The 57671-nt window shown below is 71.9% G+C and carries 43 protein-coding genes, 2 pseudogenes and 1 riboswitch (1 of these 46 running past the window's edge); of the genes and pseudogenes, 23 read left to right on the forward strand and 22 right to left on the reverse strand.

Translation table 11 applies throughout. The features are described 5' to 3' along the window. From ACH34T_RS23840 to ACH34T_RS23850, 3 genes and pseudogenes are all read left to right on the forward strand, one after another. Positions 1-230, forward strand: a pseudogene (locus ACH34T_RS23840) (hypothetical protein); the annotation flags it as partial. After that, on the forward strand, positions 230-868 hold the full coding sequence (locus ACH34T_RS23845) for a hypothetical protein (RefSeq protein ID WP_396023115.1): 639 nt from the start codon (positions 230-232) through the stop codon (positions 866-868). The pseudogene ACH34T_RS23840 and the gene ACH34T_RS23845, both read left to right, overlap by 1 nt. Positions 869-971: 103 nt before the next feature. After that, complete coding sequence (locus ACH34T_RS23850) at positions 972-2024, forward strand: NlpC/P60 family protein (protein WP_396023116.1); 1053 nt, start codon at positions 972-974, stop codon at positions 2022-2024. 90 nt (positions 2025-2114) lie between these two features. On the opposite strand, the gene ACH34T_RS23855 is transcribed toward ACH34T_RS23850, so the two are convergent. After that, positions 2115-2675 carry a MarR family winged helix-turn-helix transcriptional regulator gene (locus ACH34T_RS23855; RefSeq protein WP_396023117.1) on the reverse strand — a complete coding sequence of 187 codons (561 nt, stop codon included), beginning with the start codon at positions 2673-2675 and terminating at the stop codon, positions 2115-2117. Positions 2676-2774: 99 nt separating this feature from the next. On the opposite strand from ACH34T_RS23855, the gene ACH34T_RS23860 reads away from it, so the two are divergent. Together ACH34T_RS23860 and ACH34T_RS23865 are read left to right on the forward strand one after the other, a co-directional pair. Further along, positions 2775-3521, forward strand: coding sequence for a Mut7-C RNAse domain-containing protein (locus ACH34T_RS23860; RefSeq protein WP_396023118.1), 747 nt, complete (start codon positions 2775-2777; stop codon positions 3519-3521). Then, positions 3518-3940 (forward strand): (deoxy)nucleoside triphosphate pyrophosphohydrolase, encoded by a 423-nt coding sequence (locus ACH34T_RS23865; protein ID WP_396023119.1) that lies wholly within the window; start codon positions 3518-3520, stop codon positions 3938-3940. Before ACH34T_RS23860 ends, ACH34T_RS23865 begins: the two co-directional genes overlap by 4 nt. A 143-nt stretch (positions 3941-4083) precedes the next feature. Here ACH34T_RS23865 and ACH34T_RS23870 read toward each other — a convergent pair whose 3' ends face one another. After that, positions 4084-5157, reverse strand: a complete 1074-nt coding sequence (locus ACH34T_RS23870; RefSeq protein WP_396023120.1) for an NlpC/P60 family protein — start codon at positions 5155-5157, stop codon at positions 4084-4086. A gap of 6 nt (positions 5158-5163) precedes the next feature. Next, positions 5164-5298: riboswitch (cyclic di-AMP (ydaO/yuaA leader) on the reverse strand. Positions 5299-5491: 193 nt separating this feature from the next. On the opposite strand from ACH34T_RS23870, the gene typA reads away from it, so the two are divergent. Further along, a complete protein-coding gene (typA, locus tag ACH34T_RS23875; RefSeq protein WP_396023121.1) occupies positions 5492-7345 on the forward strand; it encodes a translational GTPase TypA in 1854 nt (617 codons plus the stop codon). Positions 7346-7495: 150 nt separating this feature from the next. On the opposite strand, the gene ACH34T_RS23880 is transcribed toward typA, so the two are convergent. Next, positions 7496-7966, reverse strand: a complete 471-nt coding sequence (locus ACH34T_RS23880; RefSeq protein WP_396023122.1) for an FHA domain-containing protein — start codon at positions 7964-7966, stop codon at positions 7496-7498. Between ACH34T_RS23880 and ACH34T_RS23885 the strand changes: the two genes are divergently transcribed. Then, positions 7955-8815, forward strand: a complete 861-nt coding sequence (locus ACH34T_RS23885; RefSeq protein WP_396023123.1) for a hypothetical protein — start codon at positions 7955-7957, stop codon at positions 8813-8815. The two genes, ACH34T_RS23880 and ACH34T_RS23885, sit on opposite strands and share 12 nt — an antisense overlap. On the opposite strand, the gene ACH34T_RS23890 is transcribed toward ACH34T_RS23885, so the two are convergent. The 5 genes from ACH34T_RS23890 to ACH34T_RS23910 form a co-directional block, all read right to left on the reverse strand. Further along, on the reverse strand, positions 8752-9501 hold the full coding sequence (locus ACH34T_RS23890) for a 4Fe-4S single cluster domain-containing protein (protein ID WP_396023124.1): 750 nt from the start codon (positions 9499-9501) through the stop codon (positions 8752-8754). The genes ACH34T_RS23885 and ACH34T_RS23890 overlap by 64 nt on opposite strands. Next, positions 9498-11414, reverse strand: coding sequence for an AAA family ATPase (locus ACH34T_RS23895; RefSeq protein ID WP_396023125.1), 1917 nt, complete (start codon positions 11412-11414; stop codon positions 9498-9500). Before ACH34T_RS23895 ends, ACH34T_RS23890 begins: the two co-directional genes overlap by 4 nt. A 118-nt stretch (positions 11415-11532) precedes the next feature. Beyond that, a complete protein-coding gene (locus ACH34T_RS23900) occupies positions 11533-12675 on the reverse strand; it encodes a response regulator receiver protein (protein ID WP_396023126.1) in 1143 nt (380 codons plus the stop codon). 54 nt (positions 12676-12729) lie between these two features. After that, positions 12730-15168 (reverse strand): serine/threonine-protein kinase, encoded by a 2439-nt coding sequence (locus ACH34T_RS23905; protein ID WP_396023127.1) that lies wholly within the window; start codon positions 15166-15168, stop codon positions 12730-12732. Positions 15169-15180: 12 nt separating this feature from the next. Beyond that, positions 15181-15702: a DUF4282 domain-containing protein gene (locus ACH34T_RS23910; protein WP_396023128.1), complete on the reverse strand. Its 522-nt coding sequence runs from the start codon at positions 15700-15702 to the stop codon at positions 15181-15183. A gap of 517 nt (positions 15703-16219) precedes the next feature. Here ACH34T_RS23910 and ACH34T_RS23915 point away from each other — a divergent pair. Then, the gene (locus tag ACH34T_RS23915) at positions 16220-17704 is read left to right on the forward strand and encodes a CpaE family protein (protein ID WP_396023129.1); all 1485 of its coding nucleotides are present in this window, start codon (positions 16220-16222) and stop codon (positions 17702-17704) included. A gap of 231 nt (positions 17705-17935) precedes the next feature. Beyond that, positions 17936-18553, forward strand: coding sequence for a prepilin peptidase (locus ACH34T_RS23920; RefSeq protein ID WP_396023130.1), 618 nt, complete (start codon positions 17936-17938; stop codon positions 18551-18553). A 69-nt stretch (positions 18554-18622) separates the two neighbouring features. Here ACH34T_RS23920 and ACH34T_RS23925 read toward each other — a convergent pair whose 3' ends face one another. Beyond that, positions 18623-20476, reverse strand: a complete 1854-nt coding sequence (locus ACH34T_RS23925; RefSeq protein WP_396023131.1) for an LCP family protein — start codon at positions 20474-20476, stop codon at positions 18623-18625. Between the two features lie 566 nt (positions 20477-21042). Here ACH34T_RS23925 and ACH34T_RS23930 point away from each other — a divergent pair. Together ACH34T_RS23930 and ACH34T_RS23935 are read left to right on the forward strand one after the other, a co-directional pair. After that, positions 21043-21951, forward strand: a complete 909-nt coding sequence (locus ACH34T_RS23930; protein WP_396023132.1) for an aKG-HExxH-type peptide beta-hydroxylase — start codon at positions 21043-21045, stop codon at positions 21949-21951. A gap of 170 nt (positions 21952-22121) precedes the next feature. Then, positions 22122-23384, forward strand: a complete 1263-nt coding sequence (locus tag ACH34T_RS23935) for an MFS transporter (RefSeq protein WP_396023322.1) — start codon at positions 22122-22124, stop codon at positions 23382-23384. Positions 23385-23431: 47 nt separating this feature from the next. Here ACH34T_RS23935 and ACH34T_RS23940 read toward each other — a convergent pair whose 3' ends face one another. The 3 genes and pseudogenes from ACH34T_RS23940 to ACH34T_RS23950 all read right to left on the reverse strand — a co-directional run bounded on the left by ACH34T_RS23940 (position 23432) and on the right by ACH34T_RS23950 (position 30245). Then, positions 23432-25438: a BTAD domain-containing putative transcriptional regulator gene (locus tag ACH34T_RS23940; RefSeq protein WP_396023133.1), complete on the reverse strand. Its 2007-nt coding sequence runs from the start codon at positions 25436-25438 to the stop codon at positions 23432-23434. Positions 25439-25460: 22 nt separating this feature from the next. Beyond that, positions 25461-27589, reverse strand: a pseudogene (locus ACH34T_RS23945) (prolyl oligopeptidase family protein). Between the two features lie 163 nt (positions 27590-27752). Then, on the reverse strand, positions 27753-30245 hold the full coding sequence (locus ACH34T_RS23950) for a hypothetical protein (RefSeq protein WP_396023134.1): 2493 nt from the start codon (positions 30243-30245) through the stop codon (positions 27753-27755). A 127-nt stretch (positions 30246-30372) separates the two neighbouring features. On the opposite strand from ACH34T_RS23950, the gene ACH34T_RS23955 reads away from it, so the two are divergent. The 7 genes from ACH34T_RS23955 to ACH34T_RS23985 all read left to right on the forward strand — a co-directional run bounded on the left by ACH34T_RS23955 (position 30373) and on the right by ACH34T_RS23985 (position 38523). After that, positions 30373-31614 (forward strand): sensor histidine kinase, encoded by a 1242-nt coding sequence (locus ACH34T_RS23955; RefSeq protein WP_396023135.1) that lies wholly within the window; start codon positions 30373-30375, stop codon positions 31612-31614. Next, positions 31611-32324 (forward strand): response regulator, encoded by a 714-nt coding sequence (locus ACH34T_RS23960; protein ID WP_396023136.1) that lies wholly within the window; start codon positions 31611-31613, stop codon positions 32322-32324. Before ACH34T_RS23955 ends, ACH34T_RS23960 begins: the two co-directional genes overlap by 4 nt. Positions 32325-32713: 389 nt before the next feature. Further along, positions 32714-33544: a hypothetical protein gene (locus ACH34T_RS23965; protein ID WP_396023137.1), complete on the forward strand. Its 831-nt coding sequence runs from the start codon at positions 32714-32716 to the stop codon at positions 33542-33544. A 12-nt stretch (positions 33545-33556) separates the two neighbouring features. Further along, complete coding sequence (locus ACH34T_RS23970; protein WP_396023138.1) at positions 33557-35581, forward strand: fumarate reductase/succinate dehydrogenase flavoprotein subunit; 2025 nt, start codon at positions 33557-33559, stop codon at positions 35579-35581. Further along, positions 35578-36348, forward strand: coding sequence for a succinate dehydrogenase/fumarate reductase iron-sulfur subunit (locus ACH34T_RS23975; RefSeq protein ID WP_396023139.1), 771 nt, complete (start codon positions 35578-35580; stop codon positions 36346-36348). Before ACH34T_RS23970 ends, ACH34T_RS23975 begins: the two co-directional genes overlap by 4 nt. A gap of 362 nt (positions 36349-36710) precedes the next feature. Then, entirely contained in the window at positions 36711-37409 is a 699-nt protein-coding gene (locus ACH34T_RS23980; RefSeq protein WP_396023140.1) for a Crp/Fnr family transcriptional regulator, read from the forward strand. Positions 37410-37512: 103 nt separating this feature from the next. Further along, positions 37513-38523, forward strand: a complete 1011-nt coding sequence (locus ACH34T_RS23985) for a LysR family transcriptional regulator (RefSeq protein WP_396023141.1) — start codon at positions 37513-37515, stop codon at positions 38521-38523. A 45-nt stretch (positions 38524-38568) separates the two neighbouring features. Here ACH34T_RS23985 and ACH34T_RS23990 read toward each other — a convergent pair whose 3' ends face one another. The 5 genes from ACH34T_RS23990 to ACH34T_RS24010 all read right to left on the reverse strand — a co-directional run bounded on the left by ACH34T_RS23990 (position 38569) and on the right by ACH34T_RS24010 (position 44122). Further along, positions 38569-39315, reverse strand: coding sequence for an arginase family protein (locus ACH34T_RS23990; RefSeq protein ID WP_396023143.1), 747 nt, complete (start codon positions 39313-39315; stop codon positions 38569-38571). A gap of 10 nt (positions 39316-39325) precedes the next feature. After that, positions 39326-40084, reverse strand: coding sequence for a succinate dehydrogenase/fumarate reductase iron-sulfur subunit (locus tag ACH34T_RS23995; RefSeq protein ID WP_396023144.1), 759 nt, complete (start codon positions 40082-40084; stop codon positions 39326-39328). Further along, entirely contained in the window at positions 40081-42018 is a 1938-nt protein-coding gene (locus tag ACH34T_RS24000) for a fumarate reductase/succinate dehydrogenase flavoprotein subunit (RefSeq protein WP_396023323.1), read from the reverse strand. The genes ACH34T_RS23995 and ACH34T_RS24000 overlap by 4 nt, the downstream gene beginning before the upstream one ends. A 2-nt stretch (positions 42019-42020) precedes the next feature. Then, complete coding sequence (locus ACH34T_RS24005; RefSeq protein ID WP_396023145.1) at positions 42021-42710, reverse strand: succinate dehydrogenase cytochrome b subunit; 690 nt, start codon at positions 42708-42710, stop codon at positions 42021-42023. Between the two features lie 182 nt (positions 42711-42892). Continuing rightward, positions 42893-44122 carry a PP2C family protein-serine/threonine phosphatase gene (locus tag ACH34T_RS24010; protein ID WP_396023146.1) on the reverse strand — a complete coding sequence of 410 codons (1230 nt, stop codon included), beginning with the start codon at positions 44120-44122 and terminating at the stop codon, positions 42893-42895. Positions 44123-44425: 303 nt separating this feature from the next. Between ACH34T_RS24010 and ACH34T_RS24015 the strand changes: the two genes are divergently transcribed. Together ACH34T_RS24015 and ACH34T_RS24020 are read left to right on the forward strand one after the other, a co-directional pair. Next, entirely contained in the window at positions 44426-46132 is a 1707-nt protein-coding gene (locus ACH34T_RS24015; protein ID WP_396023147.1) for an ABC transporter transmembrane domain-containing protein, read from the forward strand. Beyond that, complete coding sequence (locus ACH34T_RS24020; RefSeq protein WP_396023148.1) at positions 46129-47856, forward strand: ABC transporter ATP-binding protein; 1728 nt, start codon at positions 46129-46131, stop codon at positions 47854-47856. The genes ACH34T_RS24015 and ACH34T_RS24020 overlap by 4 nt, the downstream gene beginning before the upstream one ends. 12 nt (positions 47857-47868) lie before the next feature. Here ACH34T_RS24020 and ACH34T_RS24025 read toward each other — a convergent pair whose 3' ends face one another. Beyond that, positions 47869-49962 carry a prolyl oligopeptidase family serine peptidase gene (locus tag ACH34T_RS24025; RefSeq protein WP_396023149.1) on the reverse strand — a complete coding sequence of 698 codons (2094 nt, stop codon included), beginning with the start codon at positions 49960-49962 and terminating at the stop codon, positions 47869-47871. A gap of 220 nt (positions 49963-50182) precedes the next feature. Here ACH34T_RS24025 and ACH34T_RS24030 point away from each other — a divergent pair, with 220 nt between their 5' ends. The 3 genes from ACH34T_RS24030 to ACH34T_RS24040 all read left to right on the forward strand — a co-directional run bounded on the left by ACH34T_RS24030 (position 50183) and on the right by ACH34T_RS24040 (position 53237). Then, positions 50183-51628: a serine/threonine-protein kinase gene (locus ACH34T_RS24030; protein ID WP_396023150.1), complete on the forward strand. Its 1446-nt coding sequence runs from the start codon at positions 50183-50185 to the stop codon at positions 51626-51628. A gap of 81 nt (positions 51629-51709) precedes the next feature. Continuing rightward, positions 51710-52663 carry an N-acetyl-1-D-myo-inositol-2-amino-2-deoxy-alpha-D-glucopyranoside deacetylase gene (gene mshB, locus ACH34T_RS24035; protein ID WP_396023151.1) on the forward strand — a complete coding sequence of 318 codons (954 nt, stop codon included), beginning with the start codon at positions 51710-51712 and terminating at the stop codon, positions 52661-52663. 22 nt (positions 52664-52685) lie between these two features. Further along, positions 52686-53237 (forward strand): DUF6113 family protein, encoded by a 552-nt coding sequence (locus ACH34T_RS24040; protein WP_396023152.1) that lies wholly within the window; start codon positions 52686-52688, stop codon positions 53235-53237. A 19-nt stretch (positions 53238-53256) separates the two neighbouring features. Here ACH34T_RS24040 and ACH34T_RS24045 read toward each other — a convergent pair whose 3' ends face one another. From ACH34T_RS24045 to rocD, 4 genes are all read right to left on the reverse strand, one after another. Beyond that, positions 53257-54870: a DHA2 family efflux MFS transporter permease subunit gene (locus ACH34T_RS24045; RefSeq protein ID WP_396023153.1), complete on the reverse strand. Its 1614-nt coding sequence runs from the start codon at positions 54868-54870 to the stop codon at positions 53257-53259. Continuing rightward, positions 54867-55541, reverse strand: a complete 675-nt coding sequence (locus ACH34T_RS24050) for a PadR family transcriptional regulator (protein ID WP_396023154.1) — start codon at positions 55539-55541, stop codon at positions 54867-54869. The genes ACH34T_RS24045 and ACH34T_RS24050 overlap by 4 nt, the downstream gene beginning before the upstream one ends. 188 nt (positions 55542-55729) lie before the next feature. Next, entirely contained in the window at positions 55730-56761 is a 1032-nt protein-coding gene (locus tag ACH34T_RS24055) for an LCP family protein (RefSeq protein WP_396023155.1), read from the reverse strand. A gap of 142 nt (positions 56762-56903) precedes the next feature. Then, positions 56904-57671, reverse strand: partial view of an ornithine--oxo-acid transaminase gene (gene rocD, locus ACH34T_RS24060; protein WP_396023156.1) — the 3' portion only. 450 nt of this gene lie beyond the right edge of the window; 768 of the gene's 1218 nt are visible here — the last part of the coding sequence; its start codon lies beyond the right edge, outside the window — the gene reads right to left on this strand; it ends in the stop codon at positions 56904-56906.

The raw sequence follows: 57671 nt of genomic DNA on the forward strand, positions 1-57671 counted from the left end.
GGGGGGGGGGGGGGGGGGGCGGCGCCGCGCCCCAGTCCGGCGGCGGCTCCGGGTCGAACGTGCCGAGGCCCCGGGGCGGTGCGGGCGGCGCGCCGTCGAGGTCCCAGCCGGGGGAGCGGCAGACGCCTCCGCCGCTGTGGGGCCGGGGCGGCTCGCCGGAGGGCCCGTCGATCCCGTTCTGGCTGCGTCCCGTCGACCGTCCGTCCGGTGAGGCGGAACGGGACGACTGATGAACCTGACCGACCGGCAGCGCAGGTTCCTGTTCGGGGGCCTCGTGGTGCTGCTCGCGGCCGCCGGCCTGTACCTGACCCTCGCCGCGCCCGAGGACGAGCCGGACCGTTCGGAGGCGCGCCCGAGCGGCACGCCCACAGCCGCCCCGGCCGGCCCGGCGTCCCCGCCGCCCGGAATCCAGACTCCCGTGAACCCGGGCGACTTCGACATCTACCGCCTGCTGCCGTTCACCCGGCAGGAGTTCGCCACGGCGGCGGACCTGGCGCAGCGGTTCGTCGCCGCGTACGGGACGTACCGCTTCGACGAGCCGCCCGAGAGCTATTCGGCGCGGCTGTCCGGCTTCGTCACCGACGAGCTGATGGCGGAGCTGGCGCGGACCGCGGGCACGCCCGGGCTGCTTGAGGAGCGGCAGCGGGACAAGGTCGTCGCGCAGGGCTCGGCGAGCCTCGACCAGGTCCGCACCGTCGAGGACAACTCGATCATCTTCGTGGTGACCGGCACGCAGCGGGTTACCGAGGGCGGCTCCGCGAGCAACGACCGCAAGCGGTACGCGGTGACCGTGGCGCGGGACGGCGGCGCGCTGAAGATCTACTCGTTCCAGCCGGCGGACGCGGGCCAGGCGGGTGACACCGGATGACGGACCGGGCGGATGCCACGAGGATGACGGGCCGGGCGGGTGACACGCGGATCACGGGGTGGGCGGGTGACACGTGGACGACGGCGCGGGCGGGTGACGTGGGATGAGCCGCCGCGGCGTGCTGATCGCCGGGGCGCTCGGAGCCGCCGCGGTGATGTTCGCCGGCCTGATCGTCGTCCCCGTGCTGCTCGGCGCGAGCCGGTTCATGTTCGGCGGCGGCGTCGCGGGCGGCAACTGCGTGACCGTGGCGGGCGCGGACGCCCAGCCCGCCGCCGCGACCGACGCGAAGGCCATCCCGGCGAACTACCTGCAGCTTTACAAGACGGCGGGGGAGAAATCCGGTATCCCGTGGAACGTCCTCGCGGGCATCGGCAAGGTCGAGACCAGCCACGGCACGTCCAACCTGCCCGGCGTCAAGAGCGGGGAGAACTACGCGGGCGCGGGCGGCCCGATGCAGTTCCTGCAGCCGACCTGGGACGAGTTCGCGGTCGACGGGAACAAGGACGGGAAGAAGGACCGGTACAACCCGGAGGACGCGATCCCGTCCGCCGCCGCGTATCTCAAGCACAACGGCGCCCCGCGCCGCATGCGGACCGCGATCTTCCAGTACAACCATTCGTGGGACTACGTGAACCTCGTCCTGGACTGGGCGAAGCGGTACGTGGGCGGCGACTTCAAGGTCGTCCAGGCGAACGGGATCGTCTGCGAGGACAACGACCTGCCCGCCGGCGCGTCCGGCCTCGTCAAGCGGATCATCTCGTTCGCGATGGCGCAGCGCGGCAAGCCGTACGTGTTCGGCGCCAACGGTCCCGACGCGTGGGACTGCTCCAGCCTCATCCAGGCCGCGTACCGGACGGTCGGCCTGGACATCCCGCGCACGACCTTCCAGCAGTGGCCGTACGGCGTGAAGGTCTCGAAGGGCAAGGAGCAGCCCGGTGACCTGGTGTTCTTCGACTCCGGTCCGGGGACGTCCGCGAACAACCCCGGCCATGTCGGGATGGTGATCGGCAAGGGCAAGATGATCGTGGCGAGCTGCTCGACGTGCGTCCCCGCGATCGGCGTGAAGCCCTACAAGCGGTCCGACTGGGTGGGGACGACGCGCCCGCTCGCGCGTCCCGACCTGAAGAAGAAGCTCAACGAACTGGCCGCCGAGTAGCCGGGCCGCCGACCCCCGCCGGAGCCGCGGACGGGCGGTGACGCGGGCGCGTCGATGTCCGCGGTCGGCGTCCGCGGTCGGCGTCTGCGGTCAGCGGAAGCGGCGCTTGCCGATGACCAGAAGGATCTCGCGGAGCGCGTCGGCGGCGTGCCGGACGTCCCGCGGCGGCACGCCCGCCATGACCTCCTCGTGCGCGGCCCCCGACGCCGCCAGGGCGCGCTCGGTGACCTGGAGCCCCTCCCCGGTGAGCTGGACGAAGCGGCTGCGGGCGTCGCCGGTGTTCGCCTCCCGCTCGATGTACCCGGCCCGCTGCAGCCGCTGCAGGACGTTGCTCGTCCCGCCCGAGGTGAGGAACGCCGACCGGGTGAGCTCGCTCGGCCGCAGCCGGTACGGCTCGCCCTCGCGGCGCAGGACGGTCAGCACCTCGAACTCGGCGTAGGTGAGGCCGAGTTCGGCGAGTTCGGCGCGGACCGCCTGCTGGACGAGCATGGCGATCCGCGCGGCCCGCTTGCTGACCTCCAGCATCGCGATGAGCGGTTCGGAGAGGCCGTCCCGCCGCCACGCGTCCGCCACGGCGTCGATGTCGTCCCGCGGCGCGGTGCTGTCGCGCGGTCCGCCGCCGTGGCGCGGCCCGCTGTCGTCTTCCCGCACGTCCCGAGAATACGCGGCCGCCCGTCCGCGGCCCGCCGCGGCCCGGCGCCGCCGATAAATGCGGAGGGGATCCGGGCCGCGGCGTGGCATGCTGATCGCGTGGAGCCCGAGCTGACGATCCGAGTCGCCGACGAGCTGCTGATGTTCCTGCCCGCCGCGCGGCGGGAGAAGGTGAGCCGCGTCCCCTGGGACGGCACCTCGACGCTGGGGCATCTCGTGGAGTCGCTCGGCGTCCCGCTGCCCGAGGCCGGGCCGATGACCGTCGGCGGCGCGCCGGTCGGCCCCTCAACCAGGCCGGACGCCGGCGACGAGGTGCACGTGGCCGCCGTGCCGCGCCCGCAGCCCGTCCCGCTGGAGCCGGGCCAGGTCGCGCCCCGCTTCCTCCTCGACGTGCACCTCGGGACGCTCGCCCGCCGGATGCGGCTCGTCGGCCTCGACACCGCGTACCACAACGACATGGACGACCCGGCGCTGGTCGTCCAGGCCGATGCGGAGCGCCGCGTCCTGCTCACCCAGGACCGCGGCCTGCTGCGGCGCCGCGCGCTGTGGTTCGGCGCGTACGTCCGCGGCTCCCGCCCGGACGACCAGCTCCGCGACGTCCTGGACCGGTTCGCGCCCGTCCTGCGGCCCTGGACGCGTTGCACCGCCTGCAACGGGGAGCTCGTCCCGGTCGACAAGGAGGAGATCGAACGCGACCTGGAGGCGGGCACCCGCCGCAACTACGACGTCTACGGCCGCTGCGCGAACTGCGGCCAGGTGTACTGGCGCGGCGCGCACGGCGGCCACCTGGAGAAGATCGTCCATGATGCGACGCGGCTGGTCGAGCGGGCCGCGATCGCGAGATGACGGGTAACGGAGAGGGGTTGGTCGGCATAGACCTCGTGGTGGTGGGCGCGGCGATCATTTCGGACGGACGGCTGCTGAGCGCGCAGCGGGCCGAGCCGCCGCACATGGCGGGCGGCTGGGAACTGCCGGGCGGGAAGGTCGACCCCGGCGAGTCGGACGAGGACGCGCTGGTGCGCGAATGCCACGAGGAACTCGCCGTCAAGGTCCGGCTGGGCCGCAGGATCGGCGGTGACTGGCGGCTGAGCGAACGGGCCGTCCTGCGCGTGTGGACGGCCCGCATCATCGAAGGCGAACCCCGCGCCCTGGAACACCTGGCCCTCCGCTGGCTCTCCCCGGACGAGCTCTACGACGTCGACTGGCTCCCAGGCGACCGCCCCGTGATCGACACCCTCGCCGAACAACACCTACTCGCGGAGTAACGCGCCCCCCAGCCACCGCCGCGACGCCACGACGACGTCAATGTCTGCTCGGGAAGGAACGGCGCCCAGCCACCGCCGCAACCCCGCGACGACCTCAATGGTCGCGATCGCGTCCGAAGGCAGGTTTCGAGCCTGCGAGAAACCTAATCGCGCAGCGAGCCGCCAGGCGAGTCGGAGCGATGCAGCGATCGCACAGCGTTTGTCGACGATGGAGGCCCGCCAGGGCCGAAGGAGGAGCGGTCGGACATTTTGGAGATCTTCACCACATCGCCGGTCTGCGGGGCGTGCAGGAACTTGCCGTCACCGAGGTAGACGCCCATGTGGTGGAGGCTTCCGCCGAAGTACACGAGGTCGCCTGACCGGAGCTCGCTCCGGGAGACCTTCGTGCCCAGTCCGTACAGGGCGCCGGTGTAGTGCGGCAGGCCCGGCTTGCCGACCTGGGTGTACGCCCAGACGACGAGGCCGGAGCAGTCGAAGCTGCCCGGCCCGGCGGCGGCCCACACGTACGGGGCGCCGAGCTTGGTGAGCGCCTTGCGGGCCATCTTGGCCGGGAGCCCCGAGCCCTTCACGGTGGCGCGCAGGCCGCTGCGCGGGTCGCGGACGTGCGTCGTGGTCAGCTTGTCGAGGCGCTTCAGCACCTCGGCGACCTTGGCCTTCGCGGCCCGGCGGGCCTGCTCGGCGTCCGCGGCGGCCTGCTTGACCTGGGCGATCCTGGCCTGCGCTGTGCGCTGGGCGGCCTCGGCCCGGTCGATCTGCTTCTGCAGCGCCTGGATCGTGGCGGCCTGGTTCTGTGCGAGGTACGCCTGGTCGGACAGGCCGTCCGGCGAGCCGCCCGTACCGAAGATCGCGTTGGGCGATCCGGACATGTAGTTCGCCGCGGCGAGCTGGCCGAGCCGTTCCCGCGCCGGTGCGGCCTGGGCGCGCAGCGCGGCGGCCTGCTGGGCGGCGGTGCGCTCCGCCTGCTGGGCCTTGCCCAGGTCAACGCGGGTCTTGTTGTACTTCTCGGTGAGGATCTCGGCTTCCTCGTTCAGCGCGTCCAGGCTCTTGCGCAGGCCCTGCTCGGTCGTCGGAGCCGGGCTCGGGGTGGCCGCGGCGGGACGTCCGGACGGTTGCGCCGCGTGCGCGACGGTGGGCGCGGCGGCGCCGAGACCGATCAGGAGCATGGTCGCGGTGGCGGCGGGCGTGACGCGGCGCCGCCGGTGGGGATCCGGTGTCAAACCGGGTTCTCCTCTCCTCGCGCGCCTACCGGGTTAGCTGACGGGTTCGGGCCAGGAGTCGCCCTACGACGTGTGTCGATTCACCCCGAAGAGGTGGGTCCCCGGTTCCCCGCGAGGCGGGAGATTCGGCGCTCCGGCCGCAGCCCCGGGGGGTGGGGCTCCGGACGACCGGATCTCGGGCACATTACAAAGGATCAGCAAAGTTGGCGAATCCGCCCACGAGACGACTTCTGAGGTTCGGATCGGCTGGGATGGGTGGTATGCGGGGCCAAGTAGAATGGGGGCTGCCGCATGTCGGCGGCGAACCCCGAACTCTCACGCAAGGCGAGCCCGCATGCCCATCTCCACGCGCGACGACCTCCGGAACGTCGCGATCGTCGCTCACGTCGACCATGGCAAGACGACGCTGGTCGACGCCATGCTCTGGCAGTCCGGGGCCTTCCGCGAGAACCAGGACGTCGACGACCGGGTCATGGACTCCAACGACCTGGAGCGCGAGAAGGGGATCACCATTCTCGCGAAGAACACCGCCGTCCGGCACGACGGGCTGACGATCAACATCATCGACACCCCCGGGCACGCCGACTTCGGCGGCGAGGTCGAGCGCGGGCTGAACATGGTGGACGGCGTCGTCCTCCTGGTGGACGCCAGCGAGGGCCCCCTCCCGCAGACCCGGTTCGTCCTGCGCAAGGCGCTGGAGGCCAGGCTGCCGGTGATCCTGGTCGTGAACAAGACCGACCGTCCCGACGCCCGCATCGACGAGGTCGTCGACGAGACGTACGAGCTGTTCATGGACCTCGACGCCGACGAGGACCAGATCGACTTCCCGATCGTGTACGCGTCCGGGCGCGCCGGGCGGGCCTCGCTCGACAAGCCCGCCGACGGCGAGATGCCCGCCAGCCCCGACCTGGAGCCGCTGTTCACGGTCATCACCGAGACGATCCCGGCGCCGTCCTACGACCCGGACGCGGCGCTGCAGGCGCACGTGACGAACCTGGACGCGTCCAGCTACCTCGGCCGGATCGCGCTGTGCCGCGTCCACGCCGGGACGATCAAGAAGGGCCAGCAGGTCGCCTGGTTCCGGCACGACGGCAGCGTCGACCGCGTCAAGATCACCGAGCTGCTGATGACGGACGCGCTCACCCGCAAGCCCACCGACGAGGCGGGGCCCGGCGACATCATCGCGATCGCCGGCATCCCCGACATCATGATCGGCGACACGATCGCCGATCCGGACGACCCGCGCCCGCTGCCGCTGATCACCGTGGACGAGCCCGCGATCTCGATGACCGTCGGCACCAACACCGGGCCGATGGCGGGCCGCGAGAAGAACACCAAGGTCACCGCCCGGATGGTGAAGGACAGGCTCGACCGGGAGCTCGTCGGCAACGTGTCGATCCGGGTGCTGCCGACGGAGCGTCCGGACGCGTGGGAGGTGCAGGGACGCGGCGAGCTGGCCCTGGCGATCCTCGTCGAGAACATGCGCCGCGAGGGCTACGAGCTGACCGTCGGCAAGCCGCAGGTCGTCGCGAAGAGCATCGACGGGAAGAAGCACGAGCCGGTCGAGCGGCTCACCGTGGACATCCCCGAGGAGCACCTCGGCGCCGTCACGCAGCTCCTGGCCGTCCGCAAGGGGCGGATGGAGCACATGACGAACCACGGCACCGGCTGGATCCGGATGGAGTTCCTCGTCCCGGCGCGCGGCCTGATCGGGTTCCGCACCGAGTTCATGACGGAGACGCGCGGCACCGGCATGGCGCACCACGTGTTCGAGGGCTACGAGCCGTGGTTCGGGGAGCTGCGGACGCGTCCGTCCGGATCGCTGGTCGCCGACCGCGCCGGCGCCGCCACCCCGTTCGCGATCACGAACCTGCAGGAGCGGGGCACGTTCTTCGTCGGGCCGACCACCGAGGTGTACGAGGGCATGATCGTCGGGGAGAACTCCCGGGCCGACGACATGGACGTCAACATCACCAAGGAGAAGAAGCTCACGAACATGCGGTCGTCCACCGGCGACGAGCTGGAGCGGCTCACCCCGCCGCGGCTGCTGTCGCTGGAGGAGGCGCTGGAGTTCTGCCGCGAGGACGAGTGCGTCGAGGTCACGCCGGGCGCCGTCCGCATCCGCAAGGTCGTCCTGGACGCCAAGGAGCGCGAGCGCATGCGCGCCCGCTCCAAGCGCGCGAGCTGATCGGAACCGGAGCCGTCGACGGACGCGAGTCGGCGGGCGCGAGTCGATAGGCGTGAGTCGGGCGTAAGTCGGCGGGTGCGAAAAGGGGCGGCTCCGCGGTCTTGGACCGCGGGGCCGCCCCTTTGCGCTGGTGTCCGGCCTGTGCGCCGGTCAGTTCAGCTGGACGGTGCCGGTCACGTCGGCGGCGAGGCGGAGCTGGTCGCCGTTGCGGAGCGGGGCCTCCACGCCGCGGGGAAGCCGCTCGCCGTTGACGAACGTCCCGTTGGTGGAGCCCTCGTCGCGGACCCACGCCGTCCCGGACGGGTCGAGCCACACCGTTGAATGGCGGCGCGACACGTTGTCGTACTGCGTGAACGTGGACGCCACCGGTGACTGGCCCGCGTCCCGTCCGAGCACCAGATGCTGCCCGACGGAGACCTTGAGCTCGCCCGTGGGGAACATCACACGCAGGGTGGGCGCGCCCTTCTGCGGCAGCGGACGCAGGCACGAGTCGCACTGCGCGGCGCCCGGGTTGGGCAGCACCGCCTCGCAGTACGGGCACATGAACGCCGTGCCGTCGGGCTGCCGGCCCTGGTTGTGGTCGGGCGGCAGCAGCGTCGCCTCGCGTCCGTGCTGCGGCATCGGCGGGCCTCCGTGCTGCGGCGGCTGGCCGAACTGGTCGCCGCCGGGGCCCGGCTGCGGCGCCCCCCACTGGTCCTGCTGCGGCGGTTGCTGCTGTTGCTGTGGTGCGCCCCACTGGTCCTGCTGCGGCTGGTACTGCTGCTGGTCCTGCTGCGGGGAGTACTGGTCCTGGGGCGGCGGGAACTGCTGGTCCGCCGGTGGGAACTGCTGGTCGGACGGCGGGAACTGCTGGTCCGGCTGCGGGTAGTCGGGCAGCGGGGGCTGCTGCTGCGGCGCGCCCCACTGGTCCTGCTGGGGTTGCGGCGGCTGCTGCTGTTGCGGCATGCCCCACGGGTCGCCCGGCGCCTGCTGCTGCGGCGGCTGGCCACCGCCGTGCTGCGGCTGGCCGTACGGGGGCTGCGCGTGCTGCGGCTGCCCGTGCTGATCGGGCGCCTGCTGCTGGGGCGGCGGGCCCCAGGCGTCCGGCTGCTGCTGTTGCTGCGGCTGCCCCCAGGGGTCCGACGACTGGCCAGGCGGAGGCTGGGGCGGGGCCTGCTGCTGAGGGGCCTGCTGCTGGTACGGGTCGGGCGCCTGCTGGTACGGCTGACCGCCCTGCGGCGGCCCAGGCGGGGCGCCGTACTGCGGCTGGCCGCCCTGCTGCGGGCCCGGCGGCGGGTAGCCCTGCTGCTGGTTGTCGTACCCGCCCGGGCCCTGCCGCTGGGCGCCGCCCGCGCGGGCGAGGTTGGCCCCGCAGCTCATGCAGAGCAGATCACCCGGCTGGAACGGTTCGTCGCAGACAGGACATTTCAAGGTCGCCATGACACATCCCCCGAGCGCACCCCGGCGCGGTCGAGCCTCGACGTGAGGTGATCCATGTCACCCCTTCGCGGGATCCCGATGTAGTACACCCGCCTTCCCTCCGGCCCTTCGTCCACGGACACCTGTACTCGGGGCCCTGTATCTTCTCCAGTCTTCCTGATGTCGGCCAGTGCCCCGTACCGCTCGCGCCCCAGCGGGGACAGCGGGACGACGCGCTGGTTGGCCGATCCCCTCCAGAGTAGAGAGCCACCCTTGGAGTGTCGCCCCCCCGGGTTGAGCCGGTCGACGTACGGCCCTGCGATCACTGCGTCGCACATGTCCAGGATCTCGCGCGTCTCACCGGTGCGGGAGAGCCGGGAGTAGACATATCCGCTGTAGACCAATATGTCCACTGCAATCGTCTCATGGTCGCGGCCGTCCCGCCACGCGCGGACGCCCCGCAGCAGCGCCGCCAGCGCCCCCGGCTGCTGGAACGGCTCACCGCCGGAGATCGTGACGCCGTCGACCCGTCCGGGCAGGGACTTCAGCCAGCCGAGCACCGCCGCGACGGGGACGGCCTTGCCCGGGTCGGCGTCCCAGGTGTCGCGGGACAGGCAGCCGTGGCAGTGCAGCGTGCAGCCCTGCGTCCAGATGCCCGCGCGGGTCCCGGGGCCGAGTGTGGTCACCGGATAGTGCGCCTTGGCGAGCAGGAGCGTCTCGCTTGGGGCGCCTCCGGCCGGAGGACGCCTGGGCGTCACTGAAGATCCAGGTGGACGATGCTGCCCGCGCGCCGGATGCCCGACACGGTGACCTTCTCGTCCGGGACGAGCTCGCGGTCGAACAGCGCGCGCGCCAGCGGGTTGACGAAGTACGACTCCAGCGCCATGCCGATGCCGCGTCCGCCCTTGTCCAGCGCCTCGGTGCACCACTCGCGGAGCGTCGCCAGCGCCTCGCTCTTCACGGCGAGGATCAGCCGGTGCTCGTCCGTGACGCGCTTGCAGATGTTCGCGAACTGCAAGTCGAAGATCTTGTGCGCGGCCTCGGCGGAGATGAAGTCGAACACCACGATGTTGTCGCCGAACCGGTTGAGCAGCTCGGGCCGGTTCAGGACCTCGGTGAAGTGGTCGGCGACGGCGCCCTTGATGCGCTGCTCCACCTCGTCGTACGCCATCCCCGGTGTGATGTTCTGCACACGGCTCGGCGTCCCGTACGGGGCCGCGTCCCGGGTCGTGAGGTCGCGGCCCGGGACGTACATCCCGAGGTTCGACGTGAAGATCAGGATCGACTCGGAGAAGTGGACGGTGTTGCCGCGCCCGTCGGTGAGGCGGCCGTCCTCCAGGATCTGGAGGAACTTGTCCAGGATGCGCGGGTGCGCCTTCTCGATCTCGTCGAACAGCATCACGCGGAACGGGTCCTCGCGGACGGCGTTGGTCAGCTCCCCGCCCGCCTCGTGGCCCACGTAGCCGGGCGGCGACCCGATCAGCCGGTCGCCGGACCCCTCGCCGGAGAACTCGCTCATGTCGAACCGCAGGTAGGCGGACTCGTCCCCGAACACCAGCTCGGTGATCGCCTTCGCCAGCTCCGTCTTGCCGGTGCCGGTCGGGCCCGCGAAGAACAGCACCCCGCGCGGACGGCTGCCCGACCGCGTCGCCTGCGCGCCGGACAGGCCGAGCACCGCCCGCTTCAGGATGTCGAGCGTCTTCGTCACGGCCTGCGGCTGCCCGATCACCCGCTCCGGGACGCGCTTCTCGCCCTCCAGCACCCGGCGGCGCAGATGGCCGCGGCTCCACGGGTTGTCGAGCACGCCCAGCTTGTAGGTGCGGACGGCGTCCGGCAGGTCGGCCAGGTCGACGCTGCGTTCCTTCGCCAGCCGCGTCACCTCGATCATCGACTGGAGCGTCAGCCCGTCGGCCTGCTCGGCGAACGCGTCGCACGCCCCGGCGGCGACCTCGTCCGAGCCGACGTCGCTGACCCCGAACGCGCGGGCCAGCAGCCGCGCCGTCTCCTGCCGGTCGCCGAGATGCGGGCGCGGGATCGTGATCTCGCGGATCGTCTCGTTGTCGGTCGTCAGCCACGGCGGCAGGTCGCCCGGCCGCTCCACCAGCCACACGATCGGGTTGTAGAGCGGCTTCGGCCGCGGGCCCGTCACCCGGACGGGACGCGCGCTGCGCGACAGCTTCGCGCAGAACCGGAAGAAGTCGCGCTCGGACGGCTCCAGGTCCGTCGGCGTGCGGGCGATCCGCGACGCCGAGTCGATCACGAACGCGGCGCGGATGTTCTCCTTCGGCCTGGCCACCGACGCCAGATGCCGGGTCAGCGCCTCCAGCGACGGCTTCTCGTCCGCCTTGACCTTGCCGAGCAGCCGCTCCGCCGACCGCGCCGCCTCGTCCCCGATCTCGTCGCCGACCTCGGGGTAGACCTGCAGGCCGTCCACCGGGTCGTACACGATCATGCAGGACGCGCCGCTGGACCGCAGCGTCTCCCACAGCAGCTCGCGCAGCGGCAGCAGCCGCGCCGGACCGGCCGCGTCGAGCGGCGGCGCGAGGAAGCTGTCGTACAGGTTGCCCGACAGGACGTACTGCGAGTGCACCGAGAGGGTCGCGTCCAGCTCGCGGATGAACGGCGGCCAGCCCTGCAGCCGCCCACCGAGTGTCGGCGATTCAATGCTCATCCGGCTTGCTCCACTCCGCTCTCATCGCATGCCCCGCCTTTCTGGGGGACGACCCCCAGACCCCCGGGGAGTCGGCCCGAAGATCCTCGCTTCGCCGCGGTCATCGGGCCTCCGGGCGTCATGTGGGACGCTCCCGGCTGCGTTCGCGTTGGCCCGCACGGGTCCTAGTGTGCCGTGACCCGGCGGAAACCGGCAGCTCGCGGACCCCGGGGTCCAGTCGCCAGGCCACGTCCGAGCGGATTCCGGCGGCCTCAAGGCGGGTCCTCGCGTCCTCGAACTCCGCGCACCACTCGCGCTCCCGCTCGACGTCGACGCGCCGGTCGTCCTCGTTCTCGGCGGGCCGCTCCCGCACCATCGACGCCCGCACGTGCGCCGCGTCGTCGACGCGCATCCGCACGCTGTGGTCGGGCCAGGCGCCCTTCGTGAGCGTCACGGTGCCGTCGCCGGCCGTCAGCGTCTCGAAACCCGCCTGGACCTCGTAGCCCAGGTCCTCGAACGCGGCGGTGATCGAGTCGAGGACGTACCGGCGCTCGGCTTCGGCCTGCTCGGCGGCGTCGCGCTCCGCCAGCCGGCGGAGCTCGTCGTCCCGGCGCTGCTGGGTGCGGCTGTTCGCGTCCTGGATCCGGAGGCGCACCTCATGCAGGACGGCCTCCGCCTCGTCCGGCGTCCCGATCTCCGCCAGCAGCCGCGCCGCCTCCGCCACCGTCCGCCGCTCGTCGTCGTCGGCGTCCGGGAGCAGGCGCGCCATGATCCGGGCGAGGTTTCGCTGGACGTCTTCGGCGCTCTCGTCGTCCTCGGGCTTCGGTCTCCGCGGTTTCTGTGTCGTGTCGGCCTGGAGGCGCTGGGCGGGGACGGCGAAGACCTGTGCGGTGACCTCGGCGGCCACATGCTCCGACAGGCGGCGTTCCGCTTCGTCCAGGAGCTGGTCGGTCGCCGCGCACCATTGGGTGAGCTCCTCGGCTGGACGTTCGTCCGGAGGCAGCTCGGGTGGGAGAGCCACGTCCGCGCCGAGCCTGTCGCGCGTCTCGGCGAGCGCCGCGATGCGCGCGTTGCGGGCCACCACCTCGCGCAGCGCCCTCTCCTGGGTCTCGACCTCGGCGAGCGCCGCCGTCCGCGTCTCGGCGCGTCCTTCGGCGAGCGCGGCCAGCGCCTCCGCGCCGCGGCCCGCGATCCCCGCGCCGCGCCCGAGGACGCGGTTCATGCCCAGGGTGAGGACCACCGCCATGTCCAGGACGATCTCCGCCTCGACGCCGCTGCTCACGCGCCCCCTCCGTCGCTCACGCGTTCCTCGCCGTTCACGCGTTCTCTTCGCCGTTCACGTGTTTGCCCGGCCGCTTCGGGACTCCCGCCAGCGGTGCAGCCGCATGCCCGCCATGACGGCGTGCGCGAACGCGCCCGCCGCCATCAGCAGCAGCCACAGCAGCGACCCGAGCGGCATCACCGCACCCAGCAGGATCAGGACGATCAGCAGCGGAAGCGTCCCCGCGAGGAACAGCAGCCCGCATCCGGGCCGCCCGGTCCGTCGCGCGGAGCCCGACATCCCGCGGGACGCCTTGGACACCCCGGACAGCATCCGCCCGGCGCCCGCGAGCACTTTGGAGAACAGCGACCACGGCCCGCCGGGCAGATAGTCCGTGCCTTGCGTGCGCGCCAGCATGACTTCGCTGCCGCACTGCACGGCCCAGGCGACCACCGACGCCGTGACCATGAGCCCGAGCGACGCGCCGGACGACCGCTGAAATCCGCCGACGGCACTGGGCCCGGTGTCGTCGCCGCCAAAGAGGGTGTCGACGATCCAGCTCCCGAGCAGCCAGAACGCGAGCAGCGGGAGCGTCCACAGGACGGCGCGGGCCGTGGCGGCGCCGCGTCCGGCGAGCCGCTGCCGCTCGCGGTCGGCCCATTGGGCGCGCAGCGCCTCGTCCTGCCGTTCGGCGGCGAGGCGGTCGCGCGCCTGCGCCTCGGTTTCCACGATCGCCTCGGGGGCGGCCAGCGACACCGCGAGCAGGCGTAGTGGGTCGTCGCCTGCGCCGTCGGCCATCCAGGTGAACCACGGCGGGGGCTCGGTGACGGAAGCCCGCGCCCGCGCCGCGCCGTCGGCGAGCACCTGCCCGGTCTGCGCGGGACGTGCCGCGAGCGCGAGCAGGGTGAGGAGGACGATGGGCGGATCGTCCGTTCTGGCGTCCAGGAGGCGTGCGTTCAGTCCTTGGGGTGTCGCCTCTTGGGAGCGCAGCCAGCGGGCCAGGTCGTTCCACACCGTGGCGTAGGCGCGCCATTGGTCGTCGATGCGGGCGAGGTCCCGTCCGCCGCCGGAGTCGGCGTCGAACCCGGCCAGCGCCCGTAGCAGTCCTCGGTCCCAGAGGTCTCGTCCGATCCGGCAGGCGAGGTGATGGTCGGGGTGGCGGCGGTCGTCGGCGAGGGCGGCGAGGGCCGGCAGATCGTCGGCCGTCATCCGGCGGCCCAGGTAGTGGGGCGGGAGCTCCGGGTCCAGCCAGCGGACCAGGTGCAGGAGCTTCACATCGGACGGCAGGCGCGTGGTGAGGTGGCCGTCGACGAGATCGATGCGGCCGTCGTCGTCGGGCAGCTCCGCGATCCAGTCGCGCAGGGTCCGCCACGCCTCCCCGGACTCGCCGCGTCCGAAGAAGTACTGGGCGGCGTGGTCCCAGTCTTCGATGAGCGCGCGCGCCAGGTCGTCCCGGCGGGTGAAGCGCCTGCCTTTGAACGGGAGCCCGCTGGTCGTTTCCGGTTGGGGGCTCTCCTCGGTGACCGGTGGCGAGCCGCCGTTTCGCCACTCCTTTATCTGCGTGCCCGTCCATCTTCTGCGCGGGTCGCGGGTCAGCAGGCCCTGGCACAGCAGGCGCAGTCTCGGGTCGGGGACGTCGTCCGCGCCCACCGGCCGCGTCGCGAGGTGGTCGACCACCACGGTCTCGCTCAGTCCCTGGAACGGGGCCCGGCCCGTCGCCATCTCCCGGACGATCATGCCGAGCGACCACCAGTCGCGGGCGGGCGACACCTGGCCGGACAGCGACTCCGGCGCCGCGTAGGCCAGCGTCCGCGACGACGACGCGAACACCACGCTCTGGTCGAGCACCTTGCTCAGCCCGAAGTCGGCGATCGCCAGCCGCACCGGGGCGGCGCCCAGCACCAGGACGTTCTCCGGCTTGAGGTCGCGATGGACGATGCCCGCCCGGTGCAGGGCCGTCAGGCCGTCCGCGAGCTGCGCGGCGAACTCGGCGGCGGTCTCCGGCGGGAGCGGGCCGTCCTGCAGCAGTGAGCGCAGGTTGCCGTCGGGCGCGTACGCGGCGACCTCGTAGTCGCGTCCGTCCGCGTGGCCGGTCTCCAGGATCCGCAGGACGTGCGGCGAGTCCAGCGCGGGCAGCTTCGCCCAGACCTCGCGGTCGGCGCTGTACCCGCGGCGGAAGATCTTCGCCACGTACTCGTCGCCGCGTGCGTCCCGCACCAGCAGCAGATCCGACTCGGCGCCCTGCACCGGCAGCTCGGCGACGGCCTCGTACCGCTCGGCGAGCACCGCCGGGAGCCGCATCAGCGATTCGCCGCCGCCGGAGGCCGCGCCGCCCGCGGCCGTGCCGCCGCCGGAGGCCGTGCCGTCCCGGCGTGTGTCCGCCGCCGGGCGCGGCCCCGGCACCCGTGCGTCGCGCCGGGTCGACCCCGCGTCCCGCGCCGGACCCGCGGCGTCGCGCCGCGTGTCCCGCGGCGGCGTCCCGCCGCCGGGCCGGGTCTCGTCGAACTCGCCCACCAGCAGCCCCGTCTAGTCCTTGTCCTTGATCGCCCGCAGATACTCGCTGATCTTGAACTGATTGATCACGAACTCCAGGACCATCCGCGTCACGAGCACCTGAAGGAGCCAGATGAACGGAGTCGTGAGAAGGAGTACGAGGCCGACCGTCGACCCCTCCTCGAGGTACGCCAGCCCGTACCACGCCAGGACCAGCGCCACCAGGGTGATCGGGACCAGCGCCAGCATGTAGACGATCTTGACCACCTTCGCGGTGATCATGTGGTCGAAGTTCATGTCGAACAGCGTCCCGACCACGCCCTTGCCCGCCCGCTCGCGCGGATACGGAGGCGTCCACTCCTGCTGGCGGTCCTGTGGCCCGAACCCCGGGCCGGGCGGGCGAGGGCCCGGAACGGCGCCCGGATGCTGCTGCTGAGGTGGGGGCGGCGGCGGACCGTAGGGGTCACCCGGGTGGCCGGGGCCCGGCTGACCCGGTCCGGGCTGGCCGGGGGCCTGCGGGCGCGGTGGGTGACCGGGGTCCGATGGGTGCGTCATCGCCGTCGTCTCCAGAGTGGGGCCGCCTACAGGACGACTCTAGAGCCTGCACCTCGTCCGCGCCGGAACGAACTGCGCGACGGTCGCCCCGCGCCGGAAAGTCGGGGATTGGGTTCGAGGTTCGGCGAGTCGTCATGTCCAGGGTCCCAAGGCCCATTCTCCGGCCGATTGCGGCGCCGGGACGAGTCGTTGGTCTGACGCGTCCTCGGCAGAAAAGTGCGGTGCGAGGATGCTGAATTTGGAATGGCTCGTTCCAATCTTTGTCGTGGTGCGTTGGCCGGGGCCTTGGTTGATGATCGCACTGTTCGGACGGGACCCCTCCCATGGGTGATTTCCCACGTCAGGATAGTTTTCGCCAGATTTCCCGAACCTGCTCTCCGGTGTCGCGAACCTGGACAAAGCGGGCGTCATTCAACAATGCGATGTCGACGGTTAAATGCGGTTCACCCGACTGGAAGGGGTAATCGCCTTGCGTGGTGAGAATTGGTATGACTGTCGTCAAGCCGTCCGTGACCGAGTGACCGCGGTCGTGCTCGCCGGTGACTTTCCCAGCACGGGAATCCTGAAGCCCGCCGCCGCCCAGCGCACCGGCGACGACTCCCCGCCCGCGTTCATCGACCTCATGGCGTACGCGCTCGGACGGCGACCGGCCGTGCTGGTCGTCTACCCGTCGTGGAAGGGCGAACAGGTCCGCAGGCTCATCAGGCTGGCCCGCTCCGCCCTGCTGACCGACCGCATCGCCGGGGCGCCCATCGACGTGCCCCCGCTGGCGCTGTCGCTGATCGCCGACCAGCTGACGTTCGCGTCGTCGTACGCCAGGCCGGGCGTCCTCGCGAGCCTCGCCGGGCGGTTGTGCGAGAGCGTCCGCACCGGCGCGTGGGTGAACAGCGTCGCCCACCTTGAGCACATCAAGGCGGGACTCGACGCGCACATGGCGTCGTACCTCCCGGGCAAGGGTTTCGCGGTCTCGGCCGGAACCCGGCCCGGGGTGCACCGCATCACCGCGGCGACCGGTCCCCGAGTTCGCCTCGCGCCCCGCGGATCCGGTGCTGATGTTATTCGGCCACGAGAACGGCGACGTCGAATGGCTGCGGGAGAAGCTGCGGCCGCGGGCAGGGCCCGGCTCGGACGGCTCGTGGCCCTGTGCGGCGCCAAGGGCGGGGTCGGCGCCACGACGCTGGCCGTCCATGTGGCCGTCGCGGTCGCCGGCGCCGGGCGGACGGTGTGCCTCGTCGAGATGGACCTGCAGAAGGGCGACCTGTCCGCCTACCTGGACGTCCAGCATCGGCACAGCATCGCCGACCTCGCGGCGGCCGCCGGTGACGACGCCACCGGCGACCTGGACGGCGCGGTCGTCGCCGAGGCCCTGTACGCGCACCCCCTCGGACCCCGGCTGCTGCTCGCGCCCGCGCACGGCGAGGACGCGGAGGAGATCTCCGCCCGCGCGAGCAGGCGGATCCTCACGCTGGTCAGGTCGCGGTTCGACGTGGTCATCGTGGACGGCGGCTCGCACCTGTCCGACGCCGGCGCCGTGGCGGTGGAGGTGGCGGACGAGGTCGTCGTGGTGGCGACGCCCGACGTCCCAGCGCTGCGCTCCGTCAAGCGGCTCACCGGCATGTGGGGACGCCTCGCGATCCGCAGGCCGGACGACGTCTCGGTCCTGCTGGCCAAGCACGGCAAGCGCAACGAGATCCAGCCGGACCTGGCCCGGAAGCTGATCGGCTCGCCGCTGCGGAAGGTCACCGTGCCCCCTGCTTCCGGGCCCTGGAGGAGGCGGCGAACACGGGACGGCCGGACGCGGTGCGCAACGCGGACTTCCGCAAGGCGGTGGGACAGGTGGCCGCCGACCTCGGCCTCCTCGGCGACGCCCCCGAACCGGAACCGCCGCCGAAGACCGGCGACCACGGCAAGTCCAGGGACACCCAGCTCAAGACAGAGATCGGACGTTTCGCCACCGAAAAGCGGCCCGGCACAACACCGACTCAGGCCCAATCGCAATTAGGGCCCGCCTTTGTAGAAATGGTTCTCAGGGCCCTGGCCGTCATCACTGCCGCGCCATACGCTCGGTCATTGAAAACGTGATAGGCAATGATGTCCGTGCCCGGCATAAGGTAACCCGGCCCATGCGTGCCGGATTGATTGACGCAGGACGCCGCAGGTGGCCGTACGGTTGGTGTGCCGGGGCGAAGCAGGCAAGCAGGCCGGATCAGGGCGAGGTGCGATGGTCGCGTTGGTGTTGCTTCCCGTGGGGTTCGTCGTCGGGCTGCTCGTCGCGCCGCTGGCGGCGCCGTTCGCCGGTGACGTCCCGCGCCGCCGCGGCGTCCTGATGGGCCTGGTCACCGCCGCCGTCTACGGGGTGCTCGGGTGGCGGGTAGGGCTTGAGCCCGTCCTGCCCGCGCTGCTCTACCTCGCCGCGGTCGGCACGCTTCTCGGATTCATCGACGTCAAGGTCAGGAGGCTTCCCGACCGGTTCACGCTGCCTTCCTACGGCATCGCGGCGGCACTCCTGGCCGCCGCCGCGCCATTCACCGACGACGGCCTGCGACGTTTCGAGTACGCGCTCATCGGCATGGCGGCGCTGTTCGCGCTGTATTTCGTCCAGGCGTTCCTGGTTCCCTCCGGCATCGGCATGGGAGACGTGAAACTGTCCGGCGTCCTCGGCCTCTACCTCGGCTGGTTCGGGCAGGACGCCTGGATCCTGGGCCTTCTGGCGACGTACGTCCTTGGCGGCGTGGCCGGGGTCGGCATTATGATCGTCCGCCGTACCCGGAAAGGCGAGTTCGCATTCGGCCCCTACATGCTCGCCGGTGCACTCCTCGCGCTCCTTGCCATTTCCGCCCCCACGACCTGAACTCGCATATTCCTTAGGAACGCGGTGGACGGGACCCCGGGCGGCGCGCCGCGGGCTACGGGACGTCGGTCAGCCGCAGAGCTTCTCGCCGCCCTTAACCCCTCCGCCTATCTTGTTGATGGCGGGCGGGGCGAGCCGCACTCCATTCTTGCCGATGATGAGCCGCACACCGTCCGCCGGAGCCTCGGCGTCAGGGGTGAGGAGGGCGTCGGGAAGGTCGCGCGCGAGCGCCGACGCCTGCGCTTCGGCGGACGGCGCGAAGACGATTCGGCTTTCGGGCGCCGAGGCGCCCTTTTCAACCTTCTTCGCCACTTTGAAACCGCGCTGCCGGAGCTGCTTCACGACACGTCTCACCAGCGCGCCCTGTCCACCGGCGGCGACGACGGTGACGTTCACCTTGCCGGGGTCCGGCGGCGCCTGCTTGGCCTTGACGGGCTCCGCCGGTTCGGCGGGCAGCTCGTTGTCGTGGCGGATCGCGTCGAACAGCGGCCTGGCCGCCTCCTGGCTCCACTGGACGCGGTTCGGGTCGGGCGCGTACCGCTCGACCGGGACGGTCACGAACCGCACCTGACCAGCGCTCATGCCCTTGAGACCGTCGGCCAGCTTCCGCATCGCGGACAGGTCGAGGTCGTCGTCCGTCGTCACCGACTTGGTCGCGGCCTTCAGGAACTTGTACGTCTTCGCCGGGTCGGTGAGGACCGCGCCGCTGGTGGCCTTGTCGACGACCGCCGCCATGAACTTCTGCTGGCGTTCGATCCGCTCCAGATCGGACCCGTTCCCGAGCGAATAGCGGGCTCGCACATAGCCGAGGGCCTGCTCACCCTTCACGGTCTGCTTCCCGGCCTTCAGGTACAGCTCCGCGCGCGGGTCGTGGACGGGCTTGTCGACACAGATCTCGACGCCGCCCAAGGCGTCCACCATCCGCTTGAAACCGGAGAAGTCCACCTGGACGAAATGGTCGATGTGGATTCCGGTGAGCGACTCCAGCATCTTCCACGTACAGGTCGGCCCCGCGAAGGCGAACGCCGTGTTCAGCATCCCGAATCGCGCCGGGACGGTCCCGCCTTTCTCCTTCTCGCACGCGGGGATCTTCACCATCGAGTCGCGGGGAAAGCTGATCCCGACCGCTTGGTCCCTGTTGGGCGACAGATGCAGCAGGATCGCCGTGTCCGACCGCGCCCCCGCTATTTCCGCCGACCCGCCGTACTGGGCGTTGTCGCCCTCGCGCGTGTCCGACCCGATCAGCAGAATGTTCAGCGACTTGTTCAGCTTCTTCGGCCGATCGGCGCCGAGCTGATCGGTGACGTGCTTGGTTCTGATGCCGCCGACCAGATCGTGATACAGCCACCCCGCTCCCGCGCCGCCGAGAAGCATGACGACGACCACGCCGAACGCGACCCGTCGAAGAACCTTCCGCGGCCGCTTACCGCCTCCGCCCGCGGCGCCCTCTTTCCCGTCCTCTGCCCCAGCGCCTCCAGCGCCACCCGTGCTTTTAGCGTCGTCAGCGTCACCCTCCGCCGCGTTCACCGACTCCGCGACCCCGGTGCGGGGCTCCTCCGTCGCCGGGGCTCCCTCGCCCTCGTCCTGCGGGGCTTCGGCTTCGGCGTTTTTGGGCGTGTGTTGGCTGGGCGCGGTTGACGGGTCGTCCGTCTGGGAGGGCTGGCCGGTGCCGGGCGTGGTTTGCGGTGCGTGCGTGCCGAATGGCCCCTCGGCAACCGTGGCGGTGCGGTTTTGGGTCTCGTCGAACACGATGTCGCCGGTCGCCGTGCTGTCTTCCCGCCTGGACACGGGTGACTCGGGGCCGTCCGCCTGTGCCGCTGACGCAGGTGCCGGGTCATCGCCCTTGCCTGAGGGATCGGCAGGGGCGCTGTGGGCGGCCTTGTCCCCCGCGAGATCGTCGCGGCCGGGGTCGTTGTCGCTCATCGGTCCCGTCTCGGCGCGGGCCCTGGTCAGGGCGCGTGGTTTGCGTAGTCCGTCAGTCTATGAAGGCGGCGGGAATCACGGGAAAGCGTGCACCTTCACTTGTTGGATGCGCGAGACGTCCGTTTTGTTGACAAGGCTGCCGAAAACCTGACGTCGCGACGGCGCGAGGTCGGTTCGTCACTTTCCGTCCGCTCCCCGCCGGCGGGTGGGCGCGCCGCCAGCCGGGTGCGCGGCCACGCCTTTTGTTCGGGGTGGGGCACTTTGCGGGTTCATTCGCCATCGGTGTCGGGGCCCGTGGGAGGCAGGGAAATCGGTCGCTCACCGGGGCGGTTAGCGGTCGGTTGGCCTCCGGTGAGGACGGCTGAAGCACGCTTGTCGTAGCCGACCGAAGAGCGGGGGTGATTCGAGATGAGTAAGAACACCAGCGACGTCAAGCAGCTCAAGGTGACCAAGCTCTTGAACGTTCCGATCATGATTCAGAGCGAGTACGTCGGCTGAGCTCGGCGGGTGCCGAAACCATGATCGCGGATCGGGCTTACTTCAGCTGAGATCGAGGAAAAGAGAAAATGGAGCTGCATTGGAAGCCCGATCCTGAGAGGGCGCGGCTCGAACGAGCCGCGCTCTCTCTGTTCATCGGGCAGCAATTGGAAGACCGGCTCGGCTGGGACGCCGACGAGCTGAGCGCGGAACTTGACGGGGATCTCGCCCATCCGGCCATGTTCGTGGCCCTCTGGTCGATGGTCGAAGGCAAGGGTCCGCGATCGTCACGGGACGAGGTCGTCCAGACCGTGCGGGAGAGTCGCCTGCGCGCGGCCGAAGGGGTATGGCACGGGACGCTCGCCGTGGACCTGGTGCCGCCGGAGCAGACCGTGCTGGCACCGACCCTGATCCGGGCCCGGGAGATGACACGGCGGATCGACGGGACGCCGCAGACGTTCACCTTCCACCACCCTGACCGGATAGGGGCTCGTGATCAGATCTTCCAGGTTCGCGAGCTCATCTCGGACTGTTGGCCGGAGATGCTCGCCGAGCTGGAGACGACCGTGTCGTGCCTGGCCTTCTTCACCGCCGGTGCGGCGATCGGGTTCGCCGACGTCCAGACGCATGGCCTCATCGCACTGCGCAGGCAGGATCTGTCCAACGTGACGATCCTCGCCGAGGAGATCATTCATGAGTCATCGCACGTACGGCTCAACGGAATCATGTCCAGCACGGAGTGCCTCCTGGACGACGGAGGACGGCTCTACACGACGCCCCTGCGAAAGGATCCGCGTCCGGCGCCCGGTCTGCTACATCAGTTCTTCGTGCTGGCCAGATTGCGCGAATGGCAGTCCCGGCTGGGAGCCGAAGCCATTCCTGAACGAGTGGAGCGGCAGCGCAAGCAGCTGATCTTCGCCTATGACGTGGTGAACAAGGACCTGCCGCTGACCGACGCCGGGCGGGAATTGGTCTCCACCGTAGGGCCGGTGGGATAGCCGGGCAGGGGATGGGCCGCCGCCCCTCCTGGACGGCCCGCCCCTCGCCCATCCGGCGGCCCGCCCCTCGCCTTCCCGGCGGCCCGCCCCTCGCCCACCCCGGCGGCCCACCCCGGCGGTCTATCCCGCCCTCTCCGTCTCCGTCTCTCCTGTGACGTCTCTCTGTGACGATGATGCTGACCAAGGCTCCGGCGCACGCGGACAACGCCGCCTCCGCTCTTCCCCGTCCTTATCTGATCTGGCTCGGTGCCGCCGTCACGTCGATGATCGGCGACGCGGCCTTCTCGGTGGCGCTCGGGTGGGCGGCGACCGCGCACGGCGGAACCGCCGCCGGCCTGGTCTTCGGGTGCCTCACGGCGCCGAAGATCGCACTTGTGCTCATCGGCGGCGCCGTGGCCGACCGGATCGGCCCCCGCCTGGTGATGCTCGCAGGGGACGCCATGATGCTGGTCACCTGCCTCTCGATGGCCGTCGCCACGATGCTCGTCGGCACGCCGCTCTGGCTCCTCGTCCCGGTCGCCCTGATCTGGGGCAGCGTCAGCGCCTTCTACGTACCGGCGTTCCATTCCATGCCGCGGCGCCTGGTGAACGACGGGCGAATGCCCCGTGCGCTGGCGCTCAAGCAGTCCGGCAACCACCTCGCCGCGCTCGCCGGAGCCCCGCTGGGCGGCCTGATCCTGGTCTCCGGAGGAATGGCCGCGACCGCGGCGGGCAACGTGCTGACCTACGGCATGGTGCTGCTCGTACTCGTCCTGATACGGGTGCCCTTCACGCCGACCGAGCGGCGGACCGGCCTGGTACGCGAGGCCCGGGACGGTCTCGGCCTCGCGTTCCGCGACCCGCCGCTGCGGACCGCGCTGCTGGTGCTCAGCGCGGCGATCGGGCTTTTCGTTTCGGTGTCCACGTTGCTGATACCGCTGCTCACCAGGGCGAACGGACAGACCGCGACCGTGGCCGGAGTACTCCAGGGCAGCATGAGCGTGGGCTTCTTCGTCGTCGGACTCACGGTCGCGCGCCGCGGAGGCGCCGACAGGCTAGGCGTCGCGTCCGCCACCGGAATCCTCGTTATCGGCTGCGGAACGGTGCTGCTGGCGGCGGCCCCCGCCCTGCCGGTGAGCATCACCGCCGCGGCCCTCATCGGCGCCGGGCAGGGGCTCTTCTCCACGCACATCGCGACGCTGATCTACTCCGCCTCGCCCGACTCGCACCTGTCCCGCGTGTCGGCGACCATGTCGCTGGTGCAGTTCGTCAGCGCCGCCGTCTCGGTGGGCGTGTTCGGAAGGTTCGCCGACGGCGTGGGCGCGGTGGCGGCGACGGCGACCGGGGGGACGCTGATCGTGCTGGTCGGGCTGTGCGCGCTGGCCTCCAGGCCGTTCCGGACGGCCCGCGGCGCAAACGGCGAAGCGACCGCCACCGACGGAGACCGGGACTGATGCCGATGGACGGCGGGGCTGATGCCGATGGACGGCGGGCGCGGATCTCACATCGGGCTCGCCGTCCGGGGCAGGAGCGGTGCGCGGTGAAGCGCCAAGGCCGTCTCCGCACGTCGCACGGTGGCGGTGAGGTTTCGCTGCGGTTCGTCGGCAGCGGCCCGTTCGCGTGCGTACAACCGGACGAGGTCGCGGGTCCGATACTGAGGGCAGCCGGGGTGCGCGTCGGCGACGGTGTCGATGAGCTGGGCGTCCACGAGGTCCTCGAAGGACTCCCGCGCCTCCCGGACGGTGGCGTCCAGCAGCAGTGCCCCCACCCAGACGGGGACGACCGGAGCGGTCAGCCACCCGAGCCCGCGTAAGAGCCGGGCCGCCGGTTCGGCCAGCCTCCGGTAGGACAGGGCCAGGCTGGCTCGGACGCTCAGCTGCCCGTACTCCAGCACGCGCAGCCGGTGAGCCGGGTCGGCCATCCGTTCGACCAGCCGGGCCACCCGCGACTGCGGCTGATCGATCAGCCTCGCCGCGACGATCCGGATCGCCAGCGGAAGCCGCTCGCACAGCCGGACCAGTTCCCGCGCGGCCTGCGGTTCCCCGGCGAGGCGTTCGGGGCCGACGAGCCGGCGGAGCAGCTCCAGCGCCTGGTCTTCGTCCGGATCCCGCACCCTGATCTGCCGGACGCCCGCGATTCCGGACAGCCCGGCCCTGCTGGTGATGATCACCCCGCAGCCCGGCGACCCGGGAAGCAGCGGGGTGACCTGCGCCTGGCCCGCGGCGTTGTCGAGCACCACGAGGATCCGGCGACCGGCCAGCCGGGCGCGATACAGCTCCGCCCGCGCCTCCAGCCGCTCCGGGATGTGGTGTTCCCCGACGTCCAGCGCGCGCAGGAACCTGGTCAACACCTCCGCCGGGGAGGCCGGACGCGTGCCCAGGCCGCCGAGGTCGGCGTACAGCTGGCCGTCGCCGAACACCTCGCGCAGGCCGTGCGCGGCGTGGACGGCCAACGCCGACTTGCCCGCTCCGCCGTGTCCCACCAGCGCCCAGACGGCCGGTGCGGTCCCGTCCCCGGGCCGCACCCCCCGCCGGAGTGCGTCGAGTTCGGATGCCCTGCCGGTGAAGTCCGGCACGTCCGTCGGCAACTGGCACACGCCCCCCGGCCGCGAGCCCGACGGGCCGGGCACCTGAGAGCCCGACGGGCCGGGTGCCTGAGAGCCCGACGGGCCGGGTGCCTGCCAGCGCGACGGGTCGGGTGCCTGGGAACCCGAGGGGCCGGGTGTCTGGGGGAGCGGTGGGTCGGGCGGCTGGGGGCGGGGGTGGGTTTTGCCGCGTAGCAGGTCCGCATGCGCGCCGCGGAGAAGCGCCGACGGGTCGACGCCGAGTTCGTCGGCGAGGCGTGCTCTGACGCGTTCGTAGACCCGGAGCCCGTCGGCGCGGCGCCCGCTCGCGCCCAGCAAGGTGATGAGACCCGCGTGGACGGCCTCGTCGAAGGGCAGATCCGCGGCGAGCTCCTGGAGTGGGACGAGCGCCGCGCCCGGTCTCCCGAGTTCGAGCGCGAGGCCGGTGAGCTCGTGTGCGCAGCCGACCCGCCTCCGCTCCAGCCGTGCCACCACGGGATCGTCGTGGAAGGAGTCACCCGCTGACCCCACCGCGGGTCCGTGCCACAGCGCGAGCGCGGTTCGCAGCACGTTGAACCGCTCGTCGAGGTCGGGTTCGCGGAGCGCGGCGTCGGCCAGCGCGGTGAACCTGGAGGCGTCCACGCTCTCTTCCGGGACGTTCAGCAGATAGCCGGTCCCGGTGCTGACGACGCCGTCGTCCAGCCCGGCCGACTCGGCCAGCCATTTCCGCAACCTCGAAATGGTCATGTGCACCGCACCGCGGCTGGAACCGGCAGGTCCCCAGACCAGGTCGATGAGCCGTTCGGTGCCGACCGGCAGGCCGGGGGTGAGCAGCAGCGCGGCCAGCGCGGCCGCCGCGACCGGGCGGGACATCTCCAGAACCCGGCCCCGTGCCCGGACACGAAGCCCGCCGAGGATCTCGAACGAAACGTCCGGCCGGTCCATGAGCCGTCGTCCCCGAGGGGTTCTACCGGCCCCGCACATGCCCGCGTGCGGGCGCCGGGACCGAATCGAGGCTGAGGCCCGTCTGCGCGGCGATGAAGGACAGCACGTCGACGGCGTTGGCGATCGAACGGCCGGTCGCGCGTGATCCGTGTCCTAACGCCGGCTCCACCCGGAGCAGGATCGGACGATCCGAGGCGGTCGCGTGTTGCAGTGCCGCGCACATCTTGTAGGCGTGCATCGGATCCACCCGAGAGTCCTGTTCGAAGACTTTGAACAGGACCGCCGGATAATCCACGCCTTCTCGGACGCGGTGATAAGGCGAATAGGAGAGCAGCCATTCGAACTGCTCGGGGTCGTCGGCGCTGCCGTACTCCGCCTTCCACGCGGGCCCCATGCCGAACCGCTCGTATCGCACCATGTCGAGCAGCGGGGCCACGCACACCGCCGCGCGGTAGAGCTCGGGACGCTGGGTCATGGCCGCGCCCACCAGGAGGCCGCCGTTCGACACACCGAAGATCGCCAGCTTGTCCGGGGTCGTCCAGCCCCGCTCGATGAGCGTCTCGGCCGCCGCGTGAAAGTCGTCGAAGACGTTCTGCTTGCCGCCGAGCATTCCGGCCCGGTGCCAGTCCTCGCCTTCCTCGCCGCCGCCACGCAGGTTCGCGATCGCGTAGACGCCGCCCGCCTCGACCCACGCCAGCAACGACGGGGAGTAGGACGGCCGAAGCGACACCCCGAAACCGCCATAGCCGTACAGGATCGTGGGTCGTGGCCGGTCGTCCCCTTCCGGGACGTCGATCACCATCATGCGCGCCTCGGTGCCGTCCTTCGACCGGTAGGTGATGAGCCGCGTGCGCACGTCCGGTGCCTTCACCATGCCCGGGGCCGATGCCCACAGGCCGGTCTGTCCCGTCGTGGCGTCGTAGCGGCAGATCGCGGTCGGCGTGACGTTGTCGGTGAAGGCGAACCACGCCTCGTGGCCGCCCACGGGCCGCTCGACGATGCCACGGATCGTGCCCCGTCCCGGGGTCTCCACCGAGCCGATGCGCTCACCGGTCGCCAGATCGTGGACGGAGAGCTCGCTGACCGCATGGCGGGTGGAACCGGCGAGCAGGACGCCCTGGCCGAGAACTGATCCGTCGAGGATGGTGAACTCGGTGAGCACCGCCTGCGGATCCTCGGGGATCAGCTCGCGCCAGGACTCGTACGCCGGAGCGGCCGGGTCGAAGACGCAGAGCCGCCCGCGCGGCGCGTCGCGGTCGGTGAGGACGTACGCGCGTCCGTCGCGCCCGACATGGACGACGGCGTCCGCGTCGACCCCCTCCTGGACGACCGTGAGCGCCGGCGCACCGGGCTCGGCGGCCTCCAGATCCGCGATCCACAGATCGGTGCGCGTGGCCGTGCCGGGGGACGCGGAGAGGACGAGCCAGCGGCCGTCCCCGCTCACCGAGACGTCGTACTCGTTGGTCTCGTCCAGCCCGGCGCCCAGGATCGGCAGATCGGCGTCCGGTGAGGTGCCGACACGGTGCAGGTAGACCTGCCGTCGAGACCCGGTCTCGCCCCCGGCCGCCGCACCGGCCGGTAAACCGCGTACGTAGTAGAAGGCCGTACCGCCGGGCAGCCACGCGACCGGCGAGTACCGGCACTGGCCGATCGGCCCCTCGATCCGCGTACCGGACTCGACGTCCAGCACATGAAGCTGCGACTCTTCGCGCCCCCCGGCGGACACCTGGTAGGCCAGCAGCCGTCCCTCCTTGTCCGGCTCCCAGGAGTCCAACGTGGTCGAGCCGGACGGGTCCAGATCCATCGAGTCGATCAGCGCCCGTTCCGGGTCCCCGTCCGCGGCCACCGTGAAGAGCACCGGGTGCTCCTGCCCGGGTGCGCGGCGCAGGAAGAACCGCCGATCACCCGCCACACCGGCAGGCCGATGTGACCTGCGTCGCTGAGTTCGGCGATCCGTGCGCGGAGCCGGTCCCGGCCCGATAATAATTCGCCCATCGCGCTGTGGAAGAGCGTTTCCTGGGCCTCCAGCCATTTCTCTCTGTCGATGTTCTGCTCGTCTTCCAGCCACCGATAGGGGTCGGCGACAAGGCGGCCGTGAATCTGTTCGGCGATATCCTGTCGAGCAGCTGATGGGTACGATGATCGGCTCATTATCGAATTCCCGTCTGGTGGGTTCCGGCCCGAGCCCCGGCATTGCCGGGGCCGGTGGACGCGTCGACGCTCATGCTGTCGAGCACACCACCCTGACCCCGGCCCCGGCCCTGGCCGCCCGGCCACCGATCATGGCCGGGCGGCCAGAACGACGAATGCCGGGTCATCGTTTGAGCTGGATCCAGGACACCGAGGGCGGGATCGGGCGGCCGGCGAGGGTTCCGGCGAAGGTCAGCTCGTAGTCCACGCCCGGACGGGGTCCCCGGCCCGCGGCGACGGTGTAGGGCACGCTGACGCGGCCCTGGGCCGGGATGGTGATCGTCGTGGCGGTGCCCGGGCGGATCGTCCAACCGCCGGAGACGCGTCCGGACACGGTGATCTTCCGCGGGCGGTCGCCGAAGTTGTAGGCGTCGAGCCACATGCGCGTGGTGGCGTCCATCCGGTAGCCGAGGGGCGGTTCGGTCTCGCCGTTGTCCTTGCCGGGGGCGGCGTTCGCGGCGGTGTACCGCTGGCTGAGCACGATCTGCTCGGCCGCCGATGGCCCGCTCCGGGGACGCTCCTCGCCGCGCGGACGGCCAGGGCGGCGTTCGGTGCGGCGCGACACGAGGTAGATCGGGTCGGGTGAGGCCGTCACCTGCGTGGTTCCGTCCCCGGCCTGGTTCGCGGTGCCCAGGGGTGCGCCCATGATGTCGTAGCGGCCCGCCGGTCCGGACACCGGGACCTTCACACGGGTGGGCTTGGCCGCCCACAGCACCGTGACCGTCGTGGTGCCGCTGTCGAAGACGTGGCCGGAGACCCCCGCGGGAAGGCCAGGCAGCCGCCGGACGAAGTCCGCCCTGCCCAGCAACGCGGTGAGGGCGGCGTGCGCGCTGTACGCGGGCAGCGGCTGGAAGCCGCGGCTGAACACCGAGAACGTGATCCCGTCGTCGGTCAGCGGCGGTCCGGCGAACCAGAAGTGCTTGTCCACCCCGGCCGCGAGGTCTTCGACGGCCGACCGGACCAGGTACCGCGCCTGCTCGGACTGCCGGGCCCGGGTGGGGTCCCGTCCGGGCTCGACCGGCAGGAAGATCCCGGATTCGGTCATCCACATCCCGGTCGAGCCGCCATGCCGCCGCCACAGTTCGCGCTGGTCCTCGGCGGAACTCGGGACCTCGGGCTCGGGCGCCCCCGGCGGCCACGGGTAGCCGTGGAACGACCAGATGTCGGCGTACCGGACGACGTCGCTGCGCAGCATCAGTTTCTGGTAGGGGGTGTCGCTCGCCATGCCCGGCAGCGCGATGAGCGGCCGGTCGCGGCGGGACGCCACGCCGAGCGCGGCCGCCTTGACGTAGGCGGCCTGCTGGTCCCCGGTGCCGGCGGTGGCGTCGACGTCGGGCTCGTTCGACATCTGGACGACGTCGGGCCGGATCCCGGCGGCCTTGCCCGCCACGTGCCGGGCGTATCCGTAGGCGAGGCGCAGGTCGGCCGGGAGCGGGACGGACGTCGGGGTCATCGCCCACGCGGGCGGGTCTTCGATGACCTCCAGCGTTTTGAGGCCGTGGCCGTGGAGCGCGGCGGTGACCTTGTCCTGCGGGGTCGGCGCGTAGCGGCCGCGGCGCGGCTCGGTGGCGGGCCAGGACCGGCCGTCGCGCACGTACCCGGCCCCCATCTGCCGCAGCGCGCCGGCCAGCGCGTCCAGCCGGGCCGACGGCACCAGGGCGCGGACCCAGGTGTTGACCCCGAACCGGTTGCCCGCACCGTGGACGGGCCGCTGCCGGGGCAGCCGCGCGAAACGTCCGACCACCGGCACCCCGGCTGGTGCCTCGGACAGCGTTCCGGACAGTGTCGCGCGCGTCGTGTAATGGCCCGGCGGCAGGTCCGGCAACGCGACGGTCGCCGTCATGGCACCTGCCGGAATGGTGACGTTCCCGGAGGTGACCCGGACGGAGCGGTGGTCGCTGATGTCGTACCGGACGGTCCGCGCGGCCGCCGTGCGCGCGTTGAGGCGGAAGTGCAGGTCAGCCCGCGACCGGTAGACGCCGAGGTTGGCGGCGGGGTCCTGGATGTGGACGTCCGACAGCGCGACCGGTGTCGGCGTCAGGGTGAACGAGTCGAGCAGGAACCAGTGGAGCACCGACCCCGCCACGGCCACGGGCTCGTCGATCCTGAAGGTGATCGTGTTGGCGCCCCGGCGCAGCTCGACGTCGCCCAGCCGCAGCCGGTAGAGGTCACCCCAGGCATGCCGAGCCCCCACCCAGTACGCCTGCGATCTGGCGACCTGCGCGGACGGACCGCCGTTGACCGCCAGGTGGAAGGTGGAGCCGATCTCGGCGTCCTCCACCTGCTCAACCGGGGAGGACGCCGTCGCGTCCAGCCGGTACGGGCCCGCGGCAGGCGCGTGGACGGTGTACGTGGCGTACCAGCCCTGCCCCTGGGGCCTGCGTGGCGTGGCCAGAGCCAGGTACTGTCCGCCGGACGCCCGCTTGTCGGCCGCCGCGGGGATGTCGGTCCGGGTCGCGGACTCGCCTTCGATCTCGATCGGGGCCGCGGCGGCGCGCGCGTTCGCCTGCGCGCCGGTCACGGTGGTTACGGTGGTCGGCCCTAGTCCTAATGCCAGCGTCGCGGTGACGGCGGTGGCCGCCTTTCCGCGCCCGGCGAGTGCGTTGACGACGTTCATGCGGGCGAGCCCATCACCGGACCGCGGCGGCCGCCTCGGCCGTCCGGCCTCCGATCCTGGCCGGGTGGCCACGAGCACCGGTCGATCGGCCAGTGCCGTTCGCCCGATCCGTCCCTAGGCTCGGCTCATGCACCGGATCCGCCGGGCCGCCGCCGTCACCGGGACCCGGCGCCGGACCGCTCGCGACTGGGCCGCCGACGCCGCGCTGATCGGCGGCGCGTGGCTGGTCTGGGCCGACGCGTGGTGGACCCTTCCGCAGGAGAGCGGCCTGCCCGGCTGGATGATCGCGATCGACTCCTGGCTCGGCGCCCTCGCGTGCCTGGCGCTGTGCTGGCGGCGGCGCTTCCCGCTCGGACTGGCCCTGCTGCTGGCGCCGCTGCTCACGGTGTCGGCCGCCGCGACCGGCGCCGCCGTCGTCGCCGTGCTCACCGTGGCCGTCCATCGGGACTGGCAGGTCGCCGCGCTGGTCACCGGGCTCAACCTGCTGATGGTCGTTCCCTCCGGGCTGCTCTTCCCGCCGCCTGGCAGCACCGGAGGGCAGAACGCGGTGTCCCTGGTCCTGATCTTCGTGGCGCCGCTCGGCTGGGGCATGGCCGTCCGGGCCCGGCGGCGGCTGGCGGCCGCCGCGCGCCTGGAGGCCGAGCGGCGGCTGCGCGAGCACGCGTTGCAGGTCGCCGACGCCCGGCGGGCCGAGCGCGCGCGGATCGCCCGCGAGATGCACGACGTGCTGGCCCACCGCGTCTCCCTGCTGGCCATGCACGCCGGGGCGCTGGCTTACCGCACGACCCAGGCCGAGACGGGAAAGGGGCCGCCGCTGGAGGCGGCCGAGGTGCGGGAGGCGGTCGAGGTCATCTGCGGCAACGCCCGCCTGGCGCTCGACGAGCTCGGCGACGTGCTGGCGGCGCTGCGCTCCGACGACGCCGGAGACGACGCCGGCGGTCCCGGCACCGGGGGCCTCGTGCCGCGCCGGCCGCAGCCGCGCATGGCCGAGATCGCCGCCCTGATCGACGAGGCGCGGGCGGCGGGGCAGCGGATCGCGTTCGACGCCGGGGACGTGCTGGACGCGGCGGCCCCGCCGCGTCCCCAGGTGCAGCGCACCGCCTACCGCACCGTCCAGGAGGGCCTGACCAACGCCCGCAAACACGCCCCCGGAGCCCCGGTCGCCGTCCGGCTCGCAGGACGGCCGGGAGACGGCCTGGAAGTGGTGGTGACCAGCGCGATGACGGACCCCGCCGACGCGACCCTGCCCGGCGCCGGACGGGGCCTGGCCGGCCTCGCCGAACGGGTAGCACTGGACGGCGGCACCCTGGAGCACGGCCCGCGCGACGGAGCCTTCCGGCTCGCCGCCCGGCTACCGTGGCCGCCATGACCGAGGAGACGCCCGCGCCCGTGGAGGCGCCCGCGCCCGTGGAGGCGCCCGCGCCCGTCCGGGTCCTGCTCGTTGACGACGACCCGCTGGTGCGCACCGGGCTGCGGCTGATGCTGCGCGGCGCCCCCGACCTGGCGGTGGTGGGCGAGGTCGCCGACGGCGCCGGCGTCGTCGACGCCGTGTCCCGCCTGCAGCCCGACGTCGTCCTCATGGACGTGCGGATGCCCTACCTGGACGGCATCGCCGCGACCAGGGCGCTCACCGCCCGCGGGGACGGGGCGCCGGACGTCATCGTCCTGACGACGTTCGGCGACGACGCCAACGTCGTGGCCGCGCTGCGCGCCGGGGCGGCCGGCTTCCTGCTCAAGCACGCCGGGCCCGCCGAGATCGTCGACGCCGTCCGGCGCTCGGCGGCGGGCGAGCCGGTGCTCTCGCCGGCCGTGACGCGCACGCTGATCGACCGCCTCACCACGCGACCGGCGGAGGACGTCCGCTCCGCCGAGGCCCGCCGGCGCATGACCGCGCTGTCGCGACGCGAGCGCGAGGTGGCGGCGGCCGTCGCCGAAGGCCTGCCGAACTCCGAGATCGCCGAACGCCTCTTCATGTCGGTCGGCAGCGTCAAGGCCCACATCTCCAGCGCCCTGACGAAACTCGACCTGTGCAACCGCATCCAACTCGCCATCCTCGCCCACGACGCGACCGACCCCTGACCCATGCCGTTGTGTACTCGTCTCCATTCCGCTGGGCAATAACAACTGGTTATGGATGACGGGCGGTGTCCGGGCGCCGTTCGGACGCTAAAGTCTGTGGTCAGACTCACATGCGGGTTCCCCCTGTTATGTATGTCACAGCTCCCGTCAGGTGGCGTAAGGTCGCTTCGCTAGAAGCGCACACGAGGCGTCACCGCCCGCATGCGGCACGGTCTCCGGCCGCCGTCTGCGGCTTCGGCCGGGGCGCACGGTTCAGGCATACGGGCCAACGGTTCAGGCATACGGCCGAGGGTCCGGTTCCAGGGGCGACGGCCGGGCGGCGACGGACGCGTGGATGCGCGCAGACCGTGATACGGGGACACGACGACCCGAGCTCAGGAGAGCGATCGATGAGCACTGTGGAGGCGCCGGCCAAGTCGCGCGCCCAGATCAAGGAACGCACGCTCCGGAAGGACAACTGGCGCCTGTATCCGGTCACGACCTTCGTGATCTTCACCGCGTGGGTGGTGTACGCGACCGTCCGGGCCTTCTGGGGCTCCGCTTTCTACGTCCCGGAGTTCCATTACCTGACGCCGTTCTACTCGCCGTGTTTCAACGAGATCTGCAACAACGTGACGGTGGACGGCCACACGGGCAATGCGGCGGAGTTCGGGACGTTCCTGCCGGAGTCCACCCGGGGCTGGATTCCCTTCGCGGCGATCTCGCTGCCGTTCCTGCTGCTGTTCCGCCTTACCTGCTACTACTACCGCAAGGCGTACTACCGCTCGTTCTGGGCGTCGCCGTCCGCGTGCGCCGTCAAGGAGCCGCACGGCAAGTACACCGGCGAGCGGCGCTTCCCGCTGATCGCGCAGAACCTGCACCGCTACTTCTGGCTCGCGGCCGTCCTCATCTCGCTCGTCAACACCTACGACGCGATCCTCGCCTTCCACGGCGAGGACGGCGGGTTCGGCATCGGGCTCGGCACGCTCATCCTGGTCGCCAACGTGGTCCTGCTCTGGCTGTACACCCTGTCGTGCCACTCGTGCCGGCACATCGTCGGCGGGCAGTTGAAGAACTTCTCCAAGCACCCCCTCCGCTACAAGATGTGGGGCTGGGTGTCCAAGATCAACGAGCGGCACGGCACGTACGCGCTGATCACCCTGGGCTCGCTGGTGGCCGCCGACCTGTACGTCGCGCTCGTCGCCAGCGAGACCATCTCCGACCTGCGTATCTTCAACTGAGGCCAAGGAATCATGACTGAGATCGAGAGGCACTCGTACGACGTCGTGGTCATCGGTGCCGGCGGCGCCGGGCTGCGCGCGGCGATCGAGGCGCGCCTCCAGGGCAAGAAGACCGCGATCATCTCCAAGTCGCTGTTCGGCAAGGCCCACACGGTGATGGCCGAGGGCGGCGCCGCCGCCGCGATGGGCAACGTCAACGCCAACGACAACTGGATGGTCCACTTCCGCGACACCATGCGCGGCGGCAAGTTCATGAACAGCTGGCGGATGGCGGAGCTGCACGCCAAGGAGGCCCCGGACCGCATCTGGGAGCTGGAGCACTGGGGCGCGCTGTTCGACCGCACCAAGGACGGCAAGATCAGCCAGCGCAACTTCGGCGGCCACGAGTACCCGCGGCTCGCCCACGTCGGCGACCGGACGGGCCTGGAGCTGATCCGCACCACCCAGCAGAAGGTCGTCGCGCTCCAGCAGCAGGACCGCGCCGAGCACGGCGACTACGAGGCCCGGCTGAAGGTCTGGGCCGAGACGACGGTGACGCGGCTGCTGAAGGACGCCGACGGCAACATCTGCGGCGCGTTCGGCTACGTCCGCGAGACCGGCAAGTTCGTCGTGTTCGAGGCGCCCGCCGTGGTGCTCGCGACCGGCGGCATCGGCAAGGCGTTCAAGGTCACGTCCAACTCCTGGGAGTACACCGGGGACGGGCACGCGCTGGCCCTGCTGGCCGGCGGGACGCTGCTGAACATGGAGTTCGTGCAGTTCCACCCGACGGGGATGGTCTGGCCGCCGTCCGTCAAGGGCATCCTCGTGACCGAGTCGGTGCGCGGCGACCGCGGCGTCCTCAGGAACTCCGAGGGCAAGCGGTTCATGTTCAACTACATCCCCGAGGTGTTCAAGAACCAGTACGCGACCACCGAGGAGGAGGGCGACCGCTGGTACGACGACCCGGAGAACAACAAGCGCCCGCCTGAGCTGCTGCCGCGCGACGAGGTCGCGCGCGCGATCAACTCCGAGGTCAAGGCGGGCCGGGGCTCGCCGCACGGCGGCGTGTTCCTCACCGTCGTCGACCGGATGCCGGGCGGCGCCGCCGAGATCGTCAAGCGGCTGCCGTCGATGTACCACCAGTTCAAGGAGCTGGCGGACGTCGACATCACCAAGGAGGCGATGGAGGTCGGCCCGACCTGCCACTACGTGATGGGCGGGGTGGAGGTCGACCCCGACACCGGGGCCGCGCTGGTGCCGGGACTGTTCGCGGCGGGCGAGGTCTCCGGCGGCATGCACGGGTCGAACCGGCTCGGCGGCAACTCGCTGTCCGACCTGCTGGTCTTCGGACGGCGGGCGGGGCTGGGCGCGTCCGAGTACGTGGACGCGCTGCCCGCGCGTCCCGCCGTCCCGGACGCGGAGGTCGAGGCCGCCGCCGCGGAGGCGCTGGCGCCGTTCGAGCGGGAGGGCGGCGAGAACCCGTACGCCGTCCACGCCGAGCTGCAGCAGACGATGAACGAGCTGGTCGGCATCATCCGCAAGGAGGGGGAGCTGGAGCAGGCGATCGAGTCGCTCGTCAAGCTCCGCGAGCGGGTCGCGAACGTGAGCGTCGAGCCGGTCGCGGTCAACGACGGCCGCGGCTACCACCCGGGCTGGCACCTCGCGCTCGACCTGCGCAACATGCTGCTGGTGTCGGAGGCGGTCGCGAAGGCGGCGCTGGAGCGGCAGGAGAGCCGCGGCGGCCACACCCGCGACGACTACCCGCAGATGTCCGCGGACTGGCGGAAGGTCAACCTGGTCTGCTCGCTGGCCGGCGACCCGTCGTCCCCGCACGTCGCGCTGAGGCGGCAGGCGATGGAGCCGATGCGCGCCGACCTGCTCGAACTGTTCGACAACGACGAGCTGAAGAAGTACCTGACCGCCGAGGAGCTGCCGGCGGGCCTCGCCGAGGAGGCCAAGACCGAGGCGGCCGAGGCGGCCGCCGGTTCGGGCGCGACCGCGGCGGCGGCCAAGGCCGATGCGGGCGACGGCAAGGACGACGAGGAGGACGGCCGATGAGCTACGAGGCCAAGTTCAAGGTCTGGCGCGGCGACGACGGCGACGGCGAGCTCACCGACTACACCGTCGAGGTCAACGAGGGCGAGGTCGTCCTCGACATCATCCACCGGCTGCAGGCCACGCAGGCCCCCGACCTCGCCGTCCGGTGGAACTGCAAGGCGGGCAAGTGCGGCTCCTGTTCCGCGGAGATCAACGGCATGCCGCGGCTGCTGTGCATGACCCGGATGTCGACGTTCGACCCGGCCGAGACGGTCACGGTCACGCCGGTCCGCACGTTCCCCGTCATCCGCGACCTCGTGACGGACGTGTCGTACAACTACCAGAAGGCCCGGGAGATCCCGTCCTTCGACCCGGGTGACGCCAAGCCGGGCGAGCTGCGCATGCAGCAGGTGGACGTGGAGCGCTCGCAGGAGTTCCGCAAGTGCATCGAGTGCTTCCTGTGCCAGAACGTGTGCCACGTGATCCGCGACCATGAGGAGAACAAGGCCGACTTCTCCGGCCCGCGCTTCCTGATGCGGATCGGCGAGCTGGAGATGCACCCGGCGGACGTCGCGGACCGGCGCGAGATCGCGGCGAAGGACCACGGGCTCGGGTTCTGCAACATCACCAAGTGCTGCACCGAGGTCTGCCCCGAGCACATCAAGATCACTGACAATGCGCTGATCCCGATGAAGGAGCGGGTCGTCGGCCGCAAGTACGACCCGGTGGTGTGGCTCGGCAGCAAGCTCGGCATCGTCAAGAAGGGCCAGGACACGCCGTCCGCCTGACGGCCTGTGCGCCTGACGGCCCGTGCGGTTGACGGCCCGTCCGGCCGCCGGTCGAGGTTCTCGCGAGCGTCCCCCGCCGCCCCGCGCGACGGGGGACGTTCGCGCTACCGCCACACGTGAACGATGCTCTGGCATGCGTCGTCCCCGTTTCGCGACGGGCGGCGTGCCCCCGGGCCGCCGCCCGTCGTTCCGCCGTTCCCCTGAACGCGGAGGACGCTGGGTGGCCTCCCGGCCGCACACGCCAAGAGCAACCCTCGCCCGCCCCCGGCGCATTGAATAGGGATTAGTGCACACAACGCGTGATTGAACCGTGATTGTTTTTCGGGGCCACGGGAAGCCCGGATCCCTTTAGCGTGGTGGGCATGAGCGCCCTCGAACCGGGCTCGTTCCTTGCCGATCTCACTCGGGCGGAACGCGAGGACCTGGAGTCACGTGGCCGCGTCCGCGATTTCGAACGGGGGGACACGCTCTTCGTCGAGGGGGAGGAGCCCGGCTGGGTCGCCGTCCTGCTGAAGGGCCGGGTGAAGGCGTTCTCCTACCGTGAGCAGGGCGGCGAGGCCCTGCTCGCGGTGCGCGGCCCTGGCGCGCTGCTCGGCGAGGTCGCCGCGATCGACGGGCTGCCCCGGTCCGCGTCGGTGGCGGCGCTGGAGCCGGTGCGGGCGCTCGCCGTCACGGCGGACGAGTTCATGGCGTTCCTCCAGGCGCACGGCCGCGTCTCCATCATCATCATGCGGATGCTGTGCCAGCGGTGGCGCGACGCCGACCGCAAGCGCGCCGAGTTCGGCATGTTCGACGCCACCGGACGCGTCGCGCAGCGCCTCGTCGAGCTGGCCGAGCGGTTCGGCGTGCCGTACGAGCGGCGGACGGGCCCGGGGGCGGGCGGCCAGAGCGTCCGCATCACGTTGAACCTGTCGCAGGAGGAGCTGGCCGGGTGGGTCGGCGCGTCCCGCGAGGCGGTCAGCAAGGCGCTGCGCACGCTGCGCGCGCACGGCTGGATCGAGACGGGACGGCGGCGGCTGATCGTCCACGACCTCCAGGCCCTGCGCCGCCACGCCCGCTAGCCGCCACGCCCGCCAGCCGCCACGCCCGCCAGCGTGACCCGGATCGGCGCAGGCGGGACGGCGGGTGCGGGCGGGCGGACGGGCGGCACGTAATCTGTGCAGGATGCAGTTGCAGCAGCTCGCCTACTTCGTCGCGGTCGCGGAGGTACGCCACTTCACGCAGGCCGCCGAGCTCCTGCGGGTGGCGCAGCCTTCGCTGTCCAAGCAGATCCGCGCGCTGGAGACGGAGCTGAACGTCTCCCTGTTCAGCCGCGCCAGGGGCAACATCACCCTGACGCCCGCCGGTGAGGCCCTGCTGCCGCTGGCCAAACGCATCCTCGCCGACGTCGACACCGCGCGCCTGGAAGTGCAAGAGCTGGTCGGGTTGAAACGTGGGCGGGTGCGGCTGGGCGCTACACCGTCCCTCTGCGCGGGCCTTCTCGCGGACGTTCTGCGCCGCTTCCACGACGCCTACCCGGGGATTCAGCTCCTCGTCGAAGAGGGAGGCTCGCGGGACCTCGTCCGGGAGCTGACCCGCGGGTCGCTGGACATGGCGCTGGTCATCCTCCCGCTGCACGGTGACCCGCCCCTGGACACGACCCCGATCCTGCGCGAACACCTCGTCGTGGCCTCTCCGGCGGGGCCGTCCGAAACGGAGCGGGGCGTCCCGGAGCGGTCGCTGAAGGCGGCGAAGCTGCCGCGCCGCCCGTTTCTGCGCATCGAAGATCTGCGGAACCGTCCGCTGGTGATGTTCCGTCCGGGATACGACCTGCGGGAGGCGACCATCAGCGCGTGCCGCGCCGCCGGGTTCGAGCCCAGGTTCGCGGTGGAGGGCGGCGAGATGGACGCCGTGCTGCGGTTCGTCGAGGTCGGGCTCGGTATCGCGGTCGTCCCGAGCATGGTCCTGTCCGGACGGCCAGGACTGCGCGGCACGCCCCTCGTCCTGCCCGACGAGGAGGCGCGGCGCGGCCGTCACGGCCCGGGCCTCCTCCGGACGGTCGCGCTCGCGCACCGCAAGGACGTCGAGCTCACCCACGCGGCGCGCGCCTTCCAGGAGACCCTGCAGACGTTCCTCGTCGAGGCGGGCCTCGCCGGAAGCCTCCCCGCGGGCGTCGAGACCCTCGTCCACGGCTAGCGGCCGCGCTGCCCGCGCCGCTGGTCAGGCGGACAGGGCCGCTGGTCAGGCGGACAGGAGGGCGTTCAGGAGGCGGGCGCGGACGGTGGTGTCGTCGCCTTCGGGCGGGTGCCAGGGGCAGGCGATGTCCAGGGCGGCGACGCGGCCGGTGGCCAGGACGCGGCGGACGGACGCCAGCACGGCCCCGGTCGACGGGCCGCCGCCGACCGGGTACTTCAGGCCCGGCAGCTCGTCCTTGTCGATCACGTCCACGTCGATGTGGAGGAGGAGCGGGCCGCCGGGGAGGACGACGTCGTCCACCGGGCAGTGCCGCACCTTCGACGTGGCCAGGAAGTCCTCCTCGCCCGGGTCGAGGTCGCGGGCGTCCACCAGGACGGCGCGCTCCTCGGGCAGCGGGCGGAGTCCGATGCGGTCGGCGAGGAGTTCGGGATGGTCGCCGACGATCTGCCGCAGCGGCATCCCGCCGATGTACCCGGACGTGGAGCTCTCCAGGGAGTGGATGTCGCCGTGCGCGTCGAACCAGATGACGGACGCGTCCACGCCCGCGCGCTGCACGCCCGCGAGGACGGCCTCGGCGACCAGGCAGTCACCGGACACCACCGACGGCGTCGTCCCGCCGGAGACCTGGTCGGCGACCTCGGCGGAGACGAGTTCGTAGAGCGCGGCGACGCGCGTCCAGACGTCGCCGTCCGGCAGTTCGCGCGTCACCGGGATGACGTCGAGGCCGGGGAGGGGGAAGGAGGCGTCGGGCAGTCGTTCGTCCTGGTGGTAGGGGACCAGTGTGACCGTCATGCCTTCCACACTAGGAGACGTGCCGCCTTCCGCCCGCGGTCGCTTTCAGGTAGTCGTGGTTGAGGCGGCCGATGACGTCGAGGGGGATGCCCTTCGGGCAGGCCGCGGTGCATTCGCCGGTGTTGGTGCAGCCGCCGAAGCCCTCCTCGTCGTGCGTGCCGAGCATGGACACGACCCGGTCCCAGCGTTCCGGCTGGCCCTGCGGCATCAGCCCGAGGTGGGTGACCTTGGCGCCGAGGAACAGGGCGGCGGAGCCGTTGGGGCAGGCCGCGACGCACGCGCCGCAGCCGATGCACTCGGCGGCCTCGAACGCCTGGTCGGCGTCCGGCTTCGGGACGGGCGTCGCGTGCGCCTCGGGGGCGGTGCCGGTCGGGGCGGTGATGAAGCCGCCCGCCTGGATGATCCGGTCGAACGCCGAACGGTCGACGACCAGGTCCTTCACCACGGGGAACGCCGCGGCGCGCCACGGCTCGACGTCGATGACCTCGCCGTCCTCGAACTTGCGCATGTGGAGCTGGCAGGTGGTCGTGTTGCGCTCCGGGCCGTGCGGGGTGCCGTTGATGACGAGCGAGCACATTCCGCAGATGCCCTCGCGGCAGTCGTGGTCGAACGCGACGGGCTCGTCGCCGGACGCGATGAGCTTCTCGTTGAGGACGTCCAGCATTTCCAGGAACGACGCGTCGGGGGAGATGCCGTCGAGCTCGTACTCGACCATCGCGCCCTTGTCGTCCGGGCCGCTCTGGCGCCAGACGCGCAGTGTGAGCTTCACTTGTACGACCTCTGACTCGGCTTGACGTATTCGAAGTTCAGCGCTTCCTTGTGCAGGACGGGCCTTTCGTGTTCCCCCGCCCATTCCCAGGCGGCGACGTAGGCGAAGTTGTCGTCGTCGCGCTTGGCCTCGCCGTCCTCGTCCTGGCTTTCGGCGCGGAAATGGCCGCCGCAGGACTCGGTGCGGTGCAGCGCGTCGACGACCATCAGCTCGGCCAGCTCGAAGAAGTCGGCGACGCGTCCGGCCTTTTCCAGCTGCTGGTTGAGCTCTTCGCCCTTGCCGGTGACCTTGACGCGCTCCCAGAATTCGGCGTGCAGCGCGGGGATGAGGTCGAGTGCCTTGCGCAGCCCTTCCTCGGCGCGTTCCATGCCGCAGTACTCCCACATGATGTGGCCGAGTTCGCGGTGGAACGAGTCGACGGAGCGGTCGCCGTCGACGGCCAGCAGCCTGTCGATGCGCGCCCGCACCCTGTCTTCGGCCTCGGTGACGGCGGTGTCGGCGACCGGCTGGAGCGGGTTGCGGGCGATGTAGTCGCCGATGGTGTTGGGGAGGACGAAGTAGCCGTCCGCCAGGCCCTGCATCAGCGCGGACGCGCCGAGCCGGTTCGCGCCGTGGTCGGAGAAGTTCGCCTCGCCGATGACGAACAAGCCGGGGATAGTCGATTCCAGGTCGTAGTCGACCCACAGGCCGCCCATCGTGTAATGGACGGCGGGATAAATGCGCATTGGCGTGTCGTACGGGTTCTCGCCGGTGATGCGCTCGTACATCTCGAAGAGGTTGCCGTACTTGGCCTCGACCTTGTCCCGGCCGAGCCGCTCGATCGCGTCGGCGAAGTCGAGGTAGACGCCGAGCCCGCCGGGGCCGACGCCGCGTCCTTCGTCGCACACGTTCTTCGCCGCGCGGGACGCGATATCGCGCGGGACGAGATTGCCGAACGACGGGTAGACGCGCTCCAGGTAATAGTCGCGCTCGTCCTCGGGAATGTCGCCGGGACGCCGGGTGTCGCCGCCTTTCTTCGGCACCCACACGCGGCCGTCGTTGCGCAGCGACTCCGACATCAGCGTCAGCTTGGACTGGTGGTCGCCGCTGACCGGGATGCACGTCGGGTGGATCTGCGTGTAGCACGGGTTGGCGAAAAGCGCGCCGTGCCGGTGGGCGCGCCAGGACGCGGTGACGTTCGAGCCCATCGCGTTGGTGGACAGGAAGTACACGTTGCCGTAGCCACCGGACGCCAGTACTACGGCGTCCGCCGTGTAGTGCTTGATCTCGCCGTTGATGAGGTTCCGGACGACGACTCCGCGCGCGCGCCCGTCCTCCATGATGAGGTCGAGCATCTCGTGGCGCGGGTACAGCTCGACGTTGCCCGCGTCCACCTGCCGCATCAGCGCCTGGTACGCGCCGAGCAGCAGCTGCTGGCCCGTCTGGCCGCGCGCGTAGAAGGTGCGGGAGACCTGCGTCCCGCCGAACGAGCGGTTGTCGAGCAGGCCGCCGTACTCGCGGGCGAACGGGACGCCCTGCGCGACGCACTGGTCGATGATGGTGCGGGAGATGTCGGCGAGCCGGTGCACGTTCGACTCGCGGGACCGGAAGTCGCCGCCCTTGACCGTCTCGTAGAACAGCCGGTACACGCTGTCGCCGTCGTTGCGGTAGTTCTTCGCGGCGTTGATGCCGCCCTGCGCGGCGATGGAGTGGGCGCGGCGCGGCGAGTCCTGGAAGCAGAACTGGACGACGTGGTATCCGGCCTCGCCGAGCGTCGCCCCGGCGGAGCCGCCCGCGAGGCCCGTGCCGATGATGATGATCTTCTTCTTGCGCTTGTTGGCGGGGTTGACCTGCTTGGCCTCGAACTTGCGGGTCGTCCAGCGGTCCTCGATGGGGCCGGCCGGGGCCTTGCCGTCGGCGATCGGCTCGCCGGACGTGTAGAAGGCGTCGTTCATGTTCAGCTCACCCACCCGAACGTGATGGACAGGGGGACGGAGACGAAGCCGAGCGTGACCAGCCCGGCGACGGACGCGGAGAGCCCCCGCAGGGCCCGCTCGCGGCGCGGCGTGCGCAGCCCGAGCGTCTGGAACGCGCTCCAGACGCCGTGGTGCAGATGCAGGCCGACGAGCACGACCGCGAGGACGTACCAGACGGTGATGTACCAGCGGGACGGGTCGAAGTCGGCCACGACCCGCTCGTACGGGGTGGCGTCGGAGCCCTTGGGGTTCACGACGAGGAACGTCAGGTCCAGCAGGTGCCAGACGACGTACACGGCGATGATGACGCCGCCGTACCGCATCGTGCGTACGGCGTAGCCCTGCGCGTGCGACTTCTTCTTCGACTGGTACTTCACGGGCCGCGCGGCGGACGCGCGCCGTGCCAGCGACACCGCCGACCACATGTGCAGCACGACCGACACCCCGAGCACGACCTCGATCAGCGTCAGGACGGTGCGGCGCGGCACCGCGGGCTCGCCGAGCGTGCGCAGCCAGTGCGCGTAGTGGTTGAAGTCCTCCGCGCCGAAGAAGATCTTCAGGTTCCCGACCATGTGCGCGATCAGGTACGCGACGAGAACGCCGCCGGTCACGGCCATGACGGCCTTCTTGCCGACGGTCGACCGGTAGATCGCGGGTATCGCTATAGCCACACGGCGAACGCTACGACCGCCTCGGGTAAGAACTCCAAGTCATCGGAGCACTCGTTTCGATAGCCACAGGCTATGAGGAAAGCGGAACGGGCATCAAGCCCCTTCTGCGACAAACAGGCAGGTGAGTGACTTCACAGGACGTCCGGGAACCGGCCCGGAGAGTGACCTGAGCGACAGGGGCGTCAGCTTTGCCGGGACAGCAGAAGGACGGCCAGGTCGTCGGTCAGCGCGCCGCCGTTGAGACGTTCCACTTCGCCGACCAGCTCGTCGATGAGCGACCGTCCGGCGACGCCGCCGCCGCGCGCCGCCCGCGCCAGCCCGACGAGGCCGTCGGTGCCGAGCCGCTCGGAGCCCTCGCCGACCCGCCCCTCGATCAGGCCGTCGGTGTAGAGCAGCAGGCTCCACGACTCGCCGAGGTCGATCTCGGTCGTCGGCCACTCCGCGCCGGGCACCAGGCCGAGCGCGGGCCCGTGCGCGTACTCCGGCAGCGCCGCGACCTCGAAGCCGCCCGCCCCCGGGAATCCGGGCGTGGGCGGCTCGCGGAAGAGCAGCGGCGCGGGATGCCCGGCGAGGTGCATCCGGGCGGTCCGCCGGGACGGCGCGATCGTGATCATGCAGAGTGTGGTGAAGATCTCCTCGCTGCGCCGCTCGTGGCCGAGGACGGTGTCGAGGGTGCCGAGGAGCTGCTCGCCGGTGTGCCCGGCGAGCACGAGCGTCCGCCACGCCATCCGGAGCTGGACGCCGAGGGCCGCCTCGTCCGGGCCGTGGCCCGCGACGTCGCCGATCATCAGATGGACGGCGCCGCCCTCGGTCTGCACGGTGTCGTAGAAGTCGCCGCCGAGCAGCGCCCGCCGCCGTCCCGGACGGTAGCGGGTGTGGTGCCGCAGCGAAGGGTCGTCGATCAGCGGGACGGGCAGCAGGCCGCGCTCAAGCCGGGCGTTCTCGCGGCCGAGGATGCGGGCCTCGACCAGCCGCCGCTCGGTCTCCTCCGAACGCTTGCGCTCGATCGCGTAGCGGACGGCGCGGGCCAGCAGCGGCGCGTCGACCTCCTGCTTGACCAGGTAGTCCTCGGCTCCGGCGGCGACGGCCTGCACGCCGAGGTGCGCGTCGTCCAGCCCGGTGAGGACGACGACGGCCGCCGCCCCGGACAGCGCGAGCACCTGCCGCAGCCCCTCCAGCCGGTCGATGCCGGCGGTGGACAGGTCGACGAGGATGCACTGGGTGCGCCGCGTCAGCGTCCGCCGCGCGGTGGCGAGGTCGCCGGCGACCGCGATGCCGACGTCCAGGCCGCTCTCGGCGAGCATCTTCTCGACCATGAGGACGTCGGAGGGGTCGTCGTCGATGAGGAGCAGCTCGATCCTGTCCCCCGCCCCGGGCGTGAAGGAATGCGTCTGTCGGCTGATGGTGCTCACAAAAGGCTTCCGAAGTCGGGCTGGCGACGGCACTGGCAACGGCGTACACGGTCCGCTTTATTCCTGCGGCCGCAGGGGAGCGGAAGGGGCCGCGCCGGGGGAGCGGCATTGGCCTAGCCGCCGGGTTCCCGGCTCAAGGAGCGAGGGGAAGCGTCGCTCCGTTCGTTCGACCCTAGCGCGTCCGAACGGACTGGCGCACCCTAGGGGCGCATCCGAAGAGATGGTTGCGGACTGTCCGGAACCCGTCCGCGCCTGCTGAAAAACCAGTCGAACTTTGGACGATCGACCGCATAACCTTCGTCCGTGAAGCCGTTGCCGGAGAAAGATCCTGGCGGCCCTGACCACAGAACCCCAGCCCGTTTTCTGCTGTGGCTGCTGCGCGTCCAATGGCGCAGCTGCACCGGCGGCGCGCTGCTCGGCGTGCTGTGGATGCTCAGCCAGGCCCTGATGCCCGCCGCGATCGGCCGCGCCATCGGCGACGGCGTCGCGGCGCGGGACGAGCACGCCCTGCTGCTGTGGGGCGGCGTGCTGCTCGGCCTCGGCGTCGCGCAGGCGGTGACCGGCGCCCTCCGGCACCGGCTCGCCGTGTTCAACTGGCTGTCGGCGGCGTACCGGACGGTCCAGCTCGTCACCCGCCAGTCCACCCGCCTCGGCGGGACGCTGCCGAAGCGGCTGAGCGCGGGCGAGGTGGTCAGCATCGGCCTGTCGGACGTCTCGCACATCGGCGACACCCTGGACATCGTCTCCCGGGGGTCGGGCGCCGTGGTGGCCATCGTGGTCGTGGCGGGCATCCTGCTGTCGACGTCGCCGCCGCTCGGCCTGATCGTGCTGATCGGCGTCCCGCTGATCCTCGTGATCGCGGCGCCGCTGCTGCGTCCGTACCGGGACCGGGAGCTGGCGCACCGCGAGCTCGTCGGCGAGCTGAGCACGCACGCCACCGACTTGGTCTCCGGGCTGCGGGTGCTGCGCGGGATCGGCGGCGAGCCGCTGTTCTCCCGCCGCTACAGCGCCGAGTCGCAGCGGGTGCGGACGGCGGGGGTGGCGGCCGCGCGGGCGGAGACGCGGCTGAGCGGCGCCGAGGTGCTGCTCCCCGGCCTGCTGATCGCGCTGGTGACGTGGGTCGGCGCCCGCTTCGCCGTGAACGGGACGATCGGCGTCGGCGAGCTGGTCGCGTTCTACGGCTACGCCGTCTTCCTGATCGTCCCGCTGAAGACCCTCGGCGAGGCCGCCGGCAAGATCACCAAGGGGATGGTGGCGGCGGGCCGGGTCACCACGCTGTTGCAGCTCGACCCCGAGCTGCCCGCCGCGGGGACGGCCCGTCCGGCGGCGGGCGCGGAGCTGGTCGACATCGCGTCCGGGCTGGTCGTGCGGGCGGGACGGGTCACCGCGATCGCGGCGGGCGACCCGCGCGACGCGCAGGCGATCGCCGACCGGCTCGGCCGGTACGCGCCCGGCGAGGTCGACTTCGGCGGTGTCCCGTTGGCCGCCGTGGCGGACGTCCGCGAGCGGATCCTCGTCGCGGTGAACGAGGACCGGCTCTTCGCCGGGCCCCTGGCCGAGTCGCTCGCCCCGGACGGCGACGAGGCGACACTGCGTGCGGCGATCCATGCCGCATGCGCGGACGACATCGTCGAGTCCTCCGGACTGGACGGGCATGTGGCGGAGGCCGGGCGCGAGTTCTCCGGCGGCCAGCAACAGCGTCTTCGTCTAGCGCGGGCGCTCGCCGCAGACCCGGACGTCCTCGTCCTGGTGGAGCCCACCAGCGCCGTAGACGCGCACACCGAGGCGCGCATCGCCGACAGGCTCCGCCCAGCGCGCGCGGGACGCACCACCGTGATCTGCACGACGAGCCCGCTCATGCTGGACCGGGCCGACCACGTGGCCTTCGTCCACAAGGGCCAGATCGTCGCAGAAGGAACACACCGCGACCTGCTGGAGACGGAGCCGCGCTACGCGGCCACCGTCACCCGGGGGGAAGCGGCCGAACCAGCGGAAAGGGCGGGACGGTGAGCGCCGAGACACTCCCGGTCGCGACGCCCGCGCAGGTGCGCGCGTACGCGCGGCGCCTCGTCGTGCGGCATCCGCGCGACCTCGCCGTCGTCCTGGCCCTGCACGCGCTCGCGACCGTGACGGGCCTGGTGACGCCGTGGCTGCTCGGCGCGCTCGTCGAGGACGTCCGCGACGGCCGCGCCGACATCGACACGACCGGCCTCGCCATCGCCGGCTTCGTGATCGTGCAGGCCGTGCTGACCAGGTACGCCTATTTCGCGTCCGCGCGGCTGGGCGAGCGCGTGCTGGCGGAGCTGCGCGAGGAGTTCGTCGACCGCGTCCTGGCGCTGCCGCTGTCGAGGGTCGAGCGGGCGGGCACCGGCGACCTGGTCACCCGCGCGTCCCGGGACGTGGACACCCTCGCCACGTCCGTCCGGTACGCCATGCCGGAGACGCTCGTCGCCATCGTCGTCAGCGCGTTCACGGTCGGCGCGCTGCTGCTGAACGGCCCGCTCGTCGCGCTGCCCGCGCTGGTCGCCGTCCCGATGCTGTGGACGGTGATGCGCTGGTACCTGCCCCGCGCGCACGGCGGCTACCTGCGGGAGAACGAGGCCTGGTCGCAGATAGCGGACGGGCTGACCGAGACCGTCCAGGGCGCCAGGACGGTCGAGGCCCTCGGTCTCGCCGACCGCCGCCACGCCCGCGGCGACGCCGACATCGCCCGCTCGTACAAGGCCGAGCGGTACACGCTGCGGCTGCGCATGGTGCTGTTCCCGGTCGCCGAGTTCGGCTTCGTGCTGCCCGTCGCGACGACCCTGGTGGTCGGCGGCTTCCTCTACATCCACGACATGGCGTCGCTCGCGCAGGTGACCGCGGCGACCCTGTACGCGCAGCAGCTGATCGAGCCGGTGGACACCCTGCTGTCCTGGCTGGACGAGCTACAACTAGGCGGCGCGTCCCTGGCCCGCATCCTGGGCGTCGGCACCGTCCCGCCAGACCGGACGCCGAACGGGCGCAGGCCGGAGGGGGAGCGGCTCACGGCCCGTGACGTGCGCTACGCCTACCGGCCGGGACAGGACGTCCTGCACGGCGTCGACCTCGACCTGAGACCCGGTGAACGGCTCGCCATGGTCGGGCCGAGCGGCGCGGGCAAGTCGACGCTCGGCCGCCTGCTCGCCGGAGTGGACGGCCCGCGCTCCGGCGCGGTCACGGTCGGCATGGACGGCGGCGTGCCGCTCGTCGAGCTGCCGCTGGACGAGCTGCGCGGCCACGTCGCCCTGGTCACGCAGGAGCATCACGTGTTCCGCGGGACGCTCCGCGAGAACCTCGTGATGGCCCGTCCGGGCGCGTCCGACGCCGACGTCGAGCGGGTCCTCGCGGCGGTCGACTGGGACGGGCCCGGCCTCGACACCGGCGTCGGCTCGGGCGGCGACACGCTGTCGCCCGCGCAGGCGCAGCAGCTCGCGCTGGCGCGGCTCGTCCTCGCCGACCCGCACACGCTCGTCCTGGACGAGGCGACCTCGCTCCTCGACCCGCGCGCGGCCCGCCGCCTGGAGCGCTCGCTCGCCGCCGTCCTCGACGGCCGGACGGTCGTCGCGATCGCGCACCGCCTCCACACCGCCCACGACGCCGACCGCGTCGCCGTCGTCGAGGACGGCCGCATCACCGAACTCGGCACCCATGACGAACTCATCGCCGCGGACGGCTCCTACGCGGCGCTCTGGCGCTCCTGGCACGGCGCCTGAGCGCCGAGGAGGTCACCGGGTCAGGGCGGATTTCAGGAAGTCCACCTGGAGGTGCATCAGGTTCTCGGCGACGACCTCCTGCGGTGTCATGTGCGTGACGCCCGACAGGGGGAGGACGGTGTGCGGCCGTCCCGCCGCGAGCAGGGCCGACGACAGGCGCAGCGTGTGGGCCGCGACGACGTTGTCGTCCGCGAGACCATGGATGATCATGAGCGGGCGCTTCAGCTCCCCGGCCATCCCGATGAGGGAGTTGGCGGCGTAGTTCTCCGGCTCCTCGTCGGGGTGGCCCAGGTAGCGCTCGGTGTAGTGGGTGTCGTACAGGTGCCAGTCGGTGACCGGCGCGCCCGCGACACCGGCGTGGAACACGTCCGGGCGGCGGAGAACCGCGAGGGCCGCGAGCCAGCCGCCGAACGACCAGCCGCGGATGCCGACGCGGTCGAGGTCGAACGCGGCCTGGTTCCGGCGCGCCGCCTCGATCAGCGCGGTGATCTGGTCCTCCAGGACGGGCTCGACGAAGTCGCCGCGGACGGCGCGGTCCCAGTCGGGGCCGCGTCCCGGGGTGCCGCGGCCGTCCGCGATCACGACGGCGAAGCCCTGGTCGGCGAGCCACTGCGCCTCGCAGTACGCGCGCTGGACGGCGAGGACGCGCTGCGCGTGCGGCCCGCCGTAGGGGTCCATCAGGACGGGCAGGCGCCCGTCCCCCGGCCGCCACCCGGTCGGCAGCAGCACCGCCGTGCGGATCTCGCGGTCGCCGGACCGCAGCAGCTCCACCCGCGGCGTGATCACCGGCGTCTCGGCGAGCGACACGATCGGGTGGGTGCCGGACGGCGTCCGCACCTCGACCTCCGACCCTGGACGGTCCAGCCGCGCCCCCGCGACCACGGTGATCTCGCCGGACGCCGTCCCGCCGAAGACGCCTCGCCCCTCGGTGTGCCGGGCGACCTCGCCGTCGTTCCACGTGTACAGGTGGATCTCGGTGGGCTCCTCGGACGCGGCGAAAAGGATCGACCGGCCGTCCACACCGAGGACAGACCGGACTTGCAACCCGCCGGGCGTGACCGGCTCGCCGCCGACGGTGAGGCGCCGGGTCGCGGTCGCGCGGTCCTCGGTGACCCAGACGAGGTCGCCGCCGTCCGTCCGGGCGGGCAGGCCGGGGACGATGTCGGTCCACACCGGGTCGTGCTCGGTGTGCAGGAGGGTCGTCTCGCCGTTCGAGGGGTCGACGCTCAGCACCCGCTGGGACCGCTGGTCGCGGGGCTGGACGACGATCAGCAGCCCGTGCCGGTCCCACGCGGCCGTGACGACGTAGGGGAACTCGCCGCGGTCCCACGCCACGGCGGCCCGCGCGTCCGGCCGGTCGCTGTCGATCTTGAAGAGCACCAGCGACACCAGCGCGTTCGGGGTGCCCGCCGCCGGATAGGCGATCTCGGCGGGCGGCGACTCCGGGTTCGCCGGGTCGGCGATGTGCCAGCGCAGCACCGGCGTCTCGTCGACGCGGGCGGCCAGCAGCGTGGCGCCGTCCGGGGACCACCAGTGCCCGCGCATCCGGTCCATCTCCTCCGCCGCGACGAACTCGGCGAGGCCGTAGGAGACCTGCTCGGACTCCGGCTGGACGAGCGCCCGGTCTTCGGAGCCGTCCAGTTCGATCAGGCGCAGCGTCCGGCCCGACACGTACGCGATCCGGCGGCCCGCCGGGTCGGGGCGCGGGTCGAAGACGGGCTCCTGCGCGGGCAGCTCGCGGACGATCCCGGTGTCCAGATCGGCGACGTAGAGCCGTCCGGCCAGGGTGAAGGCGGCCTGCCGCATGGCCCGGTCGGTGGCGTAGCCGACGATGCCGCCCGCCTGCTCGCGGGCGCGCTCGCGCCTGGCCCGCTCCTCGGCGGGCAGGTTCTCCTCGCCGGGGACGTCGAGCGCCGCCGGGTCGGCCACGCACCGCTCCTCGCCGGTGCGGGTGTCCAGCGTCCACAGGCAGGTCACCGGATCGTCGCCCGCCCTGGTGCGCAGGAACGCGACCCGGGACTCGTCCGGGGCGATCTGGAAGGCGCGCGGGACGCCGAGGCTGAACCTTCGCGTGCGGGCGCTCTGCCGCGGATAGCTGATGCTCATGGCACCCGAGTCTGCCAGCCGGAGATCGCCCCGCCGTAGGGCGGCGGTGGGGAAGCGGGGCGGGGAGAGCGCGGGAAGTCGGGCGCGCGGCGGCCCGCTGCCCCTATGATCACGGGTCGTCGCCTGGTGAGCCGGGAATGTCACGTCCCCGGCGCCCTGGCCTCGCGTAAGCTCAAAGCTTCCCCAAGCACATTTGTCGTCGCGCTCTGAGGAGTGGTCAATGCCGGAGCTGCAGCCGGGAGATCCCCGGCGGCTTGGCTCGTACGAGATCGTCGAACGGCTCGGCGAGGGCGGCCAGGGAGTCGTCTACGCCGGTGTCGACGCCTCCGGGAACAAGGCCGCCATCAAGCTGCTGCGCGCCGATCTCGCCGTCGACGCGATGGCGCGCAACCGGTTCGTCCGGGAGGCGCAGGCCGCCAAGCAGGTGGCGCGGTTCTGCACCGCGCAGGTCCTGGAGGCCGACGTCGCGGGCGACCAGCCGTACATCGCCAGCGAGTACGTGCCGGGGCCCTCGCTGTTCAAGCAGGTCACCGATGGCGGCCCGATCTCCGGGGCGACGCTGGAGCGGCTCGCGATCGGCACCGCGACGGCGCTGGTCGCGATCCACCAGGCCGGGATCGTGCACCGCGACTTCAAACCGCACAACGTGATCATGGCGCCGGACGGCCCGCGCGTGATCGACTTCGGCATCGCGCGGGCCTTCGACACCGACCAGACCAACGCGACCAAGGCGATCGGCACGCCGTCCTACATGGCGCCTGAGCAGGTCGCGGGCGCCACCCTCACCGAGGCCGTGGACGTGTGGGCCTGGGCCACGACGATCGTGTTCGCCGCGACCGGGCGTCCGCCGTTCGGCGACGACACCGTCGTCGCGGTGATCAACCGGGTGATGCACGAGCCGCCCTCGCTGGACGGCCTGCCCGCCGACCTGCACCGGATGATCGCGGCGTGCCTGGTCAAGGAGCCGGAGCGGCGGCCGACCGCGCAGCAGCTGATGATGGCGCTGATCGGCAGCGGCCCCGGCGGCGACGGCCGGACCCGCATGGACGACCCCGCCCAGGCCAACACGATGCTCGCGGAGGGCTCCACGCTCGCGGCGGGCGGCATCGCCGGCGCCGGGATGGCGGCGGCGGGCCGGACGCAGCCGCCTGGCGGGGCGACCCGCCGCGTGTCCCCGGCCGACTACACCGGGAACATGCCGCCCGCCCGCTCCCCGTACGGGGCGGGCCCGCCGCCAGGACGCGGCCGGACCGGCTACGACGACTGGGAGCCGGAGCGCAAGTCCAAGTGGCCGATGGTCGCGGCCATCGCCGCCATCGCCGTCCTGGCGGTGGTCGTGGGGGTGTACTTCGCGACCCGCGGGGACAACTCGCCGTCCACGCCCGTCTCGCCGTCGGTCAGCGACTCCGAGTCCCCCACGGACACGCCTACCACCGACGACGAGGACGAGCCGACGCCGACCCGCACCAAGACGCGCGAGAACACGCCCCCGCCGGACACCGAGCCCCCGCCGACCACCCCGACGGACGACGGCACGCCGCCGACCACCCCGACCGACAACGGCACGCCGACGCCCGGGCCGACGAACACGACCCCGACCGGCGGTGGCGGTGGCGGTGGCGGTGGTGGCGGTGGTGGCGGCGGCGAGCCGCCTCCCGCCCCCTGAGCCGCTGGTCCGGGACGGTGCAACCCGCCCGGGCAGGGCGGTCATCCAACGCGCTCCGGGCTCTGAGTAGGCTCGTTTCCTATGAAGGAGCCGCGGATCCTGTTCGTCCACGCCCATCCGGACGACGAGTCCATCGGGACCGGGGCGACCATGGCCAAGTACGCCGCCGAGGGCGCCCACGTCTGTCTCGTCACGTGCACGCTGGGCGAGGAGGGCGAGGTCATCCCCGAGGAGCTGCGCCACCTGGCGTCCGACAAGGAGGACCGCCTCGGCGAGTACCGGATCGGTGAGCTCGCGGCGGCGTGCGCGGCGCTCGGCGTCCGCGACCACCGCTACCTCGGCGGGCCCGGCCGCTGGCGCGACTCCGGGATGATGGGCGCGCCCACGAACGACGACCCGCGCTGCTTCTGGCGCGCCGACGTCGACACCGCGGCGCGGGACCTCGTCACCGTCATCCGGGACGTCCGGCCGCAGGTGATCGTCACCTACGACGAGCGCGGCAACTACGGGCATCCCGACCACATCCAGGCGCACCGCGTGGCGTGGCGGGCGTTCGAGCTGGCCGCCGACCCCGGCTACGACGACGGCGCCGAGCCGTGGCGGGCCGCGAAGTTCTACGCCTACGCCACGCCGCGGACCGTCCTCGCCCGCGCGATCGCCGTGATGCGGGAGGCGAAGCTGCCGTTCGCGCGCGTCGCCGGGCTGGACGAGCTCGGCTCCGGCGTCCCCGACGGGCAGGTCACCACCGTCGTGGACGCCCGCGTCCACCTGCCCGCCAAGCTCGCCGCCCTGCGCGCCCACCGCACCCAGATCGTCGTGGCGCCCGAGCAGGTCGGGCCGTTCTTCGCGCTGTCGAACAACCTGGGCCAGCAGGCGTTCGGCACCGAGTACTACATCCTCCAGGCGGGCGAGCCGGGCCCGGTCGGCCCCGGGCGCCGCGAGCGCGACCTGTTCGCCGGACCGTCCTCCAGCCCCCACCCACCACCATTCAAAGGACGAGCTCCGCTCGACGGTCCGGCTGGCCCGCGCGGCTGAACCGCTCGATACCCTGAAGTCCGTGGACGAAGACGACGACGAGACCCGGGTGAGCCTCGCCAAGCAGGGCCTTCCCGCGCACGGCGGGCCGCCCGGCCAGCCCGCGCCGGACGCGCCGGGCGCGGCGGCCGTGCCGGGGCGCCGGGACGGCGAGGCGCCGGTCGACGCGATGGTGGCCGGCGCCGCCTACACGGTCCTCGGGCTGCTCGGCGCCGTGTTCGGGCTGGTCGGCTCGTTCGTCCAGGACTGGACCGTGGACCGCGTCCCGGTCGCGTCGATCGTCCTCGCCCTGCTGCTGTTCGCGATGGTGCGGCTGGCGGGCTGGGGGATGGGCGGCCGGACGGGCCCCGTCATCATCGCGCTCGCCTGGCTGATCGTCGTGTTCGTCATGTCGAACGAGGGCCCGGGCGGCGACCTCGTCATGCCGTCGGAGCTGAGCGGCAAGACCAACTACGCCGGGTACGTCTACATCATCGGCGGCCTGGCCGCGGCCGCCCTCGCGGTCATGCGCGTCCGTCCCGCCGGGCCGTCGGGGCAGTGGCTCCTCGGCAGGGCGGGCCGCACCCACCGGTGACGGCCCGCCGCTCCGCGCCTCAGGTGGTGACGCGCACCGGTTCCGTCTCGACGCCCTTGGGCGTGCCGGACCCGTGTCCCCGCAGGGCCAGGCAGGCCACGGCGCTGAGGAACATGACCCCGATCGGGAGGAACATCGCCGGCTTCATGGCGTGCACGAACCCGTGCGAGAACACCTGCGCGGCCAGCTCGTGGAGGCGTTGCGCCACGTCCGCCGGGACGCCGGGCGGGAGCTGCTCGCTCGCGCCGGTCTGGCCGGCGCCGACCTCCAGGCCGCCCTTGGCGGCGTCCGCGAAGCCCTGCACGAAGCCCGGCCGGACGTCGGCCGGCAGGGCGGACGAGCGGGTGGCCGCCTCGTCCCGCAGCGACGACGCGAGCTGGTTCTGCAGGAGTGCGCCGACTGCTGCGGCGCCGAGCACGGAGCCTACCTGCCGGATCGTGTTGTTGACCCCGGACGCGGCGCCCGCGAGCCGCGCCGGGACGTGCCGGGTCGCCTCGGTGGCCATCGGCGCGAACACGCAGCCGATGCCGATGCCGGCGACGACGAGCGGGGCGATGAAGGACGTCCAGTCGGTCCCGACGTCGGCGATGGCGGCGACCCAGCCCATCCCGGCGGCGTAGAGGGTCAGCCCGGCCATCAGGATGTACTTGCCGCCGATGCGGTCGGACAACCGTCCCGCGACGGGCGCGAGGAACATCGACATGAGCGAGGACGGCGCCAGCACCAGCCCCGCCTTGAGGGCGCTGAACCCCAGCACCGACTGCATGTAGATCGTCAGCGGCAGGATCATGCCGATCATGCCGATCGAGACGGCCGCGCCGACGAGGTTCAGGATCGTGAAGTTGCGGTCCTTGAACAGCGAGAACGGGACGAGCGGCTCGGCGTCCTGCCGGGTGCGCTGGTGCGCGACGAACACCAGGAACAGCGCGACGCCGGCGGCGATCAGCCCCCAGATGACGGCGTTCCACTCGTACTTCTGGCCCTCGGTGAGCGCGAACGTCACGCAGAACAGGGCGGCGGAGGCCAGCAGCACGCCGGTCACGTCGAACCGGTGCCGGACGCCCGGCGTGTGGCCAGGCAGGATCGGCACCGCCATGGCCAGCACGAGCACGCCGATCGGCAGGTTCACGAAGAAGATCCACCGCCAGTCGAGGTTGGTGACCAGCAGCCCGCCGAGCGTCGGCCCGGCGATGGTGGACACCCCGGCCACCGCGCCCCAGATGCCGAGGGCGGTGCCGCGCCGCTCCGCCGGGAACACCCCGATGATGATCGACATGGTCTGCGGCATCAGCAGCGCGGCGCCGAGGCCCTGGACGGCGCGGGCGGCGATGAGCTGCGTCGGGTCCTGCGCGATCCCGCACGCGAGGCTGGACAGCGTGAACACCGTGACACCGGCGATGAACAGGTTCTTCTTGCCCCACAGGTCGCCGAGCCGGCCGGCGGTGATCAGCAGTACGGCGAGCACGAGGACATAGGCGTTGACGACCCAGAGGGCCTGGTCCAGCGAGGCGTCCAACTTGTCGATCATGCTGGGGATCGCGATGTTCACGATCGTCAGGTCGAGCAGCGTCATGAAGAAGCCGAGCGAGAGCGTCAGCAGGATCGCCCAGGGATTTCCGCGCCATCTGCTCATGAGGTCCCCCTGTCGTGTGGCGTGTCGCGTGTGTCGTAGCCGGGGCCGAGCCCGTGCTCGCCGTTGAGCTCGTGCTCGCCCGGCGGGTGGCAGGTGGTCACTCCGTCGGCGTCCTTCCAGGTGAGACGGCCGGATTCGAGGTCGTCGGCCAGGCTCAGGGTGAAGTCGAGCTCGGCGCGCACCCGGGTGATCAGCCACTCCTGGTCGATCAGCTTGTAACGCTCCAACCCGCGTTTCAGCAACGCGTCGTTGGCCGTCTGATGCGCGGCGAGCTGCGCCTCCAAGATGACGGCGCGGTACCGCAGCTGCCGTGCGACCTCGTCCTCGGGCAGCAGGTTGACGAACGCGAGCGCGGTGCCGAACAGCGGGAACTCCTCGGTCGGACGCGCGAGCAGCTCGGCGAGCCTGATGTGCGCGGCGTCGCGTCCGGCGGTGGTCACCGCGTACACGGTGCGCTCTGGGCGGCGGCCGTCGCGGCTCGTCTCCAGCGGCTCGATCAGCCCGGCACCGGCCAGCCGCTCGACGGAGTGGTACAGCGCGCCGTGCGTGATCTTGACGGCATGGTCGTAGGCGTGGTCGCGGATGCGCTGCTGCATCTCGTACGGGTGCATGGGCCCGTCGCACAGCATGCGCAGGACGGTCAGCGCGAGCGGTGTGAGGGGTCGCGACATGGTAACGGCCTTCGTGTCTAGGTCGATTAGTCCACGTAGACTAATCCACCTAGACGGCTTCCGCCACATCATTTTATTTATGGACATGTCGCCCGCTCAGGCGGGGGGCCGGACCGCCCTGGTCGCCGCCGGACGCCGCCGGACGCTGCTCAGCGGACGGCGCCCGGGCGCTGCTCAGCGGGCGCTGCTCAGCGGACGGCGTCGACCGAGTTGGCCGCGCCGTTGCGGCTCACGTACTCGCCGACCCGATCGTCCCGGACGGCCGTGAACAGGGCCCTCACACCAGCATCGTTCAGGAGTACGACACTTTGCCCGTCCCGTGCGTCCATCCCCGCGACCGGCGCCGTCAGGTACTCCACCTGCGACGACCGCAGCAGCCGGTGCCCCAGCCCGCGCAGTGTGCCGGACGTCACGGAATCGTCCACGGTCACCGACCGCGTCGCCGCCCGGATGAACCGGTCGATCTTGATCGGGTTGCGGGTGTCGAGCGCCTTGTCCGCCAGCGCGTGCAGGAACGCCTGCTGCCGCTTGATCCGGTCGAGGTCGCCGTCCGGGAGGTTCCAGCGCTGCCGGACGAAGTCCAGCGCCTCGACGCCGTCCAGATGCTGGTGGCCCGCCTGCCACGTGCGGTCGTGCTTCGGATCGTGGGTCCGCTTGGTGATGGTGACGTCCACGCCGCCGAGCGCGTCGGTCATCTGCACGAAGCCGCCGAAGTCGAGCGAGGCGTAGTGGTCGACGCGGACGCCGGTGAGCTGCTCCACCGTCCTGATCAGCAGCGGCGGCCCGCCGTGGGCGAACGCGGCGTTGATCTTCGTCGTGCCGTGCCCGGGGACGGGCACCCAGCCGTCCCGCGGGATCGCGATCACCGACACGCGGTCGCCGCGTCCGGACAGGTGCACCAGCATGATCGCGTCGGCCCGCGCGCCCATCGACGGGATGTCCGCCCGCCGGTCGGACCCCATCAGCAGCCAGTTCTCGCCGTGCCCGCCGGCGGGCCGCCCGCCCCGCGTCGGCATCGCCCCGGCGATGCGCCGCACGTCCCCGTCGTACACCCGCTGCAGCAGGAAGAGACCGCCCCCGGCCAGCAGCACGACGCCCAACGCCGCCGCGCCGCACCCGATGATCACCCGGCGGCTGCCTTTGATCCGCGCCACGCGCCCCTTGATCCGCGCCACCCGCCCCCTGATCCGCGCCATGCGCCCACCCCTGATCCGCAGCATGCGCCCACCCTGCCCGCGGGGGCGGGGGCCGCCGCCCCGCCGGGCGGGCTGGAGACGACTCTTTGACGAGATTCGGGTTTGCGGTGAACAAGGGGAAGGGCGCCGCCCGTCGTCCACCGGCGGCGCCCCACTGCTCTCCGCGTCACCCCTTGAGGGCCAGTTCCAGCTGGTCGAGGGCCCAGTCGAGGTCTTCGCGCTCGATGGTCAGGGGCGGGGCGAGGCGGAGGGTGGTCTCGTGGGTCTCCTTGACGAGGACGCCGAGGTCCATGAGGCGCTCACTGACCGGGCGGGCCTTCCCGTGGAGCTCGACGCCCGCCCACAGGCCGCGGCCGCGGATCTCGCGGGCGACGTCGCCCGGCAGCTTCGCGAGCCGTTCGTGCAGGTGCGCGCCGAGTGTCCTGGAGCGTTCCTGGTACTCACCGGTCTTGAGCATCGCGACGACCTCGCGGCCGATGGCGCAGGCGAGCGGGTTGCCGCCGAACGTGGAGCCGTGCTGGCCCGGCCTGAACACGCCGAGGACGTCGGCGTCCGCGACGACCGCGGAGACCGGGATGATCCCGCCGCCGAGGGCCTTGCCGAGGATGTAGACGTCGGGCACGACGCCCTCGTGCTCGCAGGCGAAGGTGGCGCCGGTGCGGCCGAGGCCGGACTGGATCTCGTCCGCGATCATCAGGGTGCCGTTGGCGGTGCACAGCTCGCGCACCGCGCGCAGGAACCCGCTCGGCGGGACGTTCACGCCCGCCTCGCCCTGGATGGGCTCGATCAGCACGCCGACGGTCGAGTCGTCCATCGCGGCCTTCAGCGCCTCGACGTCCCCGTACGGGACGGTGCGGAAGCCCGGCGTGTACGGGCCGTAGGAGTCCTTGGCGTCGGCGTCGGTCGAGAAGCTGACGATCGTGGTGGTGCGGCC

This window comes from Actinomadura sp. 9N215 (genome assembly GCF_044326345.1).
GTDB lineage: Bacteria > Actinomycetota > Actinomycetes > Streptosporangiales > Streptosporangiaceae > Spirillospora.

Coding starts and splice junctions, on each gene's coding strand:
- ACH34T_RS23845 (WP_396023115.1), top strand. CDS start 230: ATGAACCTGACCGACCGGCAGCGCAGGTTCCTGTTCGGGGGCCTCGTG.
- ACH34T_RS23850 (WP_396023116.1), top strand. CDS start 972: ATGAGCCGCCGCGGCGTGCTGATCGCCGGGGCGCTCGGAGCCGCCGCG.
- ACH34T_RS23865 (WP_396023119.1), top strand. CDS start 3,518: ATGACGGGTAACGGAGAGGGGTTGGTCGGCATAGACCTCGTGGTGGTG.
- typA (WP_396023121.1), top strand. CDS start 5,492: ATGCCCATCTCCACGCGCGACGACCTCCGGAACGTCGCGATCGTCGCT.
- ACH34T_RS23880 (WP_396023122.1), bottom strand. CDS start 7,966: ATGCCGCAGCACGGACGCGAGGCGACGCTGCTGCCGCCCGACCACAAC.
- ACH34T_RS23895 (WP_396023125.1), bottom strand. CDS start 11,414: ATGAGCATTGAATCGCCGACACTCGGTGGGCGGCTGCAGGGCTGGCCG.
- ACH34T_RS23910 (WP_396023128.1), bottom strand. CDS start 15,702: ATGACGCACCCATCGGACCCCGGTCACCCACCGCGCCCGCAGGCCCCC.
- ACH34T_RS23925 (WP_396023131.1), bottom strand. CDS start 20,476: ATGAGCGACAACGACCCCGGCCGCGACGATCTCGCGGGGGACAAGGCC.
- ACH34T_RS23930 (WP_396023132.1), top strand. CDS start 21,043: ATGGAGCTGCATTGGAAGCCCGATCCTGAGAGGGCGCGGCTCGAACGA.
- ACH34T_RS23935 (WP_396023322.1), top strand. CDS start 22,122: ATGATGCTGACCAAGGCTCCGGCGCACGCGGACAACGCCGCCTCCGCT.
- ACH34T_RS23940 (WP_396023133.1), bottom strand. CDS start 25,438: ATGGACCGGCCGGACGTTTCGTTCGAGATCCTCGGCGGGCTTCGTGTC.
- ACH34T_RS23950 (WP_396023134.1), bottom strand. CDS start 30,245: ATGAACGTCGTCAACGCACTCGCCGGGCGCGGAAAGGCGGCCACCGCC.
- ACH34T_RS23955 (WP_396023135.1), top strand. CDS start 30,373: ATGCACCGGATCCGCCGGGCCGCCGCCGTCACCGGGACCCGGCGCCGG.
- ACH34T_RS23960 (WP_396023136.1), top strand. CDS start 31,611: ATGACCGAGGAGACGCCCGCGCCCGTGGAGGCGCCCGCGCCCGTGGAG.
- ACH34T_RS23965 (WP_396023137.1), top strand. CDS start 32,714: ATGAGCACTGTGGAGGCGCCGGCCAAGTCGCGCGCCCAGATCAAGGAA.
- ACH34T_RS23970 (WP_396023138.1), top strand. CDS start 33,557: ATGACTGAGATCGAGAGGCACTCGTACGACGTCGTGGTCATCGGTGCC.
- ACH34T_RS23975 (WP_396023139.1), top strand. CDS start 35,578: ATGAGCTACGAGGCCAAGTTCAAGGTCTGGCGCGGCGACGACGGCGAC.
- ACH34T_RS23980 (WP_396023140.1), top strand. CDS start 36,711: ATGAGCGCCCTCGAACCGGGCTCGTTCCTTGCCGATCTCACTCGGGCG.
- ACH34T_RS23985 (WP_396023141.1), top strand. CDS start 37,513: ATGCAGTTGCAGCAGCTCGCCTACTTCGTCGCGGTCGCGGAGGTACGC.
- ACH34T_RS23990 (WP_396023143.1), bottom strand. CDS start 39,315: ATGACGGTCACACTGGTCCCCTACCACCAGGACGAACGACTGCCCGAC.
- ACH34T_RS24000 (WP_396023323.1), bottom strand. CDS start 42,018: ATGAACGACGCCTTCTACACGTCCGGCGAGCCGATCGCCGACGGCAAG.
- ACH34T_RS24025 (WP_396023149.1), bottom strand. CDS start 49,962: ATGAGCATCAGCTATCCGCGGCAGAGCGCCCGCACGCGAAGGTTCAGC.
- ACH34T_RS24030 (WP_396023150.1), top strand. CDS start 50,183: ATGCCGGAGCTGCAGCCGGGAGATCCCCGGCGGCTTGGCTCGTACGAG.
- mshB (WP_396023151.1), top strand. CDS start 51,710: ATGAAGGAGCCGCGGATCCTGTTCGTCCACGCCCATCCGGACGACGAG.
- ACH34T_RS24045 (WP_396023153.1), bottom strand. CDS start 54,870: ATGAGCAGATGGCGCGGAAATCCCTGGGCGATCCTGCTGACGCTCTCG.
- ACH34T_RS24050 (WP_396023154.1), bottom strand. CDS start 55,541: ATGTCGCGACCCCTCACACCGCTCGCGCTGACCGTCCTGCGCATGCTG.
- ACH34T_RS24055 (WP_396023155.1), bottom strand. CDS start 56,761: ATGCTGCGGATCAGGGGTGGGCGCATGGCGCGGATCAGGGGGCGGGTG.